45 protein-coding genes, 1 tRNA gene and 1 riboswitch (1 of these 47 only partly in view) are annotated in these 40,823 nt (G+C 68.5%); of the genes, 20 read left to right on the top strand and 26 right to left on the bottom strand.

From position 1 onward, the window contains the following. Positions 1-513 precede the first annotated feature (513 nt). The 3 genes from msrQ to clpB form a co-directional block, all read right to left on the bottom strand. On the bottom strand, positions 514-1,140 hold the full coding sequence (gene msrQ, locus PARJ55_RS0103895; RefSeq protein WP_028711818.1) for a protein-methionine-sulfoxide reductase heme-binding subunit MsrQ: 627 nt from the start codon (positions 1,138-1,140) through the stop codon (positions 514-516). After that, entirely contained in the window at positions 1,140-2,036 is an 897-nt protein-coding gene (gene msrP / locus PARJ55_RS0103890) for a protein-methionine-sulfoxide reductase catalytic subunit MsrP (RefSeq protein ID WP_028711817.1), read from the bottom strand. The genes msrQ and msrP overlap by 1 nt, the downstream gene beginning before the upstream one ends. A gap of 127 nt (positions 2,037-2,163) precedes the next feature. After that, on the bottom strand, positions 2,164-4,791 hold the full coding sequence (gene clpB / locus PARJ55_RS0103885; protein ID WP_028711816.1) for an ATP-dependent chaperone ClpB: 2,628 nt from the start codon (positions 4,789-4,791) through the stop codon (positions 2,164-2,166). A 153-nt stretch (positions 4,792-4,944) separates the two neighbouring features. Between clpB and pyrF the strand changes: the two genes are divergently transcribed. Beyond that, entirely contained in the window at positions 4,945-5,637 is a 693-nt protein-coding gene (gene pyrF, locus PARJ55_RS0103880) for an orotidine-5'-phosphate decarboxylase (protein ID WP_028711815.1), read from the top strand. Here the strand turns inward: pyrF and PARJ55_RS0103875 are convergent, their stop codons facing one another. Genes PARJ55_RS0103875 through PARJ55_RS0103855 form a run of 5 tightly spaced genes read right to left on the bottom strand, consistent with a single transcriptional unit; the run spans position 5,638 to position 8,788 of the window. Continuing rightward, positions 5,638-6,267 (bottom strand): glutathione S-transferase family protein, encoded by a 630-nt coding sequence (locus PARJ55_RS0103875; RefSeq protein WP_028711814.1) that lies wholly within the window; start codon positions 6,265-6,267, stop codon positions 5,638-5,640. It lies immediately after the preceding gene. Positions 6,268-6,318: 51 nt separating this feature from the next. Next, positions 6,319-6,714: an NUDIX hydrolase gene (locus PARJ55_RS0103870; protein WP_156929417.1), complete on the bottom strand. Its 396-nt coding sequence runs from the start codon at positions 6,712-6,714 to the stop codon at positions 6,319-6,321. 20 nt (positions 6,715-6,734) lie between these two features. Then, a complete protein-coding gene (locus tag PARJ55_RS24485) occupies positions 6,735-7,007 on the bottom strand; it encodes a hypothetical protein (protein ID WP_028711812.1) in 273 nt (90 codons plus the stop codon). Next, entirely contained in the window at positions 7,004-7,906 is a 903-nt protein-coding gene (locus PARJ55_RS0103860; protein ID WP_028711811.1) for an SPFH domain-containing protein, read from the bottom strand. Before PARJ55_RS0103860 ends, PARJ55_RS24485 begins: the two co-directional genes overlap by 4 nt. Before the next feature lie 18 nt (positions 7,907-7,924). Further along, the gene (locus PARJ55_RS0103855; RefSeq protein WP_028711810.1) at positions 7,925-8,788 is read right to left on the bottom strand and encodes an N-formylglutamate amidohydrolase; all 864 of its coding nucleotides are present in this window, start codon (positions 8,786-8,788) and stop codon (positions 7,925-7,927) included. Positions 8,789-8,972: 184 nt separating this feature from the next. Between PARJ55_RS0103855 and PARJ55_RS0103850 the strand changes: the two genes are divergently transcribed. Beyond that, positions 8,973-9,047, top strand: a tRNA-Val gene (locus PARJ55_RS0103850). 85 nt (positions 9,048-9,132) lie between these two features. Beyond that, entirely contained in the window at positions 9,133-9,258 is a 126-nt protein-coding gene (gene ykgO, locus PARJ55_RS0103845) for a type B 50S ribosomal protein L36 (protein WP_017998967.1), read from the top strand. Positions 9,259-9,567: 309 nt separating this feature from the next. On the opposite strand, the gene PARJ55_RS21445 is transcribed toward ykgO, so the two are convergent. From PARJ55_RS21445 to PARJ55_RS0103805, 8 genes are all read right to left on the bottom strand, one after another. Beyond that, positions 9,568-11,286 carry a peptidoglycan-binding protein gene (locus tag PARJ55_RS21445; RefSeq protein ID WP_051416142.1) on the bottom strand — a complete coding sequence of 573 codons (1,719 nt, stop codon included), beginning with the start codon at positions 11,284-11,286 and terminating at the stop codon, positions 9,568-9,570. 29 nt (positions 11,287-11,315) lie between these two features. After that, positions 11,316-12,533 (bottom strand): phenylacetate--CoA ligase family protein, encoded by a 1,218-nt coding sequence (locus PARJ55_RS0103835; protein WP_028711809.1) that lies wholly within the window; start codon positions 12,531-12,533, stop codon positions 11,316-11,318. Positions 12,534-12,551: 18 nt separating this feature from the next. Next, a complete protein-coding gene (locus tag PARJ55_RS0103830) occupies positions 12,552-13,376 on the bottom strand; it encodes an ABC transporter ATP-binding protein (RefSeq protein ID WP_028711808.1) in 825 nt (274 codons plus the stop codon). Between the two features lie 53 nt (positions 13,377-13,429). After that, entirely contained in the window at positions 13,430-14,710 is a 1,281-nt protein-coding gene (locus PARJ55_RS0103825; RefSeq protein WP_028711807.1) for an ABC transporter substrate-binding protein, read from the bottom strand. Positions 14,711-14,755: 45 nt separating this feature from the next. After that, positions 14,756-15,832 carry a branched-chain amino acid ABC transporter permease gene (locus PARJ55_RS0103820; protein WP_028711806.1) on the bottom strand — a complete coding sequence of 359 codons (1,077 nt, stop codon included), beginning with the start codon at positions 15,830-15,832 and terminating at the stop codon, positions 14,756-14,758. A 105-nt stretch (positions 15,833-15,937) separates the two neighbouring features. Next, positions 15,938-16,918 (bottom strand): branched-chain amino acid ABC transporter permease, encoded by a 981-nt coding sequence (locus PARJ55_RS0103815; protein WP_028711805.1) that lies wholly within the window; start codon positions 16,916-16,918, stop codon positions 15,938-15,940. Positions 16,919-16,927: 9 nt separating this feature from the next. Continuing rightward, on the bottom strand, positions 16,928-17,737 hold the full coding sequence (locus tag PARJ55_RS0103810; RefSeq protein ID WP_028711804.1) for an ABC transporter ATP-binding protein: 810 nt from the start codon (positions 17,735-17,737) through the stop codon (positions 16,928-16,930). Further along, positions 17,734-19,710 (bottom strand): AMP-binding protein, encoded by a 1,977-nt coding sequence (locus tag PARJ55_RS0103805; RefSeq protein ID WP_028711803.1) that lies wholly within the window; start codon positions 19,708-19,710, stop codon positions 17,734-17,736. The genes PARJ55_RS0103810 and PARJ55_RS0103805 overlap by 4 nt, the downstream gene beginning before the upstream one ends. Positions 19,711-19,822: 112 nt before the next feature. Here PARJ55_RS0103805 and PARJ55_RS0103800 point away from each other — a divergent pair, with 112 nt between their 5' ends. From PARJ55_RS0103800 to PARJ55_RS23840, 4 genes are all read left to right on the top strand, one after another. After that, positions 19,823-21,703: a PAS-domain containing protein gene (locus PARJ55_RS0103800; protein WP_156929416.1), complete on the top strand. Its 1,881-nt coding sequence runs from the start codon at positions 19,823-19,825 to the stop codon at positions 21,701-21,703. Further along, positions 21,696-22,397, top strand: coding sequence for a response regulator transcription factor (locus tag PARJ55_RS0103795; protein ID WP_028711801.1), 702 nt, complete (start codon positions 21,696-21,698; stop codon positions 22,395-22,397). Before PARJ55_RS0103800 ends, PARJ55_RS0103795 begins: the two co-directional genes overlap by 8 nt. A 27-nt stretch (positions 22,398-22,424) precedes the next feature. Further along, positions 22,425-22,859, top strand: a complete 435-nt coding sequence (gene aroQ / locus PARJ55_RS0103790) for a type II 3-dehydroquinate dehydratase (protein ID WP_028711800.1) — start codon at positions 22,425-22,427, stop codon at positions 22,857-22,859. Positions 22,860-22,954: 95 nt separating this feature from the next. Continuing rightward, positions 22,955-23,584 (top strand): hypothetical protein, encoded by a 630-nt coding sequence (locus PARJ55_RS23840; RefSeq protein ID WP_028711799.1) that lies wholly within the window; start codon positions 22,955-22,957, stop codon positions 23,582-23,584. A 66-nt stretch (positions 23,585-23,650) separates the two neighbouring features. Here PARJ55_RS23840 and PARJ55_RS0103780 read toward each other — a convergent pair whose 3' ends face one another. Beyond that, positions 23,651-24,253, bottom strand: a complete 603-nt coding sequence (locus tag PARJ55_RS0103780) for an HAD family phosphatase (RefSeq protein WP_028711798.1) — start codon at positions 24,251-24,253, stop codon at positions 23,651-23,653. A 184-nt stretch (positions 24,254-24,437) separates the two neighbouring features. Further along, positions 24,438-24,541: riboswitch (TPP riboswitch) on the top strand. Positions 24,542-24,610: 69 nt separating this feature from the next. On the opposite strand from PARJ55_RS0103780, the gene thiD reads away from it, so the two are divergent. The 10 genes from thiD to PARJ55_RS0103730 are packed head-to-tail and all read left to right on the top strand — an operon-like array spanning position 24,611 to position 32,084. Further along, positions 24,611-25,438, top strand: coding sequence for a bifunctional hydroxymethylpyrimidine kinase/phosphomethylpyrimidine kinase (thiD, locus tag PARJ55_RS0103775; protein WP_028711797.1), 828 nt, complete (start codon positions 24,611-24,613; stop codon positions 25,436-25,438). Beyond that, positions 25,435-26,412, top strand: coding sequence for an FAD-dependent oxidoreductase (locus PARJ55_RS0103770; protein ID WP_028711796.1), 978 nt, complete (start codon positions 25,435-25,437; stop codon positions 26,410-26,412). The genes thiD and PARJ55_RS0103770 overlap by 4 nt, the downstream gene beginning before the upstream one ends. After that, on the top strand, positions 26,396-26,593 hold the full coding sequence (gene thiS / locus PARJ55_RS0103765; protein ID WP_028711795.1) for a sulfur carrier protein ThiS: 198 nt from the start codon (positions 26,396-26,398) through the stop codon (positions 26,591-26,593). Before PARJ55_RS0103770 ends, thiS begins: the two co-directional genes overlap by 17 nt. 1 nt (position 26,594) lies before the next feature. Then, a complete protein-coding gene (locus PARJ55_RS0103760; RefSeq protein WP_024842859.1) occupies positions 26,595-27,359 on the top strand; it encodes a thiazole synthase in 765 nt (254 codons plus the stop codon). Beyond that, positions 27,356-27,952: a thiamine phosphate synthase gene (locus PARJ55_RS0103755; protein ID WP_028711794.1), complete on the top strand. Its 597-nt coding sequence runs from the start codon at positions 27,356-27,358 to the stop codon at positions 27,950-27,952. Before PARJ55_RS0103760 ends, PARJ55_RS0103755 begins: the two co-directional genes overlap by 4 nt. Further along, positions 27,949-28,926 (top strand): HesA/MoeB/ThiF family protein, encoded by a 978-nt coding sequence (locus PARJ55_RS0103750; RefSeq protein WP_028711793.1) that lies wholly within the window; start codon positions 27,949-27,951, stop codon positions 28,924-28,926. The genes PARJ55_RS0103755 and PARJ55_RS0103750 overlap by 4 nt, the downstream gene beginning before the upstream one ends. Beyond that, positions 28,923-29,894, top strand: a complete 972-nt coding sequence (locus tag PARJ55_RS0103745; protein WP_028711792.1) for an ABC transporter substrate-binding protein — start codon at positions 28,923-28,925, stop codon at positions 29,892-29,894. Before PARJ55_RS0103750 ends, PARJ55_RS0103745 begins: the two co-directional genes overlap by 4 nt. Then, complete coding sequence (locus PARJ55_RS0103740) at positions 29,891-30,568, top strand: TenA family protein (RefSeq protein ID WP_028711791.1); 678 nt, start codon at positions 29,891-29,893, stop codon at positions 30,566-30,568. The genes PARJ55_RS0103745 and PARJ55_RS0103740 overlap by 4 nt, the downstream gene beginning before the upstream one ends. Continuing rightward, the gene (locus PARJ55_RS0103735) at positions 30,565-31,356 is read left to right on the top strand and encodes an ABC transporter ATP-binding protein (protein WP_028711790.1); all 792 of its coding nucleotides are present in this window, start codon (positions 30,565-30,567) and stop codon (positions 31,354-31,356) included. The genes PARJ55_RS0103740 and PARJ55_RS0103735 overlap by 4 nt, the downstream gene beginning before the upstream one ends. Then, positions 31,353-32,084, top strand: a complete 732-nt coding sequence (locus PARJ55_RS0103730; RefSeq protein ID WP_028711789.1) for an ABC transporter permease — start codon at positions 31,353-31,355, stop codon at positions 32,082-32,084. Before PARJ55_RS0103735 ends, PARJ55_RS0103730 begins: the two co-directional genes overlap by 4 nt. On the opposite strand, the gene mobA is transcribed toward PARJ55_RS0103730, so the two are convergent. The 7 genes from mobA to PARJ55_RS0103695 form a co-directional block, all read right to left on the bottom strand. Continuing rightward, positions 32,081-32,683, bottom strand: a complete 603-nt coding sequence (mobA, locus tag PARJ55_RS0103725; RefSeq protein ID WP_028711788.1) for a molybdenum cofactor guanylyltransferase MobA — start codon at positions 32,681-32,683, stop codon at positions 32,081-32,083. The genes PARJ55_RS0103730 and mobA overlap by 4 nt on opposite strands. Further along, on the bottom strand, positions 32,680-33,288 hold the full coding sequence (locus PARJ55_RS0103720) for a hypothetical protein (protein ID WP_028711787.1): 609 nt from the start codon (positions 33,286-33,288) through the stop codon (positions 32,680-32,682). Before PARJ55_RS0103720 ends, mobA begins: the two co-directional genes overlap by 4 nt. Then, the gene (locus PARJ55_RS0103715; protein WP_028711786.1) at positions 33,285-34,103 is read right to left on the bottom strand and encodes an ABC transporter permease; all 819 of its coding nucleotides are present in this window, start codon (positions 34,101-34,103) and stop codon (positions 33,285-33,287) included. Before PARJ55_RS0103715 ends, PARJ55_RS0103720 begins: the two co-directional genes overlap by 4 nt. Continuing rightward, on the bottom strand, positions 34,100-34,819 hold the full coding sequence (locus tag PARJ55_RS0103710) for an ABC transporter ATP-binding protein (protein ID WP_028711785.1): 720 nt from the start codon (positions 34,817-34,819) through the stop codon (positions 34,100-34,102). Before PARJ55_RS0103710 ends, PARJ55_RS0103715 begins: the two co-directional genes overlap by 4 nt. A gap of 36 nt (positions 34,820-34,855) precedes the next feature. Then, positions 34,856-35,248: a hypothetical protein gene (locus PARJ55_RS0103705; RefSeq protein ID WP_051416146.1), complete on the bottom strand. Its 393-nt coding sequence runs from the start codon at positions 35,246-35,248 to the stop codon at positions 34,856-34,858. Between the two features lie 212 nt (positions 35,249-35,460). Beyond that, positions 35,461-36,432: a YVTN family beta-propeller repeat protein gene (locus tag PARJ55_RS0103700; RefSeq protein WP_036713743.1), complete on the bottom strand. Its 972-nt coding sequence runs from the start codon at positions 36,430-36,432 to the stop codon at positions 35,461-35,463. Between the two features lie 8 nt (positions 36,433-36,440). Continuing rightward, complete coding sequence (locus tag PARJ55_RS0103695) at positions 36,441-37,589, bottom strand: ABC transporter substrate-binding protein (protein ID WP_232215658.1); 1,149 nt, start codon at positions 37,587-37,589, stop codon at positions 36,441-36,443. A 175-nt stretch (positions 37,590-37,764) separates the two neighbouring features. Between PARJ55_RS0103695 and PARJ55_RS0103690 the strand changes: the two genes are divergently transcribed. From PARJ55_RS0103690 to PARJ55_RS0103680, 3 genes are read left to right on the top strand one after another with little or no spacing between them, the layout of a single operon-like run. Further along, positions 37,765-38,286 (top strand): DUF3280 domain-containing protein, encoded by a 522-nt coding sequence (locus tag PARJ55_RS0103690; protein ID WP_028711781.1) that lies wholly within the window; start codon positions 37,765-37,767, stop codon positions 38,284-38,286. 3 nt (positions 38,287-38,289) lie between these two features. Beyond that, positions 38,290-38,841 (top strand): SRPBCC family protein, encoded by a 552-nt coding sequence (locus tag PARJ55_RS0103685; protein ID WP_028711780.1) that lies wholly within the window; start codon positions 38,290-38,292, stop codon positions 38,839-38,841. Then, entirely contained in the window at positions 38,838-39,761 is a 924-nt protein-coding gene (locus PARJ55_RS0103680) for a YncE family protein (RefSeq protein ID WP_051416141.1), read from the top strand. Before PARJ55_RS0103685 ends, PARJ55_RS0103680 begins: the two co-directional genes overlap by 4 nt. Here the strand turns inward: PARJ55_RS0103680 and PARJ55_RS0103675 are convergent. Next, positions 39,742-40,272 (bottom strand): PQQ-dependent catabolism-associated CXXCW motif protein, encoded by a 531-nt coding sequence (locus tag PARJ55_RS0103675; RefSeq protein WP_028711778.1) that lies wholly within the window; start codon positions 40,270-40,272, stop codon positions 39,742-39,744. The genes PARJ55_RS0103680 and PARJ55_RS0103675 overlap by 20 nt on opposite strands. Continuing rightward, on the bottom strand, positions 40,269-40,823 hold the 3' portion of the coding sequence (locus tag PARJ55_RS0103670) for a substrate-binding domain-containing protein (RefSeq protein ID WP_028711777.1). It continues 258 nt past the right edge of the window; only the last 555 of its 813 coding nucleotides appear in the window; its start codon lies off the right edge, out of view; the stop codon is at positions 40,269-40,271. The genes PARJ55_RS0103675 and PARJ55_RS0103670 overlap by 4 nt, the downstream gene beginning before the upstream one ends.

Here is a 40,823-nt window from a genome sequence, read left to right as displayed (position 1 = left end):
GTTCTGAGCCAGGATCAAACTCTCAAGTTGAAAGCCACCGAAGCAGCTATCCTTGACAGAAGAACCTTGCACATCTGTCACCCGCGACTAGCGGGTGATCATCTCTGCTTGTCGTTCCACAAAACGTGAACCGTCAAACAGTGAAGCTGACACCTGGATCATCGGGTTCCCCCTACCAGGCCGATATGCAAACTCCCTCGCCGAAAAACGACCAGACCGCCCGCATATCCCTTCAGATATACCATAATGTCAAAAAGCAGAGGAAACAAAATCGCGGAAGATGCGTCATTCGCTTGACGCCCCGTCCGGTCAGTCATTCCCAGATTGTCTCGGTTCCGCTCCCGCTTCCCCGTCCCGTCCGACGCTGCCGTCGTTCGGTGAGCGGGTATCTAGACCCCGCAAAACAAACCCGCAAGACCAAAAATAAAGAAAAATGACAGAAGAAGGTAACTGCCCGTAAAGTAAGAGGAAAATGGGAAGGATCAGGGCCGTCGCCGTGAAGCGGCGGGGGAATCACTCCGCAGGCCGCGACAGCCCGGCCGATCTCCGCCGCCGCGCTTTTCCCGGCAAACGCAGGCCCAGCAGCACCAGAATCGCCCCGAGAATCGTCAGCGGCCAGGATTCCCAGACCTTCAGCGCCCAGAGCCAATGCACCGCCGCCAGAATCGCCGCCGGATAGACCAGCCGATGCAATTGCCCCCAGCGCGGGCCCAGGCGGCGGATCGAGAAGCGGTTCGAGGTCAGCGCCAGCGCCAGCAGCATGGCAAAGCCCAGCATGCCGAAGACCAGATAGGGCCGCTTGGCCACGTCCCTGAGCATCTGCGCCCAGAGAAAGGCCATGTCGAAGACCACCCAGGCCGCCAGATGGCAGGCGGCATAGCTGAAACAGATCAGCCCCAGCGCCTGGCGAAAGCGCATCAGGTTCAGCCGCGCCAGCCGCAGCAGCGGCGTCACCGCCAGCGTCGCCAGCAGGAAATAGATCGCGGTGCGGCCCAGCCGATGCTCGATATCCCGCACCGGATCGACGCCCAGATGGCCGTGCAGCGTGTCCCAGACCAGCAGCCCCAGCGGAATCAACCCCAGCAGCCAGACCGCCCAGACCGGGACATGCCGCAGCCAGCGATTGAGGTGCTGCGGCATCAGTAATGCTTCGCCAGGTCCATGCCCGCATAGAGCCCGGCCACCTGATCGCCATAGCCGTTGAACATCAGCGTCTCCTGCCGGCCGCCGAACAGTCCGCTGCCGATCCGCCTTTCGGTGGCCTGCGACCAGCGCGGATGGTCCACCTGCGGATTCACATTGGCATAGAAGCCGTATTCGCCGGGCTGCAGCATCTGCCAGCTGCATGGCGGCTGCCTGTCGGTCAGGGTGATCCCGACGATCGACTTGATCGACTTGAAGCCGTATTTCCACGGCACCACCAGCCGGATCGGCGCGCCGTTCTGGTTGGGCAGCACCCGGCCGTAAAGCCCGGTGGCAAGGATGGTCAGCGGATGCATGGCCTCGTCCAGCCGCAGCCCCTCGCGATAGGGCCAGTCGATGATGCGCGACCGCTGGCCGGGCATCTGGCCGGGGTCGTGCAGCGTGCGGAAGGCGACGTATTTCGCGCCCGGCTGCACGCCGGCCTTGCCGAGCGCCCCGGCCAGGGGCACGCCGAGCCACGGAATGACCATCGACCAGGCCTCGACGCAGCGCAGGCGATAGATCCGCTCCTCCAGCGCCGCCTCGGGGGCGAGGTCCTCGACGCCGTAGCTGCCGGGCCTGTCCACCATGCCGTCGATCTGCACCGACCAGGGCGCGGTCTTCAGGCTGCCGGCATATTGGGCCGGATCGGTCTTGCCGGTGCCGAATTCGTAGAAATTGTTGTAATTGGTGATGTCCTCGAAGCTGTTCGACGTCTCGTCGGTCGAGAAGGCCGAGGGCTTGCCGCTGAGACCGAGAGCCGGCGTGGCCAGCGCCGCGACGCCCGCCGCCAGAAAGGCCCGCCGGCTCAGGTAATCCGCCTCGGGCGTGACATCGGACCATTTCAGCGCCATGGCAAATTCCCCCTCTGCCCAGAGCCATCATGCCACCCGCCCAGGCGGATGCCGATGAAATTCCGCGTGATTTCCACGCGAGGACCGGAAGGAAAAGGGCGGATGCCGACGCATCCGCCCCTTTGCGTCAGTGCAGCGGCACCCGCGGCCCGTCCTCGCCGGCCGAGCCGAGATGCGCCGTAGTCACGCGGTTGCCCACGATCAGCCCCTCTGGGCCGGCGCTGACATGCACGGTCTGGCCGTCCAGAACCTCTCCGGCCAGGATCATCTCGGCCAGGGGGTTCTGCAGGCTGCGCTGCATCACCCGCTTCAGCGGCCGGGCGCCGAAGACCGGGTCATAGCCCTCGTCCGCCAGCCATTTCAGCGCCGCCTCGTCCAGCTCCAGCCCGATCTTGTGCTGCGCCAGCCGGCTTTCCAGCTGCCAGAGCTGGATCTTGACGATGCCGTCCATGTTCTCGCGCGTGAGGCGATGGAAGATGATGATCTCGTCCAGCCGGTTCAGGAATTCGGGGCGGAAATGCGCCCGGACCGCATCCATCACCTGCGCGCGCGCCTGACTCGAATCGGCGCCCTCGGGCAGTTGCGACAGCGCCTGCGCCCCGAGGTTCGAGGTCAGCACGATCAGCGTCTGCTTGAAGTCCACCGTCCGGCCCTGGCCGTCGGTCAGCTGGCCGTCGTCCAGCACCTGCAGCAGCACGTTGAAGACGTCCGGATGCGCCTTTTCGACCTCGTCGAACAGGATCACCTGATAGGGACGCCGCCGCACCGCCTCGGTCAGCACGCCGCCCTCGTCATAGCCGACATAGCCCGGAGGCGCGCCGATCAGCCGCGCGACCGAATGCTTCTCCATGAACTCGGACATGTCGATGCGGACCATGGCCGAGTCGTCGTCGAACAGGTATTCGGCGATGGCCTTGGTCAGCTCGGTCTTGCCGACGCCGGTCGGGCCCAGGAACAGGAAGCTGCCCAGCGGCCGCTTGGGGTCGTTCAGCCCGGCCCGCGCCCGGCGCACGGCGTTGGACACGGCCGTCACCGCCTCGGACTGGCCGATGACGCGCTTGCCCAGCACGTCCTCCATCTTCAACAGCTTCTCGCGCTCACCCTCCAGCATCTTGCTGGTGGGGATGCCGGTCCAGCGTTCCACCACCTCGGCGATCTGCTCGGGGCGCACGGCTTCCTCGACCATCGGCCCGTCCTCGCTGCCCTCGGATTCGGCCAGCTGCCGCTCGAGGCCCGGGATGATGCCATAGGAAAGCTCGCCGGCGCGGGCCAGGTTTCCTTCGCGCTTGGCCTGGTCCAACTCGGCGCGGGCGCGGTCGAGCTGTTCCTTGAGGTTGCGCGAGCCCTCCAGCCGATCGCGTTCGGCCTGCCAGCGGGCGGTCATGGTCGCGGATTTCTCCTGCAACTCGGAGAGCTGCTTCTCCAGCTTCTCCAGCCGGTCCTTGGAGGCGGCGTCGTCTTCCTTCTTCAGCGCCTCGGCCTCGATCTGCATCTGCAGGATCTGCCGGTCGAGCTGGTCCAGCTCCTCGGGCTTGCTGTCCACTTCCATGCGCAGCCGGCTCGCCGCCTCGTCCACCAGGTCGATGGCCTTGTCGGGCAGGAAACGATCGGTGATGTAGCGATGCGACAGGGTCGCGGCAGCCACCAGCGCGGCGTCGCTGATGCGGACGCCGTGGTGCAGCTCATACTTCTCCTTGATGCCGCGCAGGATGCTGATCGTGTCCTCGACCGTCGGCTCCTCGACCATGACCGGCTGGAAGCGCCGGGCCAGCGCCGCGTCCTTTTCGATATACTTGCGGTATTCGTCCAGCGTGGTGGCGCCGACGCAATGCAGCTCGCCCCGGGCCAGCGCCGGCTTGATCAGGTTCGCGGCATCCATGGCGCCGTCGGTCTTGCCGGCCCCGACCAGCACATGCAGCTCGTCGATGAACAGCACGATCTCGCCGGCGGCATCCTCGATCTCCTTCAGCACGGCCTTCAGCCGCTCCTCGAACTCGCCGCGATATTTCGCGCCGGCGATCAGCGCGCCCATGTCCAGCGCCCAAAGCTGCTTGTTGCGCAGGCTTTCCGGCACGTCGCCGTCGATGATGCGCAGCGCCAGCCCTTCGGCGATGGCGGTCTTGCCGACGCCGGGCTCGCCGATCAGCACCGGGTTGTTCTTGGTGCGGCGGGACAGCACCTGCATGGCGCGGCGGATTTCCTCGTCCCGGCCGATGATCGGGTCGATCTTGCCCTCGGCCGCGGCCTCGGTCAGGTTGCGGGCGTATTTCGACAGCGCCTCATAGCTGTCCTCGGCGCTGGCCGTGTCGGCCGTCCGGCCCTTGCGGACGTCGTTGATGGCGCTGTTCAGCGCCTGCGCCGTCACCTTGCCCGCCGTCAGCGCGTCGCGTGCATTGGTGTTGACGATGGCAAGCGCCGTCAGCACCCGCTCGGCCGGCACGAAACTGTCGCCGGCCTTCTTGGCCAGCTTCTCGGCCTCGTCCAGCACGCGCACCAGCGAGGTATCGACATAGACCTGACCCTGCCCGCCGCTGACCTTGGGCTGTTTCGCCACCGCCTGGTCGACGGCCTGGCGCACGGCCTGGGCGTCGCCGCCGGCCCGCGCGATCAGATTGCTGGCAAAGCCCTGCTCGTCGTCCATCAGCGCCTTCAGCAGATGCTCGGGCATCACGCGCTGGTTTTCCTCGCGGATCGCGATGGTCTGCGCCGCCTGCAGGAAACCGCGCGACCGTTCCGTGAACTTTTCCATATCCATATGAAATTCCTTTCCTCAGCCCCCGCTTTGGACCGCCCGCATTGGCACGATCCGGCTCGGGTCCTGCCTGTCACATGGGCAGGACGAAACGGGGTTTCAAGACAGCCGGTTCCCCCCTATAAGCGGGCCGTTTGTCGCAGGCTGAGGTGGAACATGGACGACCGTCTGATCGTGGCGCTGGACGTGCCGAACGCGCTGGCCGGGCTGGAGCTGGCCGAAAGGATCGGCGACGCGGCCAGCTTCTACAAGATCGGCCTGGGGATGCTGACCGGTGGCGGGCTCGCACTCGCCAACGAGCTCAAGCAGGAACACGGCAAGCGCATCTTCCTGGACATGAAGTTCTTCGACATCGGCGCCACGGTCGAGGCGGCGGTGAAAGGCATCGCGCAATACGACCTGGATTTCCTGACCGTGCACGGCGACCCGCATGTGGTCCGGGCGGCGAAACAGGGGGCAAGCGCGTCGGGGCTGAAGATCCTGGCGGTGACCATCCTGACCTCGCTGGACCGCGCCGACCTCGATGCCGGGCTGATCGTGCCGGGCGATCTGGCCGAGATCGTCGCCACCCGCACCGCCCGCGCCTTCGAGGCCGGGGCCGACGGCGTCATCGCCAGCCCGCGCGAGGCGGCCCTGATCCGCGCCCTGCCCGAGGCGGCGGGCCGGCTGATCGTCACCCCCGGCGTACGCCCGGCCGGCAGCGACGCCGGCGACCAGAAGCGGATCGAGACGCCCGCGACCGCCATCGCCAGCGGCGCCGACCATATCGTCGTCGGCCGCCCGATCTGGCAGGCCGCGGACCCCCGCGCCGCGGCGCAGGCGATCCAGGCCGAACTCGCCGGGGCGTAATCAGCCGAAATTGCGCTGAAGCACCGGCGCCAGGTCCTCGCGCGCCGCCGTGGCGCGGGCGATGGCCCAGACCTTGGGCGCATTCCCCTGGAACCATGCCGGTCCGGGCTTCCAGTTGGTCATCACCGCCAGATAGATGTCCAGGGCCGAGAAGCGTTCGCCCAGGAACCAGGGGGCGCCCGCCACGCCCTCCACCGCGGTCCACAGTTCCTGCAGCCGCGCGGTGGTGGCCTCGCCCAGCTCCTTCTGCGCCGTGCCGTCGCTGAGAAAGCGCGAGGGATCGTCGCCGAAGGTGAAGCAGGGATAGACCTGCGCGACCAGGAACATCAGCCAGCGCAGGAAGCGCGGCCGCTCGGGCGCGCCGGGGGCCGGTACCAGATCGTCCCGCTCGGTCATGTCGGCCAGGTGCAGGGTGATCGCCGCGCTTTCCGACATCACCCGCCCGTCGGGCAGGATCAGCACCGGGATCTGCCCCGCCGGACTGATCCGCATCAGGTCGCGCTTGGCGGCCGGATCGAGGAACAGGTCCGCGACCTCGATCCTCTCGGCCTCAAGGCCGTAATGCGCCAGTTGTGCCTCGACGATGGCCGAGCCCCAGCCGTTGCGACGGTATAGCTGCATTCGAGACATGCATGCCTCCTTCCTGTCGATGCGCCGATCATGCACAGCGGCGGGCGATTCTCAAATCCCGCAGCCCGATCCGGCAAGAACAAGCCGCACCCGGTCGCGGAAATGCGGCACGGCCCGGGGATGGGCGACGAATTCCGCCACCGGCATCATCCGCCATTCCTGCCCCTCGTCGCCGAAGCGGATCGCGGCGATCTCGGCCGCCGTGATCGTGCCGGAAAACAGCCATGACGCGCGCCCCGGTTCGCCAAGCGAGGCAAAGGCCCGCCCCGTCAGCCGCCCCGGGGCAAGCCGCAGCCCGAATTCCTCGTAAAGCTCGCGCAGGGCGCATGCGACCGGCGTCTCGCCCGGCTCGGCGCCGCCGCCGGGCAGGTCCCAATGACCCGGAAAGGGAATCCAGGGATAATCGTCGCGCAGGCAGGTCAGCAGATCCGCCCCATGGGTCAGCACCAGCTTGGCGCCGGCCAGGCCTAGTTGTCGTTGATGTCGCGGGTCCAGCGCCGCACCTCGCCCCGGTTCCTGCCGAAGATGCGCCGCAGCGCCAGCCAGATCACCCCGGTCAGGACCGCCGTGACCACCAGCGCCATCGGCAACCCGCCGGGCCACAGGCCCAAAAGCAGCGCCAGCCCCATCAGCAGCACCGCCCCGGCGAGCCCCAGGAAGAACCAGCCCGGCAGCGCCAGTTCCAGCGCCGCCAAAAGGAGCGCCGCGATGATCCAGATCCAGCCGTTCGCCCAGCTCATGCCGCGCCCCCTGGCTTCACGCCGCGGAGCATGCGGAAGGCGTCGCCAAGCGCCTCGACGGCCGAGGCGGGAACGATCACCGTCTGCTTGCCCTGCCCCTTGCCGACCTCGGCCAGCACCTCGACCTGGCGCATGGCGACCTGGTATTGCGCCGCCTCGATCCCGCCCTCGCGGATCGCCGTGGCGATGGCCGCGGTGGCATAGGCCTCGGCATCGGCCAGCAGCCGCTTGGCCTTGGCCTGCTGCTCGGCGGCGTAAAGATCGCCGTCGGCGGCCAGTTCCACGGCGCGGCGTCGGCCCTCGGCCTCGGTCACCTGGGCACGGCGGGCACGTTCGGCATTCAGCTGCTGCAGCATGGCGGCGCGCGTGGCCTCGTCCAGGTTGACGTCCAGGATCTCGGCCCGCGTCACCTCGATGCCCCAGTCGTCGACGATATTGGCCAGCGATTCGCGGATGCGCTCGATCAGCGGGGCGCGGTTCGACTGCACCTGGTCCAGCTCCATCGCGCCGATCTCCGAACGCACGATCCCCGCCACCGTGGTGGCGATGGCCGCATCCACGTCGCGGATGCGATAGACGGTCTTTTCCGGCTCGATGATGCGATAGAAGACGCTGGTTTCGACCTGCACCAGCACGTTGTCCGCCGTGATCGCATCCTGGCGCGATGTCGGCAGCTGGCGCTCCAGCACCGAGATCCGATGCGCCACCCGGTCGAGGAAGGGCACGATGAAGTTGATCCCCGGCCCCAGCACCGCATGCAGCCGGCCGAAGCGTTCGACGACGTATTTTTCCGATTGCGGCACGATGCGGACGGCGCGGCTGACGGCGAACAGGATCACCAGCGCCAGAATGATCAGGGCGAGGTTCTGGCCGATCATCTCGGCGAATTCGGGCGGCATCGCGGCCTCCTTTCTGGTTCACTCGGCGGCGAAGGCCGAATCGCTGGCGTCCGGACGCAGCCGCGCCAGCCGCGCGACGACGCGGGCGAAACGGGTCCGGAACAGGTCGAAATCGGCGCGCGGCTCGATCCGGCGCTCGTCCATGTAGAGCGAGCGGTCCAGTTCCAGCTGCACGACATGGACATTGCTGCGCGGCCGACCATAGGTCTGGGTGATATAGGCGCCGGAAAAGGGCGAATTGCGCCGCAGCCGGAAGCCCTCGGCCACCACGGCATCGGCCACGCCGGCGCTGATCCGCGGCGCGGCCGAAACGCCGTTGCGGTCGCCCAGCACCATGTCGGGGCGCGGGCGCGGCAGATGCACCAGCGCATCGCGCGGCATGGAATGCATATCGATCAGGACGGCGCCGCCGAACCGCGCCACCGCCTCCTCGATCAGGCCGGAAAGCGCGCGGTGATAGGGATGCCAGAGCCGGGCGATGCGGCTTTCGGCCTCGGCCCGCGGGATCGGCCGGTCGTGGATGGCACGGCCCTGCGAGACGACGCGGGGAATCACCCCCAGGCCGGCCATGATGCGCGGATTGCTCATCGCCGGGGCGGCGCCCGAGACCACCAGCGGGTCGATTTCCTCGGGGCCGCGATTCAGGTCCACCACGCAGCGCGGCACCCGCGCGGTCAGCACCGCGGCGCCATGGTCCAGCGCCGGGGCGATCAGCCGGTCCACGAAAGCATCCTCGGACGAGCGCAGCTGCTGCGCGTCCAGCCGCGATTCGGCCAGGAACCAGTCGGGATAGGCGCGGCCGGAATGCGGCGAGGCAAAGATCACCCCGCCCTGCCACGACGGCGGCCGCATCAGATCGAAAATCGGCTCTTCCCTGGTCATCCCTGGCGTTCCCCGGCGGCGCGACCGGCGCCAGATCTGGGTGATAAGACAGAAAGGGTTATAAACCATGATCGGGCGCCGCCAATAGCCGTCGATTGAGGGCTTGAAACCCCGGGGCGAGGTGGCTATAGACACGCGGACCAAGGCGATCTGGCGGCGCAAGCCGGAAGAATCACCTGTCAGTGGGCGGTTAGCTCAGCGGTAGAGCACTACGTTGACATCGTAGTGGCCACTGGTTCGATCCCAGTACCGCCCACCATTCGTTTCGCGCCCCCGGGGCTCAACCGGGGGTATTTCGTTTCCAAGGCGCGACCTTAGCGATGCGCCGCGATAGGAGAAGACCGATGAAGGTTCGCAATTCGCTCCGCTCGCTCAAGAGCCGCCACCGCGATTGCCAGATCGTGCGCCGCAAGGGCCGCATCTACGTCATCAACAAGACCAACCCGCGCTTCAAGGCCCGCCAGGGCTGAGAACCGGCGAATCATCCGATTCAAGGACGCCCGCAGGCCCCGCGCCGCGGGCGTCTTGCTTTCCGGCCTGGAACCCGGCCGGTGGGGGCCGACTGCCCCCACACCCTCGTGGATATTTCCACAAGGGAGAAGATCGCAGGGGCGGTGATCGGCGCGGCGGGACGCCCGGCTTCGGTCGGGACACGGTCGGGCGTGACGGAGGGGTGGCGCGGAGAAGCTCCGCCGGAATGGCCGGCCCGGGACGCATGCCGGCCAGCGCCGAACGAAGCGCCGCCCGGGCCAAGGCGGCGCGGGCTTCACGGCTGCCGGTCAGCGCGGCCCATCCGCCAGAAGGCCCGAGACCGTCTGCTGCGTGAGGTAACCGGTCACGCGCAGGTTGCGCGCCTCTTGATAGCGGCGCAGGGCGGCGCGGGTTTCCTCGGTGAATTCGCCGTCGACCGCGCCGGGCTGCATGCCGGCCAGGCGTAGCCGGTCCTCGATCAGCCGCCGCGCCGAGGGGGTCAGGCCCAGCGCGGATTCTTCGCGGCGCGCCGCTTCGATGCCAGCGCGCAAGGTGGCAAGCCGCTGCCGGGCCTGCGCCGCATGGGCGCCGGCCGGGAAACGGTCCAGATAGGTCTCGTAGGCCGCGGCCGAGCCCTGGCGGCCGACCCAGCGCCAGGTCGCCTCGTCGCCGGCGGGCGCGGCCGCCGGGTCGGGCTGGCCGCCGGAGAGCCGGCGGCGCGCGGTCTCGGCGTGAAGGCCGTCGGGATAGCGGTCCAGATAGGCGCGCAATCCTTCGGGATCGCCCTGCGCACCGGTCTGCCGCCACCAGGCGCGGTCGCGGGCGGCGGCATCGGCCTGCAGCCGCTCGACCTGGGTGGCGAGCATCCGGACCTGGCTGCGGGTCAGATGACCCGTCGCCGCCAGCCCGTTCCGGCGCTGCCAGTCCGTGATCGCCGCGCGCGTGCGCTGGCCGAAAACGCCGTCGGCCGGGCCGGGCTGGCCGCCGAGCTGCGACAGGCGGCGCTGGATGGCGGCGCGCTCGGCCGGGGCGAGGTTCAGCGCCTGTTCCGCCGCGGCCGCCGGGGAAAGATCCGGGCCGGGCCGGACGGGGCGCAGCTCGGCGAGCCGGAGGCGGGCGACGCGGGCGAAGCGCCCTGCCGGGAAATCCTGCAGATAGGCGACGTAGCCTGCGGCCGAATCCTCGGCCACGACCCGCGCCCAGACATGGCGGTCGGCACTCTGCGCAGCCGGCGCGCGGCGGATCTGCGCCAGCCGCTCGCGAGCGGGGGCGGCATAGAGCCCGCGCGGAAAGCGCGCGAGATAGTCCTGATAGGCGCGCATGCCGTCCGCGGTCGAGGCTTCGGCCCAGGCATCGCGGTCGGCAGCCTGCGGGTCAGGGACCTTCCGGCGCGGGGCCAGCACCGGATCCCGGGCCCCGCCCGGCACCAGCTGCAGCGCCGGATCGGCCGCCATGGCCTGCACCAGGCTGGCGCCGCCGGCCAAGCGGCCCATGGCGCGGGCCCCCGCCTCGGGCGAGCCGGTGACGACCCAGACCCCGCGGGGCGGCGCCAGCGGGCCGATGCCGTTTTCCAGCCCCGGTCGATGCGGCATCCGTTGCCCGTCGGTGCCCAGCACCAGCACCGCGCCCGGATCGCCCCCGGCCATCAGCCGCATGACCAGCGACAGCGGCACGCCCTGCATGCCCACGCCCAGGCGGCCGGGCTCCTCGGCATCGGCGCCCATGAACCAGGTCTCGGTCCCGTCGTTCAGGAAGCGGCCGTTCAGCGCCACGATGCGCGCGCCCGGCGCCGGATCGGCGCGGACCAGCGACTCGATCAGGCGGCGCAGGGGACCCGCCGCCAGATCGACGCCTTGCTGGGTGGTGAAACCCGCCACGCGCAGGGTATTTCCCAGCGCCACCGTGTCCGAGCCCGCCAGATCGGGGGCGCTGCGGTAATCGGCATTGCCGACGATCACGGCGCGGTTTTCGGCCCAGGCGGGCGCGGCCCCGATCAGGGCGGCAAGCAGGGCTGCGGCGATGCGCATGCGGGCGACCTCATTCCGGGCGACCGGAATCAGTCGTAGCTGCGCCGGTCCTCGATCACCTTGCCGTCATTCGGCAGCGAACCCGGCGCAACCAGTTCCACCCGGCCGCGAAGTTTCAGTGTGTCCAACACCGTTCCCTCGTATCTTGCCGCATCATCGGCCCCGGTTTCCAGCAGCACCGTCATCACATCCATATCACCCGAGCGGTCCGCGACGACGCGGGCGCGGCTGATCTCGGGGTGCCGGGCGACCAGCGCCGCGACCTGCTCGGGACGCACGAACATGCCCTTGATCTTGGTGGTCTGGTCGGCGCGGCCCATCCAGCCCTTGATGCGCATGTTCGTGCGCCCGCAGGGGCTGACGCCGGGCAGAACCGCCGAAAGGTCGCCCGTCGCGAAGCGCACCAGCGGATAATCCGGGTTCAGCGTGGTCACCACCACCTCGCCCACCTCGCCATCCGGGACCGGGTCGCCGGTGCCGGGGCGGACGATCTCGACGATCACCCGCTCGTCCACGATCATCCCCTCCATGGCCGGGGATTCATAGGCGATCAGGCCCAGATCGGCGGTAGCGTAGCATTGCGTGGTGGCGATGCCGCGATCCGCATAGGCCTGGCGCAGGCTGGGAAACAGCGCCCCGCCCGAGACCACGGCGCGGGTAAAGGACAGCCGCTCGCCCAGTTCCCCGGCCTTGTCCAGCATCACCTTCAGATAATCGGGCGTGCCCGCATAGACGGTGGTGCCGATGTCCGCGGCGGCGCGGACCTGCAGCTCGGTCTGGCCGGTGCCGGCCGGCAGGGTCGCGGCCCCGACCGCGCGGGCGGCGCTTTCGAACATCATGCCCGCCGGGGTCAGGTGATAGCCGAAGCAATTGTGGATGATGTCGCCTGCCCCGACCCCCGCCGCATGCAGGAACCGACCCAGCCGCCACCAGTCCGCGCCGCGCCGCCCGGGCTCGTAGATCGGGCCGGGGCTCTGGAACACGTTCTCGAACTCCGCCGCCGGCCGCGTGGTGAAGCCGCCGAAGGGCGAGATCCGCCTCTGCGCCTCGGAAAGCTCGGATTTGCGGATCACCGGCAGCCGGGCCAGCGCCTCGCGGCTGGTGATCTGATCCGGCTCGATCCCGGCCAGGATGCGGGCCAGCGCCGGCGCCGTGCGGGCCCGCGTCAGCGCGGCGGGCAATTCGGCCGCCAGCCACAGCGCCCGCGCCTCGGCGCTGCGGGTTTCAAGCTCGTCATAGAATGTCATGGGGATGCCTTTCTGCGCTCAGGCCAGCCAGCGCTTGCGCCGGCGATAGGACCGCACGTCGCGAAAGCTCTTGCGGCCCTGGTCGGACATGCCGAGATAGAATTCCTTGACGTCCGGGTTCTCGCGCAGCGCGTCCGCCGGACCGTCCATCACCACGCGGCCGCTTTCCAGGATATAGCCGTAATGGGCATAGCGCAGCGCGACATTGGTGTTCTGCTCGGCCAGAAGGAAGGTCACGCCCTCGCCCTCGTTCACCGCCTTCACGATCTCGAAGATCTGCTCGACCAGCTGCGGCGCCAGACCCATCGAGGGCTCGTCCAGCAGGATCGTCTCGGGGCGGGACATCAGCGCCCGGCCCATCGCGCACATCTGCTGCTCCCCGCCCGAGGTATAGCCGGCCTGGCTTTTCCGGCGCTCCTTGAGACGGGGGAAATAGGAATAGACCATCTCCAGGTCCTGGCGGATCGCCGCGCCGCCGTCGGTGCGGGTATAGGCGCCGGTCAGCAGGTTCTCCTCGATGGTCAGGTGCTCGAAGCAGTGGCGGCCCTCCATCACCTGGATGATGCCCTTCTTCACCACCGAGGCGGGGTCCATGTCCTGGATCCGCGCGCCGCGATAGCTGATCGCGCCCTTGGTGACCTCGCCCCGCTCGGAATGCAGCAGGTTCGAGATCGCCTTCAGCGTCGTCGTCTTGCCCGCGCCGTTGCCGCCCAGAAGCGCGGTGATGCCGCCCTTGGGCACCGACAGGCTGACGCCCTTCAGGACCAGGATGACGTGATTGTAGATCACCTCGATATTGTTGACCTCGAGCAGGGTCTCGCGGTCGGGCACGGCGTCGAACATGGGCTTTCCCTCCGGATCGATGGGCCCCGGCGGCGCACCGCCGGGGCAAGGGATCAGCAGCGCGGCGAGATGCCGGCTTCCTTGGCATAGGCTTCGCTGTCCTCAAGGATCAGCGGGTCCAGAACATCCTGATCTGGCTGGGTGAAGTCGGTGATCAGGGTCCATTTCCCGGCCGAGGCATCCCATTGCTGCAAGCGCGCCATGCCGCTGCCGCCGTGGTTGTCGCAGGTCATCTTGATCTCGGGTCCGAAGTCCGGCAGGCCCAGTTCGGCCAGCCGCTCGGGGGTGATGTCCAGCGCCTCGAACCCGTCGCGCAGCTGCGCCGCGGTGATCTGCGGCGTGCCGGCCAGCTCCTGCGCCTTGGCGATGGCCTCGGCGATGACGACCGCCGCATACATGCCGCGCGAATACAGCACCGAGCCGACGAACTGCCCGCCCTGCGAGGCCTTGCCCGGATCGATGACGTGCTTCTTCATGTCCTCATAGATCGGGTAATCCATGCCGACGCCGTGGAAGGTCAGCGCCTTGTAGCCGTTGGCGCCCGCGCCCACCGGCTTCACGTCCACCTCCGAACCGGACCAGTAGGTGCCGATGAAGTTCTCCATCGGGAAGCGGATGTTGGCGGCCTCCTGGATGGCGGTCTGGTTCATCACGCCCCAGCCCCACATCAGCACGTAATCCGGCTTGTCGCGGCGGATCTGCAGCCACTGGCTCTTCTGCTCCTGGCCGGGCGGGTCGACCGGCAGCTCGGTCAGGGTGAAGCCGTGCTTCTTGCCAAGCTCCTGCAGGGTGCGGATCGGCTCCTTGCCATAGGCCGAGTTGTGATAGACCAGCGCGATCTTCTTGCCCTCGAGGCTGCCGCCGTTCTGGTCCAGCAGGTATTTCACCGCGACCGAGGCGCCGTCCCAGTAGTTCGCCGGGGCGTTGAACACCCATTCGAAGACCTTGCCGTTCTTGGCCGAGGTGCGCCCATAGCCCGGGGTGTAGAGCGGGATCTTGTCGGCCGCGACCTTGGGGATCAGCTGATAGGTGATGCCGGTGGAGAGCGGGTTGTAGACCAGCGCGCCCGAGCCCTTGGTCGATTCATAGCATTCGACGCCCTTCTCGGTGTTATAGGCGGTCTCGCATTCCGGGGTGCGGATCCTTTCGCCGCCGATGCCGCCGTCGCGCTCATTCAGCAGGGTGAAATAGTCGTTGAACCCGTCGGCATATTGCGTGCCGTTGGCCCCATAGGGCCCGGTCCGGTAGCTGAGGTTCGGCACCACCAGGTCGGCCATGGCCGGCGCCGCCGCCATGACGGCGCCCAGCGCGACGGTTGCGAGTTTCAGTTTCATCTTGGTCTCCTCCCCAAGGGTTTTGTTCCGCCGGTTGTCCGGTCGTTAATGCGGGAACGGCCAGAGCCGCAGCTTCTCCTTCGTCAGCGCCCAGAGACGCGCCAGCCCGTGCGGCTCGACGATCAGGAAGAACACGATCAGCGCGCCGACGATCATCAGCTCGATATGGGCGGCCAGGTCGGTCGGCCAACCCAGCTGCGCCACCAGCACGTTCTTCAGGAAGACCGGCAGCAGCACCAGGAAGGCGGCGCCGGCAAAACTGCCGAAGATGCTGCCGAGCCCGCCGATGATGATCATGAACAGCACCAGGAAGCTCTTGTTGATGCCGAAGGCCTCGCTGGCCTCGGCCGCGCCCAGATAGACCGAGAACAACAGCGCCCCGGCGATGCCGACGAAGAAGCTCGAGACGGCAAAGGCCGACAGCTTGGCGGTCAGCGGGTTCACCCCGATGATCTCGGCCGCGATGTCCATGTCGCGGATCGCCATCCATTTGCGGCCCACGCTGCCGCGGGTCAGGTTGCGCGCCACCCAGGCCAGCAGGACGGCGAAGGACAGGCAGATCAGGTATTTCGCCGAGGCCGTGGTGGCGGGCCCGGTCACCGCCCAGCCCAGGATGGTGCGTTCGGGCGCGTTGATCTGCCCCGAGGCCGAATAGTTGTAGAACCACGGCACCTTGTTGAACAGCCAGACCAGGAAGAACTGCGCGGCCAGCGTCGCCACCGCCAGGTAGAAGCCCTTGATCCGCAGGCTGGGCAGGCCGAAAAGCATGCCCACGACCGCCGTGATCGCCCCGGCCAGCACGATATGGATGACGATCGGCACCCCCGGAAAGGCGACCATCAGCTTGTAGACCGCATAGGCGCCCACCGCCATGAAGCCGCCGGTGCCCAGGCTGACCTGCCCGGCATAGCCGGTCAGGATGTTCAGCCCGATCGCCGCGATGGCATAGATCAGGAAGGGCACCAGCACCGCATTGGCCCAGTAGCTGTCGATGACGAAGGGCACGACCAGGAAGGCCACCGCCAGGATCGCGTAATAGCCCCAGCGATCCAGCTTGATCGGAAAGGTCTGGCCATCGTCGCGATAGCTCGTCTTGAAGTCGCCCGCCTCACGATAGAACATCCGCCCCTCCCGGCTTGGTCGTTTCGACATTCGGGTATTTGTGAAACAGAGAAGCCTTCTTTGTTTTCCAAATACCCAGTCCCGAGTCCTCAACCCGCGCCATGGTCAGACCCGCTCGATGATGCGCTCGCCGAACAGGCCCTGCGGCCGGAAGACGAGGAAGATCAGCGCCAGCACATAGGCGAACCAGTTCTCGGTCGCGCCGCCGACCATCGGGCCGACGAAATATTCGAACAGTTTCTCGCCCATGCCGATGATCAGCCCGCCGACGATGGCGCCGGGGATCGAGGTGAAGCCCCCCAGCATCAGCACCGGCAGCGCCTTGAGGGCGATCAGCGAAAGCGAGAACTGCACCCCCGATTTCGTGCCCCACATGATGCCCGCGACCAGCGCCACGAAGCCGGCGATGGACCAGACCATGATCCAGATGAATTGCAGGCTGATGCCGACCGACAGCGCCGCCTGGTGGTCGTCGGCCACCGCGCGCATCGCGCGGCCCTGCTTGGTATATTGCGCGAAGCCGACCAGCGCCGCCACCAGCACCGCCGCAATGACCGCCGCCCAGATGTCCAGCCGGTCGATGAAGAAGCCGTAGCCCAGCCAGTCATTGGTGGCTGCCTCGACCGTCTCGGAAATGCCCTGCGGCAGGCCGACGTCCAGCACCTTCACGTCGGCGCCCCACATCACGTCGCCAAGTCCTTCCAGGAACCAGGCCAGGCCGATGGTGGCCATGAACAGGATGATCGGCTCCTGCCCGACCAGGTGCTTCAGCACCAGCTTCTCGATGGCGATGGCCAGGCCGACCATGACCAGCGCCGTCAGCAGGATGGCCAGCAGGCCCGGCACCGTCCAGCCGAAGCTCGACAGATGCACGCCGAAGGCGGCGTTGATCAGATGCGCGAAGGGCACCCGGCCCTCCATGATGCCGACCAGCGTCATGGCGGCGAAGAGCGCCATCACCCCCTGGGCATAGTTGAACACCCCCGAGGCCTTGTAGATCAGCACGAAGCCCAGGGCGACCAGCGAATACATCACCCCGGCCATCAGGCCGTTCAGCAGGATCTCGCTTGCGTAAAGAAACTCCATTCCTGCCCCCTATGCGTGTTCCACGCCCAGATAGGCGCTGATGACTTCGGGATTGTTGCGCACCTCGTCGGGGGTGCCGTCGCCGATCTTGCGGCCGTAATCCATCACCACCACCCGGTCGCTGAGGTCCATGACCACGCCCATGTCGTGCTCGATCAGCGCGATGGTGGTGCCGAACTCGTCATTCACGTCCAGGATGAAGCGGCACATGTCCTCCTTCTCCTCGACGTTCATGCCGGCCATCGGCTCGTCGAGCAGCAGGATCTTCGGCTCGGCCGCCAGCGCCCGCGCCAGTTCGACGCGCTTCTTCAACCCGTAAGGCAGCCGGCCGACCGGCGTCTTGCGGATGTTCTGGATCTCCAGGAAGTCGATGATCTTCTCGACCTGCTCGCGGTTCTCGACCTCCTCGCGCTCGGCCCGGCCCCACCACAGCGCCTGCGACCATATCGGCGCCTTCATCATGTTCAGGCGGCCGGTCATGATGTTGTCCAGGACCGACATGCCGTCGAACAGCGCGATGTTCTGGAAGGTGCGGGCAATGCCCAACCGCGCCACCTCATAGGGTTTCATCGGGCCGCGGCGATGGCCCTTGAACCAGATCTCGCCCTCTTGCGGGACATAGAAGCCCGAGATCACGTTCAGCATCGAGGACTTGCCGGCGCCGTTCGGGCCGATGATGGCGCGGATCTCGCCCTCGCGGATGTCGAAGCTGATATCCTTGATCGCCGTGACGCCGCCGAAGCGCAGGGTGATGTTCCTCAGGTCCATCAGCACGCCGCCGATCTGGCGGCCGTCGGGGGTGGTTGTGGTCTGGGTCATTCCGCGGCCACCTTCTGCATGGTCCGGGTCGGGAAGGTCCGGGCGTCCTCGATCTTCAGCACCGCGCGGATCTCGCCCTTGCGGCCGTCCTCGTAGGTCACCTCGGTGCGGGTGCTGACCGTGTCGCGCCCGTCATAGAGCGCCGCGATCAGGTCGGCATATTTCTCGGCGATGATGTTGCGGCGCACCTTGCGGGTGCGGGTCATCTCGCCGTCGTCGGGGTCCAGTTCCTTGTGCAGCACCAGGAAGCGGCTGATCTGGCAGCCCGAGAGCATGGGATCCTGGGCGATGGATTCGTTCACCGCCTCGACATGTTCCTTGATCGTGGCATAGACCTGCGGATGGCCGGCCAGTTCCTGATAGCTGGCATAGGCGATGTTGTTGCGCTCGGCCCAGTTGCCGACCGCGGTCAGGTCGATGTTGACGAAGGCGGTGCACATGTCGCGGCCGGCGCCGAAGACCACCGCCTCCAGGATGTTGGGATAGAACTTCAGCTTGTTCTCGACATATTTCGGCGCGAACATCCGGCCGTCGGCCATGCGGCCCACGTCCTTGGCGCGGTCGATGATGCGCAGGTGCCCGGTCGCCTCCTCGAAGAAGCCGGCATCGCCCGTCGCCACCCAGCCCTCGGCATCCTTGGTCGAGGCGGTGCTGTCGGGATTGTTGTAATATTCCACGAAAGTGCCGGGCGAGCGGTAGAACACCTCGCCGTTCTCGGCGATCTTCAGCTCGACGCCGGGCGAGGGCACGCCGACCGTGTCCGAGCGCACCTGCCCGTCCGGCTGCTGGGTGATGAAGACGCTGGCCTCGGTCTGGCCGTAGAGCTGCTTCAGGTTGATGCCCAGGCTGCGGTAGAAATCGAAGATCTCGGGACCGATCGCCTCGCCCGCGGTATAGCCGACGCGGATGCGGGAATAGCCCAGCGTGTTCTTCAGCGGACCATAGACCAGCAGGTTGCCCAGGGCATAGCGCAGCCGGTCCAGCCCGCCGACCGGCTTGCCGTCCAGGAGCGCCGGGCCGACGCGGCGCGCGACCTCCATGAAATGCCGGAACAGCCAGCGCTTGAACCGGCTGGCATCCTCCATGCGGATCATCACGCTGGTCAGCTGCCCCTCGAAGACGCGCGGCGGGGCGAAGAAATAGGTCGGGCCGATCTCGCGCAGGTCGGTCATCATCGTATGCGCGCCCTCGGGGCAGTTCACGGTGAAGCCGGCCCAATAGGCCTGCCCGACCGAGAAGATGAAGTCGCCCACCCAGGCCATCGGCAGATAGGCCAGCACTTCCTCGCGCTCGGTCAGGTGGTCGAAGGCAGCGGTGTTCCGGCCGGTCTCGATGATGTTGCGGTTCGACAGCACCACGCCCTTGGGCTTGCCGGTGGTGCCCGAGGTATACAGCATCACGCAGGTGTCGTCGTAGCCCAGCGCGGCGGTGCGCGCGTCCAGTTCGTGGCCCAGCCGCTGCCCGGCGGCGCGGCCCTCGGCTTGGACATCGGCCAGCGCGTTCATGCGGGAATGGTCGTATTTCCGCATGCCGCGCTTGTCGGTATAGACGATATGCTGGACCGAGGGGGCGCGGGCGCCGACCTCCAGCACCTTGTCCACCTGTTCCTGGTCGCCGCAGACGACGAAGCGTGCGCCGCAATGGTCCAGCACATAGGCCATCTCGTCGGCCACCGCGTCCTGATACAGCGGCACCGGCACCGCGCCGCACATCTGCGCCGCCACCATGGCCCAGTAATGCGCCGGGCGGTTGCGGCCGATGATGGCGACATGATCGCCCCGGTTCAGCCCCAGCACCAGGAAGCCCAGCGCCAGATCGCGGATCTCGGTCGCGGCCTCGGCCCAGGTCCAGCTTTGCCAGATCCCGAATTCCTTTTCCCGATAGGCCGGCCGGTTGCCGAAGCGTTCGGCATTGCGCGCCAGCAACGCTGGAATCGACTGCAAACCGGCCTCGGCCGCCTCAGCGTTCTGCATGGTTCCTCCCCTTGCCGTCAGGGCTCCTCTTCCCTCTGGCAATCGCAGCTTACAGCGGCAATTCTTGCGTCAGTTTTTCCTGAATCCTACGAATTGTTACAGGGACCGCGCAATGCCAGGAATGGAGATGCCCTCGAACGACCGGCATGCCGAGCTGACCCGCTCGGGGCTGAACCTGATCCAGCAGGCGATCTCGATCTTCGACGCCGAGCTGCGGCTGGCGGTCAGCAACCGCCCCTATCAGGCGATGTTCGGCCTGCCGGACGAACTGACCCGCAGCGGCGCCACCTTCGAGGATACGATCCGCTATCTGGTGCATCGCGGCGAATACGGTCCCCAGGACGATCCCGAGGCCGCGATCCGCGAGCGCGTCGACCAGGCCCGCACCTTTCAGCCGCATTACATGGAACGAAAGCGCGCCGACGGCCGCTGGATCTCGGTCGAGGGGGCGCCGCTGTCTCAGGGCGGCTGGATCGCGGTCTATACCGACATCACCCATATCAAGCGGCAGGAGGAGCTGCTGCGCGCCCGCTCCGAGGAACTGTCCGAGCGGGTGCTGGAGAATGCCGAGCGGCTTTCCGCCGCGAACCGGGCGCTGGCCGCGACCAATGCCGCGCTGGAGGAAGCCAAGCGCATCCTGACCGAATCCGAGGCGCGCACCCGCCATGTCACCGCCATGGTCCCGGCGCATATCGCGCATATGGACCGCGACTATCGCTATACCTTCTCGAACAACCAGATCTCGATGGTGTTTCCCGGCTCGGACGCCTCGATCATCGGGCGGCAATGCGAAACGGTTCTGGGGGCCGAGACCTTCGCCCGCATCCGCCCGCATCTGGACCGCGCCATCGCCGGCCAGCCGCAGGTGTTCGAGATCACGCACCCGCCCTCGGGTCGGCGCATCCGCATCGCGCTGACCCCGGACCAGAACGGGCGCGGCGTCTATATCCTGTCCACCGACGTCACCGCCGAGGTGCAGGCGCGCGAGGCGCTGACCCATGCGGCGAAACGCGCGGTGGCGGCGCAGATGACCTCGGGGCTGGCGCATGACTTCGGCAACCTGCTGACCATCATCCTGGGCCTGCAGGGCCGGCTGGCGCGCGCCGGCCTGCCGCCGGAACAGGCCGAGGACGTGCAGGCGACGCTGGCCGCCGCCCGTCGCGGGGTGCGGCTGCTCGACGGCATCTCGGCGCTGACCGGACGGCGCGAGCACCAGCCGCAGCCGGTCGATCTGCGCGCCATGCTGGACGATCTGGCGGCGATGACCCGGCCGACGCTGGGCGCGGAGGTCGCGCTCGACACCCGCATCGGCGAGCTGCCGGCGCGGGTGATGCTGGACCCCGGCGCGCTGCAGGATGCGCTGCTGAACCTGATCCTGAACGCCCGCGACGCCATGCAGGGCCGGGGCCGGATCGCCGTCGAGGCTCGCCCCGCCGGGCGCTGGCTGGAGATCGCGGTGACCGATACCGGGCCCGGCTTCTCGGCCGAGGCGCTGGCACGGGCGACCGAGCCCTTCTTCACCACCAAGGGCAGCCAGGGCACCGGCCTGGGCCTGTCGATGGTCTATGACCAGATCAAGCTGTCCGGCGGCACGCTGCGGCTGGGCAATGCCGAGAGCGGCGGCGCCCGGGTCACCATCCGCCTGCCGCTGCGCGCCGCGCACCCGCATCTGGTGCTGCTGGTCGAGGATGACGACGCCATCCGCGCCCATATCCGCGAGATGCTGACCGCCCAGGGCCATTCGGTGATCGAGGCCGGCTCGCTCTCCGAGGCGCGCGGGTTGACCGACCTTCCCGGCCTGACGCTGATCCTGTCGGACCTGCAGCTGGGCGACGGTTCGGGCGCCGATCTGCGCGGCCGCGGCCTGCCTCTGGTGCTGATGACGGCGCTGCCGCCGGGCGATCCGCGCAGATCGGGGCTTGACGGACCGGTCCTGACCAAGCCCTTTGGCGACACCGAACTGGCCGTGGCCATGGCAGAGACCGATGACTGACGCCCCCTTGATCGCCATCCTCGACGACGAACCCGAAATCCGCCGCCTGCTCTCCGCGGCGCTGGAGGAGGCGGGCTTCCGCACCTTAGGCTTCGCCCGCGCCACCGAATTCGAGGCGGCGCTGCGCCGTATCCAGCCCGATGCCTGCCTGATCGACCTGGGCCTGCCCGACCGCGACGGGCTGGCGCTGGTGCACCGGCTGGCCAGCGAATCCGGCGCGGCGATCATCATCATCTCGGGCCGGGCGCAGGTGCAGGACCGGGTGACGGGCCTTGAGCTGGGCGCCGACGACTACATCATCAAGCCCTTCGAGCCGGCCGAGGTCGTGGCCCGCATCCGCGCCCGGCTGCGCAGGCCCCAGCGCGAGACCGGCGCCGGCCGCCAGCAGATCCGCTTCGCCGGATGGTCCGCGGATTTCGACCGCTACACCCTGACTTCGCCCGAGGGCGCCGAGACCCCGATCTCCCATGCCGAGGCCGAGGTCCTGCGGCTGTTCCTCGACAATCCGCGCCGGCTGATCTCGCGCGCGCAGATGCTGGAGACGCTGGGCGGCACGGCGGGCGAAAGCTTCGACCGGGCGATGGACGTGCGCATCTCGCGCCTGCGCACCAAGCTGGGCGAGGACCCGAAGAACCCGCGGCTGATCAAGACGATCTACGGCGCGGGCTATATCTTTCTGGCCGAACTGGGCTAGATTGCCCCCATCCTCGCGGAGATTGCCATGCCCACCGTCTATGTCCTGAACGGCCCGAACCTGAACCTGCTGGGCCAGCGCCAGCCCGAGATCTATGGCAGCACCACGCTGGCTGACGTCGAGCGCGACTGCAAGGCGCTTGGGTCCGAGCTGGGGCTGGACATCGCCTTCCACCAGTCGAACCACGAGGGCGCGATCATCGACCTGATCCACGAGGCCCGGCGGTCGGCCCAGGCCATCGTCATCAACCCGGCCGCCTTCACCCATACCTCGGTGGCGATCCTCGATGCGCTGAACGCCTTCGACGGGCCGGTGATCGAGGTGCATATCTCGAATGTCCACAAGCGCGAGAGCTTCCGCCACCATTCCTATGTCAGCCTGCGCGCCGAGGGCGTGATCGCCGGTTTCGGGGTCAATGGCTACCTGCTGGCGCTGCGCCATGTGGCGAAGCTGGTGGGATAGGGGGGCGGTAGGGGTGAGCCCATTTCTGACGCTCGGAGCACCCCATCGAACCGCAATAGTATCTAGGTGCGTGCAATCTGCTAGACGGAAACGCGATGACGTTTGAGGACCGCATTCGTTCCCTGACAATGCCGCGCCGCGGTGCATATCCGCGTCCTTGGATGACCGATACGGATCCCGATCAGGTCAAGGTCCTGATCGTCGGGGCCAGTTCGGCAAAAACCTTTCATTGCGCTGACGTGGGAACCCACGATCAGTTTCTGGACGCGCTATGGAATCGCAATGGTCGATCCTGCAGGGAGATGTATGATGCGGCCACCACCAAACCGTCAAAGACACGACCCAACTTAGCCCGGCTCTCCAAGATGCTGGCCGAACGCGGGCTAACCTCAATGCAGACGAACATTTCTTGCGCCAGTGCGCGCTATGATGCTGATCTTTCGGATGAAGACCGCGCTCATGGCACCGAAATATTCAAGGCCGTGCTCGAACACGTGCCGTGGCGCGCAATGATCGTCTACGGTGTCGGCGCGTCCAAACAGTTTGGTCGCGCTTTTGGCATGGCAATGCCGCAGGTGCCGTCGCCAGATTCCGCGCCCGTGCAGGTGAGCTTCCGAGAGCGGACGGTGTTTATATCGCCGACGCTAGCGCCGCCGAGATACCGCACTTCCGTTTGGCCGTATCTGGAGCGGGTGGTGGGGATCATCGCAAGCACCGTTTTGTAGTCACACCGATATCGATCATTTAACAGCAGCTTTCCGCAAAGCAGACCTGCTACCTGCCGGCCCTCTTCAAATCACCCCGCGCCGCGCCAGGTCCCGGCCCAGCGCCTCGGCGCCGGTAAAGTGAATCCCGTCCATGCCCAGCGCGCGGGCGCCCTCGACATTGGCCGGGCTGTCGTCGACGAAGATGCAGTCCCCGGGCCGCAGCCCGTTGCGGTCCATCAGCAGCCGGAAGATCGCCGGGTCGGGTTTCAGCACGCCGACCTGGCCCGAGACCAGGATATCGGCGAAGATCGCACCCAGGCGGGGATGCAGCTCCAGCGCATGCGGCCAGGTCTCGGCCGACCAGTTGGTCAGCGCATAAAGCGGCACGTCTCGGGCCAGCAGCGCCTCGGCCACCACCCAGCTGCCGGGCACGGTCTTTTCGATGGTGACGGGAAAGGCCGCCAGATAGCCCGCCAGGTGCCGCGCCTCGTCGCCATGCTCGGCGCGGGCGGCGGCCAGCCCCTCGGCAAAGCTGCGCCCGCCGTCCTGCATCCGGTTCCAGCCGGGAAAGTCGATGCGGGCCATCCAGGCCTCGGCCTCGGTCCGGCTGGTGAAGACATCCGCAAAGGCCAGGACCGGATCCCAGTCGATCAGCACCCCGCCCAGGTCGAAGATCACGCTTTTCATCGCATCCTTCCCTTTCCACCGGGCCCAGATCGGCCGGAATTCCGGGCGGTGTAAAGCCCGAAACCGCCGCAGGCCGCCCGCCATCTTGCCCGGCCAGGCGGACAGATGCGTGACACCCCGCGACGGACCGGCGGCGCTCGGCCCTTGCAAAGCGGGACGCCGGGGCCTAGTGTCGCGCGAAAGACTCATACACTTGGGGAGCCCCGCACGGGGCTGAGAGGTGCCGGGCACCGACCCATCGAACCTGATCCGGGTCATGCCGGCGTAGGGAAGGGTAGAGTGATGCGGCCCCGCAATTCCCGGTCCGCCACCCATCCGCCCCACGTCCCCATGCCCGGCCAAAACGAAAGGCGGGCCATGTCGGGATTGCAGCCCCATCCCATCGCGCTGACCATCGCCGGCTCGGACAGCGGCGGCGGCGCCGGGATCCAGGCCGACCTGAAAAGCTTCTCGGCCCTCGGGGTCTATGGCGCCTCTGTGATCACGGCGATCACCGCGCAGAACACCCGCACCGTCGCTGCGGTCGAGCCGGTCAGCCCCGCCATGGTCGCGGCGCAGATCGACGCGGTTTTCGGCGATCTCGAGGTGCGCGCGGTCAAGATCGGCATGGTCGGCGGCGCAGATGTGATCACAGTCGTCGCCGACCGGCTGGCGGCGCTGCTGGCGGACAATCCGGTGCCGGTGGTGCTGGACCCGGTGATGGTGGCGAAATCCGGCGACGCGCTTCTGCCGGACGATGCCGTCTCGGCGCTGCGCGAGCAACTGATCCCGCTGGCGACGGTGCTGACCCCGAACCTGCCCGAGGCGGCGCGGCTTCTGGGTCGCCCCGCCGCCGCGACGCCCGAGGAAATGCGAGAGCAGGGCGAGGCGCTGCGCGCCCTGGGCGCCGACCATGTGCTGATGAAGGGCGGCCATGCCAGCGAGGACGCCTGTACCGACCTTCTGGTCGGGCCGCAGCCGCTGGTCCTGACGGCCCCGCGCCAGCAGACGCCCAACACCCACGGCACCGGCTGCTCGCTGTCCTCGGCCATCGCGGCGGGGCTGGCCCAGGGCATGGCGGTGCCCGATGCCGTGACCCGCGCCCATGGCTGGCTGCAAGGCGCCATCGCCGCCGCCGATGAGCTGGCGGTGGGGCTGGGCCACGGCCCGGTGCATCATTTCCACGCGCTCTGGAGACGGACATGACCGCGATCACCATCCTGGGCGCCGGGGTGATGGGGCTGTGCATCGCCACCGAACTGGCGGCGCGCGGCACTCTGCCCCGGATCATCGACCCGGCCGGCAAGCCCGGCGCGCAGGCCTGCAGCTGGCGCGCCGGCGGCATGCTGGCGCCCTATTGCGAGGCCGAAAGCGCCGAGCCGGCGGTGCTGCGCCTCGGCCTTGACGCCGCCGACTGGTGGCAGGCGAATGGCGCCGAGGTCATCCGGCGCGGCACGCTGGTCCTCGCCCCCTCACGGGACCGGGCGGAACTCGACCGCTTCGCCCGGCTGACCCAGGCGCATCAGCCGGTGAGTGCCGAGGAGATCGCGGCGCTGGAGCCGGAACTGTCCGGGCGCTTCCCGCGCGGGCTGCATTTCGCCACCGAGGCGCATCTGAACCCGCGCGCCGCGCTGCTGGCCCTGCGCGACCGGCTGGAGGCGCAGGGCGTCGCCATCGAGACCGAGGGCACGCCCGCCGGCCTGATCGTCGATGCGCGCGGGCTGGCGGCCCGCGACCAGCTTCCCGACCTGCGCGGCGTGCGCGGCGAAATGCTGGTGATCCGCTGCCCGGAAGTGACGCTGACCCGCACCATCCGCCTGCTGCATCCGCGCATCCCCCTGTATCTCGTGCCGCGCGGCGAGGGCGTCTACATGATCGGCGCCACGATGCTGGAAACCGGCGGCAAGTATCGCGTCACCGCGCGCTCGGCCGTCGAGATGCTGTCGGCCGCCTATGCCCTGCATCCCGGCTTCGCCGAGGCCGAGATCCTGGAGCTTGGCTCGGATGCGCGGCCCGCCTTTCCCGACAACCTGCCCCGCCTGCGCCGGCGCGGCGGCACGCTTTACGCAAACGGCCTTTACCGCCACGGCTATCTTCTGGCCCCCGCCGTGGCCCGCATGGCCGCCGATTACCTTCTCGAGGGCCGGAAACCGGAGTTCATGGATGAAGATCACCCTTAACGGAGAGGCGCGCGACCTGACCGGCCCGACCGTGCAGGATGCGCTGGCCGAGATCGGATTGGGCGCGGCCAAGGTGGCGACGGCGCTGAACGGCGCTTTCCTGCCCGCCGCCGCCCGGCCCGCAACCACGCTGAAGGATGGCGACGCGCTGGAAGTCGTGGCGCCGATGCAGGGGGGCTGAGATGCCGGTCTTTTACGGAACCGAAGTCGCAAGCCCGCTGATGCTGGGCACGGCGCAATACCCCTCGCCCGCGATCATGGCCGAGGCGTTCCGCGCCTCGCGCGCCGGCATCGCCACCGTCAGCCTGCGGCGCGAAGGCGGCGAGGGCCAGGATTTCCACCGCCTGATCAAGGAGCTGGGCATCCCCGTCCTGCCCAATACCGCCGGCTGCCATTCGGTGCGCGAGGCGGTGACGACCGCGCAGATGGCGCGCGAGCTGTTCGAGACGCCCTGGATCAAGCTGGAAGTGATCCGCGACGACGACACGCTTTGCCCCGACGTGATCGCGCTGGTCGAGGCGGCGCGGCTGCTGTCCGAGGACGGCTTCCAGGTCTTTCCCTATTGCACCGAGGACCTGTCGGTCTGCGGCCGGCTGCTCGATGCGGGCTGCCAGGTGCTGATGCCCTGGGGCGCGCCCATCGGCTCGGGCCGGGGGCTGAACAATCCTTACGGGCTGCGCAGCCTCAGGGCGCATTTCCCCGATGTGCCGCTGGTGGTGGATGCCGGCATCGGCCTGCCCAGCCACGCGGCGCAGGCGATGGAGCTGGGTTATGACGCGGTGCTGCTGAACACCGCGGTCGCCAAGGCCGGCGATCCGGTGGCCATGGCCCGCGCCATGGCGCTGGCGATCGAGGCCGGGCAGCTGGCGCATGGCGCGAACCCGATCGAGGCCCGCGACATGGCCGCGCCTTCCACCCCCCTCTTCGGCATGGCGGTGCTGGGATGAGATTGCCGCGCTTCTACCCGATCTTCGACAGCAGCGACTGGCTGCGCCGCGCCCTGCCTCTGGGCGTGAAACTGGTGCAGATCCGCATCAAGGACCAGCCCCCCGCCCGGCTCTTGGGCGAGCTGGCGCTGTGCCAGGAGCTGTGCCGCGAACATCGCGCCACGCTGGTCGTCAATGACCACTGGCAGGCCGCCATCGACCTGGGCTGCGACTTCATCCACCTGGGGCAGGAGGATCTGGATACCGCCGACATTCCGGCGATCCGCAAGGCCGGGCTGCGGCTGGGCGTCTCGACCCACGACCATGCCGAACTGGACCGGGCGCTGGCGCTCAGGCCCGATTACGTCGCGCTGGGACCGGTCTGGCCGACGATCCTGAAGAAGATGAAATGGGAACAGCAGGGGCTGGACCGGGTGCGGGAATGGCGCAAGCTGGTCGGCGCGACGCCGCTGGTCGCCATCGGCGGCGTCACCCCGGACCGTGCGCGCGAGGCTTTCGCCGCCGGCGCCGACCTGGCCTCTGCCGTGACCGACATCACGCTCAACCCCGACCCCGAGGGCCGCATCCGCGAATGGCTGCGGGTGGCGGCATGAACCGCTATGTCCGCCAGATGGTCCTGCCCGAGGTCGGCGCCGAGGGGCAGGAGCGCATCGGCGCCGCCCATGCGCTGGTCGTCGGCGCGGGCGGGCTGGGCGTGCCGGTGCTGCAATACCTGGCCGGCAGCGGCATCGGCCGCATCACCCTGATCGATCCCGACACGGTCGAGGAGACCAACCTGCACCGGCAGCCGCTCTACCGCATGAAGGATATCGGCCAGCCCAAGGTCCGCGCCGCCGCGCAGGCCGTGGCCCGGCTGAACCCTGCGGTGGAGATCGAGGCGCTGGCGGACCGGCTGACCCCCCTGAACGCGCCGGCGCTGGTGGCGGCGGCTGATGTGGTGCTGGATTGCGCCGACAGCTATGCCGCCAGCTACACGCTCTCGGACGCCTGCCTGGCGGCAGGCAAGCCGCTGATCTCGGCCTCGGCGCTGGGGCTTGCGGGCTATGTCGGCGGCTTCTGCGGCGACAAGCGGCAGGGGGGCGCCCCCAGCCTGCGCGCCCTGTTCCCCGACCCGCCCGACAGCGGCCAGACCTGCGCCACCGCCGGCGTGCTGGGCCCGGTGGTCGGCATGCTGGGCTGCATCCAGGCGCAGATGGCGCTGCGGCTGCTTCTGGGCACGACGCCCTCGCCGCTGGGCGAGTTCATCCGCTTCGAGAACGGCCGCTTCACCCAGTTCCGCTTCGACGCCGCGCCCGAGGCGACCGGCCCGCGCTTCATCGCCCGCGAGGAGATCCGCGAGGACGATCTGGTCATCGACCTGCGCCCCGAGGAGGAGGCGCCGCGCAAGGCCACGCCGGACGCGTTGCGCATCCCCGGCTACGGCACCACCGGCCCGCTGCCCGACCCCGGCCAGCGCGCGGTGCTGGCCTGCCGTTCCGGCCTGCGCTCCTGGCGTGCCGCCGACGCCCTTTCGCGCCGCTGGGACGGCGAAATCACCCTTCTTGCCCTTGGAGACGACGATCGATGAAACATCTGACCCTTGCCGCCGCCTTCGCCCTGCTGGCCCAGCCCGTTCTGGCCCAGGACAAGGTCACGCTGATCCTGGACTGGTTCGTGAACCCCGACCACGCCCCGATCATCGTCGCCCAGGAAAAGGGCTTCTTCGCCGAGGAGGGGCTGGAGGTCGAGGTCGTCGCCCCCGCGGATCCCGCCGACCCGCCGAAACTGGTCGCCGCCGGCAAGGCCGATTACGCCATCAGCTACCAGCCGCAGCTGCACCTGCAGGTGCATGAGGGCCTGCCGCTCAAGCGCGTCGGCACGCTGGTCGCGACGCCGCTGAACTGCCTGATGGTGAAGGCCGACGGCCCGGTGCAGACGCTCGAGGATCTCAAGGGCAAGAAGATCGGCTATTCGGTCTCGGGCGTGGAAAGCGCGCTGGTGCAGGCCATCCTGGCCCATGCCGGGCTGACCACCGGCGATGTCGAGATGATCAACGTCAACTGGTCGCTGTCGCCGGCGCTGATCGCCGGCCAGGTCGATGCCACCATCGGCGCCTATCGCAATTTCGAGCTGACGCAGATGCGGCTGGAAGGCGCCGAGGGCCGCTGCTTCTTCGTCGAGGAAAGCGGCGTGCCGACCTATGACGAGCTGATCTTCGTCGCCAATCCGGCCAATCTGGACCTGGACCGCACCCGCCGCCTGCTGCACGCGGTCGAGCGCGGCGCGCAATATCTGGTCAACCACCCCGAGGAAAGCTGGCAGCTGTTCTCGGCCACCGCGCCCGACCTCAAGGACGAGCTGAACGCCGAGGCCTGGAAGGAGACGCTGCCGCGCTTCTCGCAATCGCCGGCGGCGCTGGACCAGGGCCGCTATGCCCGGTTCGAGCAATTCCTGCACGAGGCCGGGCTGGTCGACAGCGTGCTGCCGGTCTCGGACCTGGCCCTGGACGTGGGGGCGGCAGACGCGGAAGCGGCAGACGTGGGGGCGGCGGAATGAGCGTCGCCTATGGCCATGCCTTCGCGGCCTGGCGGGCCGCGGCGCAGCCCGACTGGGACGCCTATACCCGGCACCCCTTCGTCGAGGGTCTGCGCGACGGCACCCTGCCGCAATCCTGCTTCCTGACCTATCTGGTGCAGGATTACCTGTTCCTCAAGAACTTCTCGCGCGCCTGGGCGCTGGCGGTGGTCAAGGCCGGCGACCTGGACGAGATGCGGGCCTGTTCCGCCACGGTCCACACGCTGCTGGACCACGAGATGGGCCTGCATGTGCAGACCTGCGCCCGCGCCGGCCTGGGCCCCGAGGTGCTGACCGATACGCCCGAGGCGGTGACCAATATCGCCTATACCCGCTATGTGCTGGAAGCCGGCTATTCGGGCGATTTCCTCGACCTGCTGGCGGCGCTGATGCCCTGCGTGCTGGGCTATGGCGAGATCGGGCTGCGGCTGGCCCAGGAAGCGGCGCCCGACACACCCTATCGCGAATGGATCGACACCTATGCCGGCGCCGAATACCAGGCCGCCTGCGTCTCGGCCGGCGCGCTTCTGGACAGCGCCATCCGCAAGCGGCTGGGCGCGGCGCCCCAGGAAAGCCCCCGCTGGGCCGCCCTGTCGGATCGCTTCGCCACCGCCACCCGGCTCGAAGTCGCCTTCTGGGAGCTGGGCGGCGCATGACCGCGGCGGCCTCGGTCCGCGGCCGCGCCTGGGTCGGCGAGGCGCCGCTCTTCGCCCCCGTCGAGCTGCGGCTGGAAGGCGCGGGCTGGACCTGCCTGCTCGGCCCTTCGGGCGTCGGAAAGTCCACCATCCTGCGGCTGATCGCCGGGCTGGAGACCGGCGCGCGTTTCCAGGGCGAGGTGACGCGCGACCAGCCCGTGGCGCTGATGGCCCAGGACCCCGGGCTGATTCCCTGGCTCGACGTGACCGGCAATGTCACCCTGGGCGCCCGGCTGCGCGGCGGCCTGCAGGGTTCTTTCTTGTCCAAATATCCCGGGGGACGCCGCAGCGGCCCCGTCAAGGGGCCGCTGCGGCGGGGGGCAGAGCCCCCTGCCGACCCCGCCGCCCGCGCGGCCTCGCTGATCGAAGCGGTGGGCCTGACCGACCGCGCCCATCACCTGCCCGCCAACCTGTCCGGCGGCCAGCGCCAGCGCGTGGCCCTGGCCCGCACCCTGTTCGAGGACCGGCCGCTGGTACTGCTCGACGAGCCCTTCTCGGCGCTCGACGCCCGCACCCGGGCGCAGATGCAGGACCTGGCGGCAAGGCTGCTGGAAGGCCGAACGGTGCTGCTGGTCACCCACGACCCGGCCGAGGCGGCGCGGCTGGGCGACCGCATCCTGCTGCTGCGCGAACAGGGGCTCAGCGAATGGTCCGTCCCCGCGCCGCGCCCGAAAGCCGCCGCCCGGCCCTATGACGCACCCGAGGTGCTGGCGCTGCAGGCCGAGCTGATGCGGGGGATGATGGCATGAAGACCGTCGCCGCACTGATCCTGACCGTGCTGGCGTTGTGGCAGGGCGTCATCTGGCTGGCGGGCATGCCGCCCTTCCTGCTGCCCTCGCCCGCGGCGGTGGCCGAGGCGCTGTGGCTGAACCGGGCCGAGATCGCCCGCCATGCCGGCTTCACCCTGACCGAGGTGGTGCTGGGCTTCGCGCTCGGCTCGGCGCTCGGCGCGGCGCTCGCCGTGGCGATGGGATTTTCGCACAGGCTGACCGGCGTGCTGCGGCCGATCCTGACCTTCAGCCAGACCATCCCGGTCTTTGCCCTGGCGCCGATCCTGACCCTGTGGCTGGGCTTCGGCATGGCGCCCAAGATCGCCATGACGGTGCTGATCGTGTTCTTCCCGGTGGCCAGCGCCTTCCTGGACGGGCTGATGCGCACGCCGCAGGCGGCGCTGGACCTGGCGCAGGTCATGGGCGCCGGCCGCATCCGCATCATGCGCCACCTGCGCATCCCGGCGGCGCTGCCCAGCCTGGCCACCGGGCTGCGGCTGGCGGCGGTCTATGCGCCCATCGGCGCGGTGATCGGCGAATGGGTCGGCGGCGCGCGCGGCCTGGGGGCGCTGATGATCCATGCCAACGGCCGGATGAAGACCGACCTGGTCTTTGCCGCGCTGCTGGTGCTGTCGGTGATGACGGTGATCTTCGCCAGGGTGGTGGCCATGGCGCTGCATCGGCTCTGGCGGCGATACGGCGCCTAGACCAGCCGGGCGGCGCGGGCCAGGTCCTCGGGCGTGTTCAGGTTCAGGAACGGGTCGACGGGGCGGCTGTCGAAGACCGCCCGCCCCGGATCATAGGCGGCCGCGAACTGGCCGATGCGGTGCAGGCCGGATTCCAATGCCTCGCGCAGCTCGCCGCGCAGGGCCACGGGCCAGAGCGCGCAGGTCGGGTGATCGCGCAGCCGCCCGCTTTCGTCGGGGCTGGCGGCGATGGCGAGGCCGCTGCGCCCCCGGGCCTCGCGCAGGCGATGCACCAGATCCTCGGGCAGGAAGGGCGTGTCGACGCTGACGCTGACCACGCTCCCGGCCCCCTCGCCCGCCGCCCAGTCCATGCCAGCCAGAACGCCCGCCAGCGGCCCGGCAAAGCCCGCAAAGCCGTCCGCGATCACCGGCAGGCCGTATGCGGCGAATTGTTCCGGATCGCCATTGGCATTGATCGCCAGCCCGCCGCATTGCGGGCGAAGCCGGGCGATCACCCGCGCCAGCAAAGTCTCGCCCGCCAGAATCCGCAGCGCCTTGTTGCCGCCGCCCATGCGGGTGGACAGGCCCCCGGCCAGGATGACGGCGGGCAGCAGGGTCATTTCAGCCCCGCCGCGATGGCGCGGGCCAGGCCAAAGACCCGCTGCTCCAGGATCACCGGCGTCTCGCAGACATAGGTCAGGGCCTGCTGGCGGTCCTGGAAGATGCGCATGTCCCAGTCGAGCTGCTCTTCCTCGGCGTCGATGGCGTCGAAATCGGGCGTCTCGGCCTTTTGCATCTCTTCCATCTTCCTGCGGTGATCCTCGATCCTTTGTGCCAGATCGACCTGCTTGTGGCCATAGCGCGCGATCCCCGCGATCAGCGCGGCGCGATGCGGGTCGATCCGGTCGAAGATCGCCACCATCAGCGCGGTCAGCTGGGTGTTGTCGGCGCCCTTGGCAAATTCGGCGATCTCGGCCTCGGCCTCGGCCAGCGGCAGGCGGCGCTGTTCCAGCCGGTCGGCCAGCGCCGCGATCTCGGGCGTGCGGGCCAGCTCGCGCACGGCCTCGTCCGGCTCGGGCCCGGACCACATCTGTCCCAGCGACAGATGCGGCTGCTTGCGCTGCACGCAGGGCCAGTCGGGATCGGCGCCGCTTTCCGCCTGCGCGGCGGTTGCGGTCGTCATTGCGGTCGCGGCAAGACAAAACGCCAGAACCAGGTATCTCATGCTCCCCCCTTTCGCCGGGCCCAGAGCCCCTTGGCCGGATCATACATGAACACGGCCCCTGCAAAGAACAGGATCAGGCAACCCGACACCACCGAGAAGGACAGAAGATCGAAGCGCGCGTAAAGGGCAAAGCGGATCAACTCAACCGCATGGGTGAAGGGATTGGCCGCGCAGATGTCGTGCAGCAGCGGCGAGCTTTCGTTCATCCGCCACAGCGGGTAAAGCGCGCTGGAGGCGAAGAACATCGGGAAGATGACGAAATTCATCACCCCGGCGAAGTTTTCCAGCTGCCGGATGGCCGAGGACAGGAACAGCCCCATCGCCCCCAGCATCAGCCCCGAGAGCATCAGCGCCGGCAGCACGGCCAGGTAGCCGACGGGGGGCGGCTCGATCCCCCAGAACCAGGCGATGGCCAGGAAGGCATAGACCTGGATGATCGAGACGATCACCCCCGCCACCAGCTTGCAGGCCAAAAGGAACCAGCGCGGAAACGGGCTGACGAGCAGGGTGCGCATCGCCCCGGTCTCGCGGTCGTAGACCATCGACAGCGAGGACTGCATGCCGTTGAACAGCTGGATCATCGCGCAAAGGCCCGGGGTCACATAGACCTCGTAAAGCACATAGGTCTGGTAGGGCGGCGTGATCGACAGGCCCAGCACGGCGCGGAAGCCGGCGGCAAAGATGAACAGCCAGACCAGGGGCCGGACCAGAGCCGCAAGAAAGCGGCCGCGCTGGTTGACGAAGCGCAAGGTCTCGCGCCGGGCGATGCCCAGGAAGGCGGTCAGCCACATGCGCGGGGTCAGGCGGTGGCTCATGCCTCCTCTCCGGTCAGGCGCAGGAAGGTGGCGGTCAGGTCGTCGCCGCCGATGGCGCCGGCATTGCCGCGGGCCAGCACCTCGCCCCGGTGCAGGATGACCAGCCCGTCCTCGGGCCGGATCTCGTCGAGGATATGCGTGGCCCAAAGCGCCGAGACCCCGCCACGGGTCAGTTCGCGGGTCAGCGCCACCACCTCGGCGCGGGATTTCACGTCAAGCCCGACGGTCGGCTCGTCCAGAAGCAGGATCTCGGGGCGGTGGATCAGGGCGCGGGCGATCTCGGCCCGGCGGCTCTGGCCGCCCGACAGCGCCGAGACCCGCGTGTCCAGCCGGTCCGACAGGCCGACCTGCGCCAGCACCTCGGCGGCGCGCGCCCGCGCCTCGCGCCGCGGGATGCCGTGCAGCGCGGCGTGATAGTCCAGGTTCTGCGCCACGGTCAGGTCGGCATCCAGCGCCCGGGACTGGAACACCACCCCCAGCCGCGCCAGCGCCGCGCCCGGCTCGCGCCGCAGGTCGTGGCCGGCGACCTCGATCCGGCCCGAGGTGTTGTCGTAAAGCCGGGTGATCAGCGAGAACAGCGTGGTCTTGCCGGCGCCGTTCACCCCCAGCAGCGCGGTGAAGCCGCCGCGCGGCACGGTCAGAGACACGTCCTTCAGCGCAGGGACGCGACCGAAACTGTGGCTGACATGCTGAATGGAAAGCGCGTCCTGCGGCATCTGGCCGAGGCGGAGCCGGGGCTCCGCCCCTCCTGCTTACTGGATGTTGAACACCGCCTGCTGGGTTTCGCCCTGCGAGCCGGGGATCGACAGCGTATAGCGGCCCGGAACGATGGCGATGAAGCTGAGCGTCGCGGTGCCGGCATCGTCGAATTCCAGCGAATGCACGCCCATCGGCCGGATCTCGATATCGTTGATCACCACCTCGTTGATCCAGATGGCGCGGAAGAAGTCGCCGCCAGACAGCGCCAGCTCCTGGCTGCCGTCCGCGTTGATGTCGATGCGGTAGAAGCCGCCCGATTTCAGCTTGTATTCCGCCGTCGCGACCGGCTGGCCCGAGGCGAGCGTCAGCGGCGCCAGATCGGTGCGGTTGTCGCGCGCCATGATCCCCGAGAAGCCGTAGTCGAACTTGGCCCCCGCCTCGTGCACGCCTCCGGCGGCACCGGCCGCTTCGCCGCCATCATCATCGTCGTCATCGTCGTCGTCATCCTGCTCGGCCGCGGCCGCGCCGTCGGTTGCGGCACCGGCATCTGCGCCGGCATCGGGCGCGGTTTCCTGCGCCGCGGCGGGGGCGGCCAGCCCTGCCATGAGCAGCAGGATGGTCAGCAAACGAGTCATGGTTCTTCCTCCCTCTTAACCTGTCAGTTGGGCGCGACGACCACGCCCCAGGGCTGCTGGCCCACGGGCACGGATTTGACGACCTTCAGCGCCGCCACGTCGATCACCGAAACATCGTTGGAATTGCCGTTCGTGGTGAACAGGTATTTCTCGTCCGGCGTGAAGGCCATCTGCCAGACGCGCTGGCCGACCAGCAGATATTCCTGGACCTCGTCGGTCTCGCCGTCGATCACCGCGACGCGGTTGGCCGGGCCCAGGGCGACGAAGACCTTCTTGCCGTCGCCGGTGACGCGCACGCCGACCGGCTGGATCGCCTCGGGCAGCACGCCGGGGATCTCGAAGCTGATCTTCTTGGTGATCTCCTGCGTCGCCGGATCGATCACGCTGACCGTGCCGCCGATTTCCGAACTGACGTAAAGCTTGGTCCCGGCATCGTTGAACTGCGCGAAGCGCGGGCGGGAATCCACCAGCACATTGGCGAAGATCTCGAAGCTTTCGCTGTCGATGAAATGCGCCATGTTGGTGGTTTCCGATGTGTTGATGACCACCTTGCCATCGGGGCTGACGCCCATGCCCTCGGGCTCGACGCCGACCGGGATCTCGGCCAGGACCTTGTGGGTCTGGGTGTCGACCACGGTCACCAGGTTGTCGTCCTCGTTCGCGATATAGAGCGGGTTGCCCGACGGGTGCAGCACGAACAGCTCGGGGTCGGGACCCGAGGGCAAGGTATGCATCTCCTCCATCGTCTCGGGATTGAAGACCCGCACCAGGTCGTCGTCCGAGGCGCAGACGTAAAGCTCCTTCCCGTCCGGGCTGATGGTGATGCCGCGCGGGCGGGCGCCGACCGGATAGGTGCCGATCACCTCCAGCGTCTCGCTGTCCAGCACGGTGACGTCATTGCCCTTTTCATTGCTGACGAACACCCGGTTGGCGGCGGCCGGCAGGGCGAAACCCAGGCACAGGGCCGAGGTCAGGATGGCGGTTGCAGCTTTCATCGTTCACCTCAGAACTTGCATTCGGTTTCGGGCCGGTCGATGCCCAGCGAATCCAGCGCCGAGCTTTGGTGCAGATACTGGTCCTGCGGGCTGACCGAAGCGGTCACGGAAGGCGTCGCCAGCAGGATCGGCTGGCGCAGCTGGTGGTCCCAGTCGCGGATCGTCAGCTTCTGGCCCTTGAAGCCCGCCACCTCGAAATTCTCGGACAGCACGAACTCCTTCAGCGTGGCGGGGTCGGTGCTTTGCGTCCGGGTCGCCGCCTCGCCGATCATGCGCAGCGCCACCCAGGTCTGGTAATCCTCCTCGCGGATCGGGCGGTTGGCGAGCTTCTCGAAGCGGTTCTGGAACTGCGTCGCGCCCCAAGCCTCCAGCGAGGGGGCCCAGCTGCGCGGCACCAGCCCGGCCGAGCCGGCGACCGGGCGCGGGTCCCATGTCGCATAGGGCAGCCAGTTGGCGAAGACGTCGTTCTCGTCCGCAGCGATCAGCACGTCATGGGCCGGCGCGCGCTGGGTAAAGACCGGCATCTGCTGTTGGACCTGCACATGGCCGCTGTCGCTGCGCCGGCTGCCACCGGTATCCTCATAGGTGCGCTCCTCGACGATCCGGGCGCCGAACTTGGCGGCGGCGCGGCGATAGGCATCGGCCAGGGCCACGTCCTCGGGATGGCTGCCGGCGATCAGGAACCAGTTCGGCCATTTCTTCCACATCAGGAACTGCGCCAGCGCATCGGCCAGCATGGCATGGCTGGGCGCGGCATGGATCACGTTGAAGCGGCAGTCCTTGCCGCGCAGGTTGTCGCCGCGCGCCAGCGCGTTCAGCACCAGCGCCCGGTCCCCGGCCTGATCGGCCAGCGCCAGCGTCTCGGCATCGCCGGCCAGCGTGACGATGAAGGGGATGCCCTCGGCCAGCAGCTTGTCCATCTCGGCCGGGGCGGTCTCGGGGGTGGCGGTGACCTCCAGCGCCTCGAAATCCTGGCCCATGAAACGGCCGGTGGTGTCGTTGTCCTCGATCGCCAGCCGCGCCCCGGCAAAGCCCAGATCCCCGGGCGGCGCATCCAGCCGCGAGATCGGTGGCAGGCGCGGCACGTCCACCCGCAGCACCGCGGCGCGCACCGTCTGCGGCTGCGCGGAATCTTGCGCGAGGGCCGGGCCTGCCATGGACAACCCAGCCAAAAGTATGATGATTCTGCCTTTCATGGCCGTCCTCCCCCCGGCATCATGCCGGGTCGATCCGCCCGCGCCAACCCGGCAAATGCCCCGGATGCGACCGGGGAAAATCACCCTATACCTTTGTCCTATGGACGGGCGCGCGACCCGGGCGCATGGTCGGCGCATGGCATTCCTGCGGCTCATCCTGATCCTTTGCGCCGCCGCGCTGGCCGGGCCGGGCCCGGGGGCGGCCCAGCCTGCCGGCGGCGCTGCCGCGCCGCCCGGCAGCGCGGTCTGGTTCGGCCTGCATTTCATCGACACCTCGACCGAAGGCGCCGTCAACGGCGTGCGCGAGGACGAGACCCGCCGCGTCGAGATGGCCGAGACGGTCATCGCCGAGGATCTGCGCGGCCGCGGCTTCACCCTGCTTGAGCCGCCCGCCGACCAGGTGGCGCGGATCAAGAACCCGACCCAGTCCAACGGCAGCGACAGCCGCATCGCGCGCGAGATGGGCGCGCAATACGCCATCTCGGGCGAGGTGCAGAAGGTCTCGAACCTGATCCTGACGCTGAACCTTTATATCCGCGATGCCGAAAGCGGCGGAACGCTGCGCGCCGGCGTGGTCGATATCCGCGGCAATACCGATGAAAGCTTTCGCCGCGGCTATCGCTATCTGCTCAAGAACATCATCTTTCGGGAGGAATAAGGGATGATCCGACTGCTGGCCCTGACGATGGGCGCGGCCATGGCGCTGGCCCCGGCGGCCGAAGCGCATGGGCCGGTGCGGCTGAAGCTGGAGATGCAGCAGAAGCTGGACGCCGGCCCCGACGAGGTCTGGGCCGCGATCGGCAGGTTCGACGACATGAGCTGGCACCCCGCCATCGCCAGCCTGGAGTTGGCCGGAGACGGATCGGCCGACCGGCCCGAGACCTCGACCCGGGTGCTGCATCTCAAGGCCGATGCCGGCGATCCGACCATCACCGAAGTCCTGTCGAAATGGCAGCCCGAGAAACGCTGCTACGCCTATCGCATCAGCGAGGTCGAGGTAAGCGTGCTGCCGGTGACGAACTATGCCGCCACGCTTTGCGTCCAGGACGAGGGCGGCAAGGCGCTGGTCAGCTGGAAGGGCGGCTTCTATCGCGGCTATCCGAACAACGAGCCGCCCCCCGAGCTGAACGACGAGGCGGCGATCCAGGCCGTGACCGGGGTCTATCGGGCCGGCCTGGACGCGCTGGCCGAAAGGTTCGGCAAGGCGGAATGATCCGCGCCGTCGTCGCGCTGTTGCTGCTGATCGGCCCCGGCATCGCGCGGGCGGGCGATCTGGGCTTCGTCACCTCGCAGAACGCCGGAGCGGTCTCGGTGGTCGATCTGGCGACCGGCGCGGTGCTGGCCGAAACGCCCGTCGCGGGCGCGCCGGCACCCGTGGCATACGATCCCGCGCACGGCCGGGCCTACGTGATCTCGGCCGAGACCGGCCTGCTGACCGTGCTGGACGAGGCCGGCGCGGTGATCCGCACCAAGGCGCTGCCCAAGGGCGCCTTCGGCATCGCCCTGGCGCCGGGCGGCGGGATCTTCGTCACCGAATGGTATCGGCAGCGGCTGATGCGGCTGGATGCGGCGCTGGAGACCGTCTGGACCGTGCCGACCGGCCGCGCCCCGGCCGGGGTGGCCAGCGACGGCGCGCTGGTCGCGACGGCGGATCGCGACGACGACCGGGTCTCGATCTACGACGCCGCGACCGGGGCGCTGAAGTCGCGCGTGGCGGTGGGAGGGCATCCCTATGCCATCGCCTTCCATGACGGGCGGCTGTGGTCGGTGGACGTGATGGGCGACCGGGTCAGCGTCATCGCGCCGGAAACCGGCAGGCTGCTGGGGCAGGTGCCGACCGGCAGCCACCCCTATGGCATCGCCTTCGCCGGCGGGCGCGGCTTCGTCACCGACCAATATGCCGGGACGGTCACGGTCTTCGATCCGCAGCGGCTGGAGGTTCTGGGGCGCATCGCGACGGGCGACTATCCCGAAGGCATCGCGCCCCTGCCCGACGGCTCGGGCGTAGTGGTGGCGCATTGGGATTCGAACACGCTGGTCTGGATCGACGCGGCCAGCCTGACGGTCACCCGCCGGATCGCGCTGCCGGACGGACCCCGCGCCTTCGGGCCGTTCACGGGCCGGCAGGAGTGACGGGCTCGAGCGTGCCGCCCTGTTCCTGCCAGCCCTCGACGCCGTCGGGAAACCAGATCACGCCGCGATAACCCAGCGCCACGGCGCGCTTGCCGGCGTTCCAGCTCATCCAGCAATCGCGCTTGCAGAAGATCACCATCGGCGCCGCCTTGTCGCCGCCGGAAAGCCGCGCCAGCCCCTCGGCCAGCCGCGTCTGTTCCGCATTGGCCAGCCGGTCGTAGCCGGTATCGTAAAGCCAGACCGCGCCGGGAATGGACAGGTGCGGCGGCTCGTTCCACAGCGTGCCTTCGGGCAGGCCCTCGGGCCGGGCGGTCCGGGGCAGCACGTCGATGAAGGGCACGCCCTGCCCGTGCAGCCGCATCGCCTCGGCGGCGTCGATCACGCGCGCCCCGGCCAGCGTCGCCGGGGTTTCGGAACGATAGGGCTCGCCGCGATAATCCTGCGGCTCGGGCACCTCGGCGCGGGCGGCGCCGGCAAGGCAGATCGCCAGCACCGCCCAGAGCCGGGTCATGGCTTCAGCGCCTTGCCGTAATCGTCCAGCAGCGGCACCCCGGCATCGCGCAGGATCGCGTCGATCTCGTCCTGGTGGCGGCGGATCAGGCTGTTGAGTTCCCGCTTCCATTCCTGTTCCTCCAGCCGCACGCCCATGGTGATGCGGAAGAACAGCCGCGGCCCCGAGCTTTCCTTGAGCAGCGGGGTGAATTGCAGATCGGGGTCCTGCTTGACCAGCGGCCCGGCCAGCGGTCCCCAGATCACCGCCGCCGCCAGCTCGCCCGATTTCACCTGCGCCAGCATGTCGCCGACCGGATTCTCGACCCGGCGGTCCACGAACAGGTCCCAGCCGCGCATGTCCTTGGCCAGCCCCGCCCGCGCCAGATGGGTCGCCGGCGGCGTGCCGGCCACGACGCCGATCGGACGATCCTTCAGCGCCGGGTCCGTGAGCGTGTCGACCGAGGCCAGCGGGCTGTCCTTGCGCGTCACGATGCCATAGGCCGAGGTGTAGTAGTGATTGGTGTTCTGCACCATCTCGTCGCCCTGAGCATAGCCGATGACGACGTCGCA

The organism is Paracoccus sp. J55, from assembly GCF_000513975.1.
Lineage (GTDB): Bacteria > Pseudomonadota > Alphaproteobacteria > Rhodobacterales > Rhodobacteraceae > Paracoccus.
The sequence above is the reverse complement of the archived record's forward strand: the minus strand, read 5'-3'. Positions and strand labels throughout refer to the sequence as shown.

Excerpts from the sequence above, each read along its gene's own strand:
- msrQ (WP_028711818.1), bottom strand. The coding sequence starts at position 1,140 with ATGCCGCAGCACCTCAATCGCTGGCTGCGGCATGTCCCGGTCTGGGCG.
- msrP (WP_028711817.1), bottom strand. The coding sequence starts at position 2,036 with ATGGCGCTGAAATGGTCCGATGTCACGCCCGAGGCGGATTACCTGAGC.
- clpB (WP_028711816.1), bottom strand. The coding sequence starts at position 4,791 with ATGGATATGGAAAAGTTCACGGAACGGTCGCGCGGTTTCCTGCAGGCG.
- pyrF (WP_028711815.1), top strand. The coding sequence starts at position 4,945 with ATGGACGACCGTCTGATCGTGGCGCTGGACGTGCCGAACGCGCTGGCC.
- PARJ55_RS0103875 (WP_028711814.1), bottom strand. The coding sequence starts at position 6,267 with ATGTCTCGAATGCAGCTATACCGTCGCAACGGCTGGGGCTCGGCCATC.
- PARJ55_RS24485 (WP_028711812.1), bottom strand. The coding sequence starts at position 7,007 with ATGAGCTGGGCGAACGGCTGGATCTGGATCATCGCGGCGCTCCTTTTG.
- PARJ55_RS0103860 (WP_028711811.1), bottom strand. The coding sequence starts at position 7,906 with ATGCCGCCCGAATTCGCCGAGATGATCGGCCAGAACCTCGCCCTGATC.
- PARJ55_RS0103855 (WP_028711810.1), bottom strand. The coding sequence starts at position 8,788 with ATGACCAGGGAAGAGCCGATTTTCGATCTGATGCGGCCGCCGTCGTGG.
- ykgO (WP_017998967.1), top strand. The coding sequence starts at position 9,133 with ATGAAGGTTCGCAATTCGCTCCGCTCGCTCAAGAGCCGCCACCGCGAT.
- PARJ55_RS21445 (WP_051416142.1), bottom strand. The coding sequence starts at position 11,286 with ATGCGCATCGCCGCAGCCCTGCTTGCCGCCCTGATCGGGGCCGCGCCC.
- PARJ55_RS0103835 (WP_028711809.1), bottom strand. The coding sequence starts at position 12,533 with ATGACATTCTATGACGAGCTTGAAACCCGCAGCGCCGAGGCGCGGGCG.
- PARJ55_RS0103830 (WP_028711808.1), bottom strand. The coding sequence starts at position 13,376 with ATGTTCGACGCCGTGCCCGACCGCGAGACCCTGCTCGAGGTCAACAAT.
- PARJ55_RS0103825 (WP_028711807.1), bottom strand. The coding sequence starts at position 14,710 with ATGAAACTGAAACTCGCAACCGTCGCGCTGGGCGCCGTCATGGCGGCG.
- PARJ55_RS0103820 (WP_028711806.1), bottom strand. The coding sequence starts at position 15,832 with ATGTTCTATCGTGAGGCGGGCGACTTCAAGACGAGCTATCGCGACGAT.
- PARJ55_RS0103815 (WP_028711805.1), bottom strand. The coding sequence starts at position 16,918 with ATGGAGTTTCTTTACGCAAGCGAGATCCTGCTGAACGGCCTGATGGCC.
- PARJ55_RS0103810 (WP_028711804.1), bottom strand. The coding sequence starts at position 17,737 with ATGACCCAGACCACAACCACCCCCGACGGCCGCCAGATCGGCGGCGTG.
- PARJ55_RS0103805 (WP_028711803.1), bottom strand. The coding sequence starts at position 19,710 with ATGCAGAACGCTGAGGCGGCCGAGGCCGGTTTGCAGTCGATTCCAGCG.
- PARJ55_RS0103800 (WP_156929416.1), top strand. The coding sequence starts at position 19,823 with ATGCCAGGAATGGAGATGCCCTCGAACGACCGGCATGCCGAGCTGACC.
- PARJ55_RS0103795 (WP_028711801.1), top strand. The coding sequence starts at position 21,696 with ATGACTGACGCCCCCTTGATCGCCATCCTCGACGACGAACCCGAAATC.
- aroQ (WP_028711800.1), top strand. The coding sequence starts at position 22,425 with ATGCCCACCGTCTATGTCCTGAACGGCCCGAACCTGAACCTGCTGGGC.
- PARJ55_RS23840 (WP_028711799.1), top strand. The coding sequence starts at position 22,955 with ATGACGTTTGAGGACCGCATTCGTTCCCTGACAATGCCGCGCCGCGGT.
- PARJ55_RS0103780 (WP_028711798.1), bottom strand. The coding sequence starts at position 24,253 with ATGAAAAGCGTGATCTTCGACCTGGGCGGGGTGCTGATCGACTGGGAT.
- thiD (WP_028711797.1), top strand. The coding sequence starts at position 24,611 with ATGTCGGGATTGCAGCCCCATCCCATCGCGCTGACCATCGCCGGCTCG.
- PARJ55_RS0103770 (WP_028711796.1), top strand. The coding sequence starts at position 25,435 with ATGACCGCGATCACCATCCTGGGCGCCGGGGTGATGGGGCTGTGCATC.
- thiS (WP_028711795.1), top strand. The coding sequence starts at position 26,396 with ATGAAGATCACCCTTAACGGAGAGGCGCGCGACCTGACCGGCCCGACC.
- PARJ55_RS0103760 (WP_024842859.1), top strand. The coding sequence starts at position 26,595 with ATGCCGGTCTTTTACGGAACCGAAGTCGCAAGCCCGCTGATGCTGGGC.
- PARJ55_RS0103755 (WP_028711794.1), top strand. The coding sequence starts at position 27,356 with ATGAGATTGCCGCGCTTCTACCCGATCTTCGACAGCAGCGACTGGCTG.
- PARJ55_RS0103750 (WP_028711793.1), top strand. The coding sequence starts at position 27,949 with ATGAACCGCTATGTCCGCCAGATGGTCCTGCCCGAGGTCGGCGCCGAG.
- PARJ55_RS0103745 (WP_028711792.1), top strand. The coding sequence starts at position 28,923 with ATGAAACATCTGACCCTTGCCGCCGCCTTCGCCCTGCTGGCCCAGCCC.
- PARJ55_RS0103740 (WP_028711791.1), top strand. The coding sequence starts at position 29,891 with ATGAGCGTCGCCTATGGCCATGCCTTCGCGGCCTGGCGGGCCGCGGCG.
- PARJ55_RS0103735 (WP_028711790.1), top strand. The coding sequence starts at position 30,565 with ATGACCGCGGCGGCCTCGGTCCGCGGCCGCGCCTGGGTCGGCGAGGCG.
- PARJ55_RS0103730 (WP_028711789.1), top strand. The coding sequence starts at position 31,353 with ATGAAGACCGTCGCCGCACTGATCCTGACCGTGCTGGCGTTGTGGCAG.
- mobA (WP_028711788.1), bottom strand. The coding sequence starts at position 32,683 with ATGACCCTGCTGCCCGCCGTCATCCTGGCCGGGGGCCTGTCCACCCGC.
- PARJ55_RS0103720 (WP_028711787.1), bottom strand. The coding sequence starts at position 33,288 with ATGAGATACCTGGTTCTGGCGTTTTGTCTTGCCGCGACCGCAATGACG.
- PARJ55_RS0103715 (WP_028711786.1), bottom strand. The coding sequence starts at position 34,103 with ATGAGCCACCGCCTGACCCCGCGCATGTGGCTGACCGCCTTCCTGGGC.
- PARJ55_RS0103710 (WP_028711785.1), bottom strand. The coding sequence starts at position 34,819 with ATGCCGCAGGACGCGCTTTCCATTCAGCATGTCAGCCACAGTTTCGGT.
- PARJ55_RS0103700 (WP_036713743.1), bottom strand. The coding sequence starts at position 36,432 with ATGAAAGCTGCAACCGCCATCCTGACCTCGGCCCTGTGCCTGGGTTTC.
- PARJ55_RS0103695 (WP_232215658.1), bottom strand. The coding sequence starts at position 37,589 with ATGGCAGGCCCGGCCCTCGCGCAAGATTCCGCGCAGCCGCAGACGGTG.
- PARJ55_RS0103690 (WP_028711781.1), top strand. The coding sequence starts at position 37,765 with ATGGCATTCCTGCGGCTCATCCTGATCCTTTGCGCCGCCGCGCTGGCC.
- PARJ55_RS0103685 (WP_028711780.1), top strand. The coding sequence starts at position 38,290 with ATGATCCGACTGCTGGCCCTGACGATGGGCGCGGCCATGGCGCTGGCC.
- PARJ55_RS0103680 (WP_051416141.1), top strand. The coding sequence starts at position 38,838 with ATGATCCGCGCCGTCGTCGCGCTGTTGCTGCTGATCGGCCCCGGCATC.
- PARJ55_RS0103675 (WP_028711778.1), bottom strand. The coding sequence starts at position 40,272 with ATGACCCGGCTCTGGGCGGTGCTGGCGATCTGCCTTGCCGGCGCCGCC.